We start from the raw sequence: 55,695 nt of genomic DNA, 5'->3' as shown, positions 1-55,695 counted from the left end.
GTCGATTGGGCCCGACGCCGTCGCACCCGGCGCGCCGCCGCTGGTCTGCGCGTCGGCTGCGTCGCTGCTCGAGGGCTCCGGCTGCGGCGGGGCGTTGAGCGTGCCGACCCCAGGGATCTTCTTGGCTGCCACGTCAAAGCCCCACGTCAGCAGCTTCGCCGCCTGATCGGTGATCCGCACCGGCTGCTGCTCGCCGCGCAGCAGCACGGCCACGAGCTTGCGGCCTTTCTGCTCGGCGCCGCCGATGTACGTGTGCCTGGCGTCGTCGGTGAAACCCGTTTTGCCGCCGATGAATCCCGCGTACCTGCCGAGCAGGCGGTTGTCGTTGTTGACTTTGAAGCCCGGTTTGGTGCCGTAGCCCGGCCAGTCGATCTGCTTGGTGGTGACCGCCTTGGTGAACTCCGGCTTCTTCATGGCTTCGCGGTAGAACAACGCCATGTCGTAGGCCGACGTCATCATCCCCGGCCCGTCCAGCCCGGACGGAGTCGCGACCTGTGTGTCCGACGCGCCGAGCTTCTTGGCCAGGGCGTTCATCTTCGCCACTGTCTGCTCGACGCCACCCAACTGCATCGCCAACGCGTGCGCCGAGTCGTTGGCCGAATGCATCAGCAGAGCGAGGAACAACTGGTTGACGGTGTACTGGCCGCCAGGGCCCATACCGACCTTGGTGCCCGGTTGGTTGGCGTCTTCCTGCGTGCCCTCGACAACCTTCGTCATGTCCAGCTCGTCCATCACCACGATGGCGAGCAGGACCTTGATCACCGACGCTGGGCGCTGCCGGGCATGCGGGTCCTTCGCGGCGATCACGTCACCGCTGTCCAAATCCGCCAGCAGCCACGACGCGGTGGTCACGTCCGCAGGCAGCGCGGGCGCTCCGGGCGGCGCCACCACACCGCATTCGCCCATCCGCTCGCCGCCCGCGGGCTTGGCGGGCACGGGTGGCGGCGCGGGCGCCTTCTGGCCAGGCTTCGGGTTCTCCGAAGTGTCCACCGGCGGTGGCGGGGCCGTCTTGTGCGGGCACGAGCCGTCGGGCTGCGCGCTCGCCGTGAGGCTCGCGCAGGCGAACAGGCACAGCGAGGCGAGCAGGACAGCGAACAGTCGCCGTGACGTCAGGACCACGAACCCAGGTTAGGGCGTAATACCGAAGTCAAGTCACCGGGCCTGTTGTGCCCGCAACCTCTTTGCCCTGGCCATCTTGCGGCGAGCCGTCATCACGAGGCCGGCGAGCACGACCAGGCCCGCCAGGATGGTGATCGGCAGGCCTGCGGTGCCGAACGCGGACCGTGCCACCGTGTTGGAACTGGCCAGCGTGGTCGTCTCGTTCTCGGCGCTGCTCGGGGTGTCCTGCGGGGCTGGCGACGGCTGGTCGATCGCGCCTGCCAGCTTGCCGATCGGCTGGACCCGCGCCGCGGCGAGCGTGAAACCGTAGTCCAGCAAGGAAGCCGCCTGCGGGAACGGTTCGCTCTGCGACCGCATCACCGACACGATCAGGTGCCTGCCGTCCCGCTCGGCGCTGCCGACGAAGACGTTCTGCGCGGCGTTGGTGGTGCCCGCCTTGCCGCCGGTCGCGCCCTTGAAGGTGTTCAGCAGCTTGTTGTCGTTGTTGCGGGTGATCGTGGTGTTCCGGTTGCCCTGCGGCTTGATCTGCACCCGCTTGGACCCGGTCGCGTCGGCGAACTCGGGGATCCGCATCGCTTCGCGGTAGATCAGCGCGGTGTCGAACGCCGAGGTGCTCTGGCCAGGCACGTCGTTGCCGTTCGGGTTGACCACCCGGGTGTCGAGCGCCTTGAGCTCACGGGCCAGGTTGTTCATCTTCTGTGCCGCTTCGTCGGCGCCACCGAGTTCACGCGCCAGCGCGTTGGCCGCGTCGGCCGCGGGCATGACGATCAGCGCACGGATCAGGTCGCCCGCGGCGTATTTGCCGTCCGCGATGATGCCGACCTTGGTACCCGGCTGGCGGGTGTCCTCCCGGGTGCCGACGATGACCTTGTCGGCCGGGATCTCCTTGAGGGCGACCATCGCGAGCAGAACTTTGATGGTTCCGGCTGGCCGCTGCCGGGCATGCGGTGCATAACTGGCGAGCACGTCGCCGGTCGCCTGGTCGGCGATCAGCCACGAATCGGCGGTCAGGCCGTCCGGCGGCAGGGTGGCGTTCGGCGGCAGGACGACACCGCAGTCGCCCATGCGGGCGCCGCCGATCGGGTCCTTGGGCAGGTCAAGCGGCGGCAGCTGGTCGCCGTTGCCCTCGTTGGCGGGCGGCGGCACGGCTTTGGCCGTGCAGCTGGACGCCGTCGGGCCGTCGGACGGTTGCCTCGAGGGCGTGGTGGACCCCGATGACTTGGGCGTCGAGTTCTTGGGTGATGTCGCCGTCGACCCTCGCGTCGAGGTGCTGGGAGAGGTCGGTTGTGCGTTCGCCGTGGCAGGTACCGCGGCGAACGTGACGGCGGCGGCGATGCTGAGAGACAGATTCAGTACGCGGGCCAGTTGCCGAGCTCGTTCAGGCACACCTGCAGGCTAGTCACTCGATCGTGATGTCGGGCGGCGGGGCAGGACTAGGGTCGTGGGATGTCGCGTTCGGTAATGGGCGAATAATGCCGTTCAGGCTGTTTGCACCGCTGCCCACCACACAGGGAGAAACCCGTGGAGTTCGTCCGGCATCTGCTCGTGTTCCTGCACCTGCTCGGTATGGCGATGCTGATCGGCACGCTGATGCTGCAGCTCAAAGCCGGTAAGGACGCGCCGGTGAACAAGGGCTGGCTGCACGGTGCCGGGGTGCAGCTGGTGACTGGGCTCGCGCTGATGCTGCTCGCGCCGCTGACCAACCAGGACTACAACCACATGAAGCTGGGCATCAAGCTGCTCGTGCTCGTGGTGATCGGCGTGCTGGCGGTGCTCTACGTCACCAAGGACAAGGCGCCGAAGTGGTTCAGCCCGACCCTCGGCGGCCTGGTCGTGCTCAACGTCGGACTCGCCGTGTTCTGGGCTTGATCAGCTGATCAAGCGACTTATGAACTCATAGCGTTAACCCTACGTATGGCGTATTTCAGTCCATAGAGTTAATACGTACTGTCGGCCCGTTCATCTGCGGCTGGAGAGCGATCACTCTCCGGCGTTCAGTGCACGGGAGGGCAAGTGCATCGAAGAAGTTCCGCTGGCTTGGCGCTGTTAGCGCTGGTCGGCCTGGGCGTCAGCGCGTTATCCGCTCCCGCGGTGGCCGCACCCAGCGTGACGAACCCGGGGATCGAGTACGGCGCGCCCGACGACCACGACCTGCCGAACAAATACGAGGAGAAGCGCCGCGCCCTTCGCCAGGAAGCGCTCGCCGAGGTTCTCTCCGGCGAGACCAAGGTGGAGAAGCGCGGCGCCAGCACGGTCGCCAAGGTCGGTGACAAGCCCGCCGACGCGGCGCGGGGCGGTCAGCCGCAGCAGCGCGTCGACCAGTACGTGGAACTGGGCAGGGAGAAGACCGACAAGATCTTCGTGGTCCTCGCCGAGTTCGGCAACCAACGCGATCCGCGGTACCCGGACGTGGACATCGCACCGGCGATCCCCGGCCCGACCAAGTTCGACGGCCCACTCCACAACGAGATCCCGGCGCCCAACCGTGCGGTGGACAACAGCACGATCTGGCAGCCGGACTACTCCCGTGAGCACTTCGAGCAGATGTACTTCGGCGAGGGCGCCGGAGTCGAATCGCTGAAGACCTTCTACGAGAAGCAGTCCTCGGGCCGGTACTCGGTCGAGGGCATGGTCACCGACTGGGTCAAGGTCGACTACAACGAGGCTCGCTACGGCCGGTCCAACGGCTTCCCGTGCGCGGGCAACGTCTGCAACAACACCTGGGACCTGATCCGTGACTCGGTGAACCGCTGGGTCGAGAACCGCGTCGCGGCCGGCGCCACGCCTGAGCAGATCCGCGAGGAGCTCAAGGCGTTCGACACGTGGGACCGTTACGACCACGACAGCGACGGCGACTTCAACGAGGCCGACGGCTACCTGGACCACTTCCAGATCGTGCACTCGGGTGGTGACCAGGCCGACGGCGACCCGATCCAGGGTGAGGACGCGATCTGGAGCCACCGCTGGTACACCTACCCCAGCTCACCGGACGGCCCTGCGGGCAACAAGCGCGGCGGCACCCAGATCGGCAACACCGGTCTGTGGGTCGGTGACTACACCATCCAGCCGGAGAACGGCGGCCTCGGCGTCTTCGCGCACGAGTACGGCCACGACCTCGGTCTGCCGGACCACTACGACACCGCTGGACCCGGTGGCGCGCAAGAGAACGGCGTCAACTGGTGGTCGCTGATGGGCCAGAGCCGCGTTTCGGCGGCGAGTGACCAGGGGATCGGTACGCGCGCCAACGACCTGTCCGCGTGGGACAAACTGCAGCTGGGCTGGCTGGACTACGAAGTCGTTGTGGCAGGCCAGGATCGGACGCTGGATCTCGGTCCGCACGAGTACAACACGGACAAGGCGCAAGGCGTTGTCGTTGTGCTGCCTGACAAGCAGAAGACCAACGAGTACGGAAAACCCTTCGCCGGGACGAAGATGTACTGGAGCGGCAAGGGCGACGACGTCGACAACAACATGGTCAGGGATCTTGACCTGACTGGGAAGACGTCGGCATCGCTCGCGTTGAAGGCGCGTTACGACATCGAAGCGGACTTCGACTACCTGTACGTGCAGGCGTCGACCGACGGCGGCGCGACGTGGACTTCGTTGGACGGCACCGTCAACGGTGCGCCGTTCCCGAAGGACGGCGCGAACGCCCCGGCGCTGACCGGCACGCAGGCTAACTGGGTCGACGTGAACGTGCCGCTGAACTCGTTGGCAGGCAAGCAAGCCAAGCTGCGGTTCCGATACGTGACTGACGGCGGTGTGGCCCCGGACGGCTTCTTCGCCGATGACATCAAGATCACTGTGGACGGCGCGGTCGTGCTCGACGACGGTGCGGAAGGCGCACCGGCAGGCTGGACCCTCAACGGGTTCAAGCAGACCACCGGTACCGAGACCGCGACGTTCGACCACTTCTACATCGCCACCAACCGCACGTACGCGTCGTTCGACCAGTACATGCGGACCGGCCCGTACAACTTCGGGTTCCCGGACAAGCCGGACTACGTCGAGCACTTCCCGTACCAGGACGGCCTTCTGGTGTCCTATTGGGACACTTCGCAGGCGGACAACAACACCAGCGCCCACCCGGGCGAGGGTCTGATCCTGCCGATCGACGCCAACCCGGAGCCGATCTACAACCTGCAGGGCCAGCCGTGGCGGCCGCGGATCGCCGGCTACGACGCGCCGTTCTCGCTGCAGAAGTCGGACTCGATCACGCTGCACGCGGCCGGCCGGGCCAGCTACATCCGTGGCCGCTCCGCGCAGCCGCTCTTCGACGACGCCAAGTCGTACTGGTCGCCTGACCAGCCGACGGCGGGCGTGAAGGTGGCCGGGGCCGGGGTGAAGATCAGGGTGCAGTCCCAGCAGGGCACTTCGATGACGGTCCGCGTCTTCAAGTAAGCCTTCGCAGTACAGCGACGGGGTGGCCAGGTTTGCCTGGTCACCCCGTTGTTTTTTGGTAAATCCGGTACGCCTTACCCGTGGGCCGGTTGGCCTAAACATACGATCGAAGGGTTTACCGGTGATCGCCGCCGCACATAGCGTGAAAGAGCGTTCGGGGACGCAATAGAGGTACCCGAGCCATTCCTTTTCGACCCCTGCTGAAAGGAATGCGCTTTCATGCGTAAATTCATTCCGGCTGCCGCGCTCGCGGTCGCCTTTTCCGCGATCGGAGCACCTGTCGCCGCGGCGGCCGGTGACCCGGTCCAGCCCATGATCATCGGTGGTGACACGGTCAGTTCCGCGCCGTGGGGCGCGCAGATCTACGTCGGTGGTCAGTTCAACTGCTCGGGCACGATCATCGCGCCGGAGTGGGTGCTCACCGCCAAGCACTGCGACGGATCCAGCGTGTCGGTGAAGGTCGGCAACGTGAACCTCGGTCAGGGCGAGGAGCGCACGGTCGACCGCAAGCAGGCCGCGCCGACCGGTGACATCCTGCTGCTGCACCTGAGCTCAGCTGTGCAAACCGAGTACATGAAGCTCGGTGACGCCAACCCGGAGGCCGGCGCGACCAACCAGATCTTCGGGTGGGGCCGGACCGAGGGCAGCTCGCCGCCCTCCCCGGTGCTGAAGACCGCAAACGTTCGCGTCAGCGGCACGAGCACCGATGCTTACGGTGGCCCGGCGATCCGCAGCGAGGGCGTGGACGGCGCGGCGTGGAAGGGCGACTCCGGCGGTCCGCAGCTGTCGAACGGCGTGCAGGTCGGCGTTTGCTCGACCGGTGAGAACAGTGGAAGCGACCCGAATGGGACGCAGAACTATTCGAGCATCGCCAGCAGTCGTTCCTTCATACGCAACACCGCTGGTGTCTAAGCCCAAATCTCGGGGTAATACTTCGGGCACACGCAATGTTCGTCATCGAGTGGCGGATCAATGACGATCCCGCCGGGTAGTCTTCGCTCAATTTCCTTGGCGGCGTCGACAACTGACTCGGTGACGTAATAGGTGTCCGAAAGCCACAATTCCAGCCGGCCGTTCCTGATAGTGGGAGCGGCCGGCTGGAACATGTCGGGGTCCAAGTCCGGATCACTCAGCGCTACCAGCAGCCGGTCGCCGTCGTTCTGATGGCCGCCGTACGCCCGGCAGAACCTGAAGTAACGCAGTTCCCGCGCCCAGCGCGCGATGGTCTCCCGGCTGTGCTCGCGGTACAGGTACTCCTCCCAGGTCATGACGTGATTATAGAGTTGCGTAGATTCTACGTAATTACGTAGTATGGTCGCATGGAGCTCGACGAGCGGCTGGCAGCACTGGAGGAGCGGGTCGCCGCACTCGAAGGACGGCGTTCGGGGTCGATCCCCGAGGGCACGTTCTGGGCCTTGGAAGGGCTCAAGGACCGGGCGCCTGAGGGTGCCGTGCTGTTCACCGGAGCGGTCCCGTTGCCGACTGGGCACTTCTACGAGTGGCAGCAGGGCGAGACCGTGGAGAACCTGCTGGGGCAGGACTGGTCGGAGCTGAGCGGGGCGTTCGCCGCGCTGGGGCACCCGGTCAGGTTGTTGTTGCTGCGGCTCATCCTCACCGGTGTCCAGTCGACCGCCGAACTCCAAGAGCACGAAGCACTGGGGACAACTGGGCAGCTGTACCACCACCTGCGGCAACTGGTGGCCGCGGGCTGGCTGCACGTGACCGGGCGCGGCCATTACGCCGTGCCGGGAGCGCGCGTGGTCCCTCTGCTGACTGTGCTCACAGCGGTCCAGAATCCAGCATGAAGGGGGAAGCATCATGCCTAGGCGAAGAACCGTTCTCGCCGCCGCCACCGGGCTCGGCCTGATCGGCACGCCTGCCTACGCCGCAGGCGGCCTGAAGTCCCTTGTGGACGCTCAGCTGGCGAAGATCACCGGCTACGACACCGTTGCCATCGGAGCGTTCCGCGGCCAGGAAAGCTATGCGGTGCGAGGTGGCGCGATCTTCCAGATCGGGTCGATCACGAAGACCTTCACCGCGTTGGCATTGGCTCTGCACGGCCACATCGACGATCCGCTCGCCAAGCACCTGCCGCGGCGATTCCCCGCACCCGAAGGCGTGACGCTCGCACAGCTGGCGTCGCACACCTCCGGGCTGCCTCGGCTGCCACCAGGGATGTTCGAGCCTCCGCATGTCGTCGATCCTCGGGACCCATGGGCGCACCTCACCGAGGAAATCCTGATCGACGCCCTGAAGAAGACGACGCTGCAAACCCCGCCCGGTACGAAATACCTGTACTCCAACTTCGGTGCGGGACTGCTGGGACTGGCGTTGTCCCGCAACTACGAGGCCATGGTCCGGCACCGGATCACGCTTCCGTTGCGGCTCAAGGACACCGTGATGACGTTGAATGCGGAGCAGCGCCGCCGCAAGATCCAGGGCTATGACCCGGAAGGCGTGGCCACACCGGACTGGCGACTACCGGTGATCCCCGGCGCGGGAGCGCTCTACGGCACAGTCGACGACCTGCTGCGGTATATGCGTGCCCACCTTGGCGACGCGCCACGTTTCCTGAAGCCCGCGCTGGATCTGGTGCAGCGCCCCAGGTTTGAGGAGAGCCCGGAGATGAGCCTCGGCCTCGGCTGGCACATCGTCACGCTGGCCAGCGGCCGCAAGGTGGTCTTCCACGACGGCGGCACCGGCGGATTCACCAGCCTCGCCGGATTCTCACCGAAGGACGGAACCGGCGTCGCGATCATCGTGAACAAGTTCAACGCGGACCTGTTCGGCCACGCCACCGAACTCATCGAGGCCTTGTGATCACAAAAGGGTGGTCAGGAGAACCTGACCACCCTTTGCGTCAGATGTGACTGACAGTGCGCCTATCTCCTGTTGATGCGACGTGACCGTCCATCCTCACGTCGGCGCTGCCACACCAGTGATTGCGTTGTGGTGGCCATAGTGAGCAAAAGATTGAGGCACGTGAGCACGTGTGCCACGGTGTCCAGGATCTGCATGTCTTCCTCCGTCCGGTCAGTGGGGCCTGCGACCGGTTTTACGGAAGGAATGCCCTGTTCAGGGGTATTCGAGAACGTTCGCCGAACAGCGTCCGCATCGACCTGTAACAGCTTTCGCGTTCGACGGATGTACGAAGGACAGCGGTGTCAAAGGGACAGGATGGCGATGACGCGGGATCTTGATCCAGTGAACAAGTCGGCTCCTGAGCCGATGCAAGCGTTGGCTGAGAAGCTCAGGGACTGTATGCGTAAAGCCGAGTACCCGTCGCTCAGGGAACTGGCGAAGGGCGCCAACCTCTCCGCGTCGACGGTCTCCGAGGCGCTGGCCGGAAGTCGAGTACCGAGTTGGCTGACAGTGTCATCGATTCTCAAGGCTTGCGACGTTCAGCTCAGCCAGTATTGGGCGAAGCTGCATAAGGATGCCAAGGCAGCCGAGACACAGTGGCGAAAGGCGTCTGGAACGGGTCTCCCGGCGGACTTGCGCCCTCAGCCGGGCACGATGTCCATTCGGCCACCCATCGGTGACCTGCCCAGTCGCGTCAGGGGCCGTGACGAACTGCTTGACCAGCTGTTCGCCGAGGTGGCGAACACTCGCTCCGCGATTCAAGTGCTGCACGGTCTCGGCGGATGTGGCAAGACCACCGTGGCGTTGGAACTTGCTCGTCGGGGAGCGGAGAGCGGGTGCTCGGTGTTTTGGATCAACGGTGACCAACGAGACCAGTTGGTCACCGGGATGCGCGAGGTGGCACGGGAGATCGGCGTACCGGACGAGGACGTCGACGAGAGCTGGTCAGGCCGTGCCAGCGCACCCGACTTGCTCTGGCGATACCTCGACGCCGCCGAGCGGCAATGGATCCTCATCGTCGACAACGCCGACAAACCAGACGTCCTCGCGTCCGGCAGCAGCAGGCCCGGTGACGGCACCGGCTGGGTACGCCCCAGCAGTGGTGGAGTCACTGTCGTCACCACGCGTGTGGGCAGCCCAGATGTGTGGGGACATCGGGCGGATCTGCACCATGTCGAAGTGCTCGAGGCGGACGATGCGGCGGACATGTTGATCGACTTGGCCGGGCACGCGGGCGATCGCGCCGACGCACGTGAGCTGGCCGACCGGCTTGGTGGGCTGCCGCTCGCGTTGATGTACGCAGGCACATATCTGAGACGCGCCGCTCGCGGTGCGGGCTTATTGCGGCGCACCGGATTGCGCTCGGACCGGATCAACACTTTCGTGGCATACCAACGTGCGCTCGGTGATGCGGGTCTAGCGCTCCTGGACCACGGTTTGAACAACATGGGTAGCACTGAGGACTTGGAACGTCTGCACCGCAAGCTGATCAGCCGGACTTGGGAGATGAGTCTGGATCTGCTGGAGACACAGGGGATTCGGCCTGCTCGAGTGCTGATGCGGCTGATCTCCTGCTTCGCGCCTGCGCCGCTGCCGGTCGACCTGATCGACATGGACGTAATGACCAGAAACGGTCTGCTGCCAGAGACCACCATCCCGGAGGAGGTCGACACGGCGATCGAGGCTCTTGTCGACTTCAACATCCTCGATGTCGCAGAAAGCCGCGAGCTGACTGCGGTGCCTGAGGGAGTGGGGGATCCGCCACTGCCTTGTCTCGTTGGTCACCGGTTGGTACTTGAAGCGACGGCCGCGAGAGTAAGGGCGCTCCCTGAAGCCGAGCAGACTGCGGTGTGGCGGACGGTGGCCACCTGGCTGGAGGCGGCCACGAGCATCGAGCCAGAGGAGGCGTGGAACTGGGACTGGTGGCAGCTGATTGATCCGCACATCCGAGCTGTGGTTGCCGCAGTGCCTGATCACGACGAGGACCTCCTGGTCAGCGTGTTGACCTCTGGTCTGAGATGCTTCGCCTTCTTGGTGTTCGCAGAACGACCCGCGGACATCAAAAACTTTGTTGATGCCATGGTCAACAAGGCGAACGCGCTCGGTAAAGACCACCCGACCCGACTCGCATTGTCCCATCGCGAAGTATTTCTCAAGCCCTCTCACGACCAACGTGAAATGAACGACTACCGCAGCATTCTCCAGGTACAGACACGTGTATTGGGTGCCGATGATCCTGAAACCCTGATCACGCACCACAATTGGGCTCACGTTTTGTGGCACGTCGAAGGCGCCGAGACAGCTGAACAGCATATGCGTCACGTTGTCCAAGCACGAACCAAAGTGCTCGGACCTGTCAACCCGTACACGCTGTTGTCCCGCAACGACTGGGCGAAGATGTTGGCGGATGTCGGCCGTCAGGAGGAAGCCGAGGCTGAACTGCGCGCCTCTGTCAACGACTGCCGCCGCGATCGAGGCGGGCATGACGCGGTCACATTGGCCCAGGTGGTGCAGCTGGTCAAAATGATGAACAAGCGTGGGCACTATGACGCTGCGAAGGCCGAGTACAGGCATTTTATCGACAAGTACCCGCCTGCCTCTGATCTGTCGGCGTCTACTCGGAGCGAGATCGCGGACATACTGGGTGATCAGAAGCGATATGCGGAAGCCGAGGCTGAATATCGGGCAGCGTTGAAGCAACTGTTAGAGGTGAGAGACATTCGCGAGCATAGGAATGTGTCTATGAAGCTGACGAGGAACTTGCGTGCGCAAAAGAAGTTTGATGAGGCGATAGAGTATGTGAGCGAACTTATTGAATCGTGCGAAGATCTGCCCGCTGACGACTCATTCTTGCTAGCGGCCCGACATCAATACGGCGATCTACTGCATTCCGTCGAACGGTATGCCGAGGCGGAAGCTGAGCTAACTGCGGTGCTAGAAATCCGCGCGCGTACCTTCACGTCGGAAGACTCGGTGGTGTTGGCTGAGCGGCACTGTCGTGCCCACACTTTGCAGAGATTGGGACGGAGAGGCGAAGCTACATCGGAGCTTGGTGAAGTCGCCGGGAGTCTTCGAAAACTGGTCGGCGCTGAGCATACGCGGGCGCGTGATGCCACTTGGTGCCACGCCATGGCGTTGCTCGGCATGGACCGGCTTGCTGAGGCGCTAAGTGAGTTGGAGACGTGTCTTGGCGCTGAGTTAATGGTTTTCGGTCCAGAGCATCGCAGTGTTCTAATAACGCGTCGGATGATCGCCGAAACCTGTCACAAATTAGGTTTGTGGTCGTCTGTGCAGCTCCGCAATGAGTTCGATGAATTGCTCGGAAGGTTCATCGAGTGCGACGGCGAGGACGGGTCTGCCGTCACTGGGATGAAGGCCTACCTCGCCCGCCTCGGCGACGAATGAGAAGGCACTCCGCCCGAGTGTGGACGATGTGTCTTCGGCAGGGTTAACTCTCAGCGGCGGAAGAGTAGGGCTCGTTTGACTTCTTGGATTGCTTCGGTGACTTGGATGCCGCGGGACAGGCGTCGGTGTAGTTGAAGGTGGTTCGGCAGCGCCAGACGCCCTCGGTGTCGTTGAGAATGTCCAAACGGTCGCCGGCACCGTTGTCAGGCGCACAGGATGCACTTGGTCGTATCGTCGAAGCGCTCGTGGTCGGCCCCGTGGCTGGATTCGTTCCCGTGTCGGCTCGTTGCCGTATGTGATCACGTACGGGGAAGGCCTCGAAAAACGGCTCCATGTCGACGAGGGGGTCCTTGCGGACCTCAAGGCCCTTGATCGGCGCGATCGAGATCGTGGTCGGCTTTCTCTTGCGTACCAGCAGGCCTTTGACCAGGACTTTCACGCCAGCGGTTCATGCCGTTGATCTGCATCGCATCCGAGCCGCAGATGCCGGGCGCAGGACCAGCGGAACGTCAGCGCGCCGTCGATGACCGTGAAGTCATTCCGGGCAGATGAGTTCGACAGTCGGGTAGTACGTGCGATAGCGGGCACTGTCCCGGGTAAGCAGGCGGAACTTCGCAACCGCGGCATGTGCGCCGATGTAGAAGTCAGGCAATGGCGATGTCTTGGTGCTGCCCCGGCTTCGGTAGTCGGCGAAGCACTTGCCCGCGAGAAACGCCGCCGACCACGGCAAAGGTGTGCGGATGAAGTCGTCCGGCGACAGCGCGTCGTCGAGGTCCTCGATGCTGGTGAAGCGAAGGGAGACCTCGGCGTAGACAAGCGGATTGATGAGCAGCAGACCGTCGTCGGCCGCCAGTGTGAGGGCGGCCGACGACCAGTCGAACCAATTCGGGTCCTCGGTCAGCAGATCGATCAGCACATTCGAGTCGACCAGAGTTCGCTCAGTCGGCACGCGTCAGAGCCATGATCTCGTCGGTCGTCATCGGCACGTCGCCTCGGCCACGCAACCGGGCCACGATCCGTTGTCCACGCTGTCCGTGGGAAGCCGCGCGCACGATCTTGGCCGCGCCGTCCTCGACGATGAAGTCCACTTCATCGCCAGGTTGCAGGCCGAGTTCCTCCCGGACTGCGATCGGAATCGTCACCTGCCCTTTGGACGTCAGCTTCCCGCTCATGAGGGTAAGAGTATTACTTTCTTACCTCTTACTCAACTCAGCGGCGGAAGAGCAGCGCGCGCTTGACCTCCTGGATCGCCTTCGTCACCTGGATGCCGCGGGGGCATGCGTCGGTGCAGTTGAAGGTGGTCCGGCAACGCCAAACGCCCTCGGTGTCGTTGAGGATGTCGAGGCGGTCGCCTGCGCCGTCGTCCCGGCTGTCGAAGATGAACCGGTGCGCGTTGACGATCGCGGCGGGTCCGAAGTACGAACCATCCGTCCAGTACACCGGGCACGAGGTCGTGCAGCAGGCGCACAGGATGCACTTGGTCGTGTCGTCGAAGCGCTCGCGGTCGGCCTGCGACTGGATCCGCTCCCGGGTCGGCTCGTTGCCGTACGTGATCAGATACGGCTTGACCGCGCGGAAAGCCTCGAAGAACGGCTCCATGTCGACGAGGAGGTCCTTGCGGGCCTCGAGACCCTTGATCGGGGCGACCGAGATCGTGGTCGGCTTTCCCTTGCGCGCCAGCAGGTCCTTCACCAGGACCTTGCAGGCCAGCCGGTTCATGCCGTTGATCTGCATCGCGTCCGAGCCGCAGATGCCGTGCGCGCAGGACCGGCGGAACGTCAAGGTCCCGTCGATGTACCACTTCACGTAGTGCAGCAGGTTCAGCACACGATCCGTTGGCAGCGCTGGGATGTCGTAGGTCTCCCAGTGCGGCTCGTCATCGATTTCCGGGTTGTAGCGCATGATCTTCAGCGCGACCATCACCGCGCCCTCCGGCACCGGAGGAGCCTCGCCGCGGATACCCGACTCAACTGTCGCAGTCATCAGTACTTGCGCTCCATCGGCTTGTACCGGGTAAAGGTCACGGGCTTGTAGTCCAGCCGGATGTCCGACGTCAGCGACTCGCCCTGCTTGTACGCCATGGTGTGGCGCATGTAGTTCGTGTCGTCCCGGTTCGGGTAGTCCTCACGGGCGTGCCCGCCGCGCGATTCCTTGCGGTTCAACGCACCCACGACCAGGACTTCGGCCAGCTCGAGCAGGAAGCCGAGCTCGATCGCCTCAAGCAGGTCCGTGTTGTAGCGCTTCCCCTTGTCCTGCACGGTGATGTGCGCGTACCGGGACTTCAGCGCCTGCACGTCGTGCAACGCCTGCTTCAACGTGTCCTCGGTGCGGTACACCGAGGCGTTCGCGTCCATTGTGGCCTGGAGCTCGGTACGGATGTCCGCGACGCGCTCGCGGCCGTGCTCGGACAGGATCAGCGCGAGCTGGTCCTCGACGAACTTCGCCGGTTCCGTGGGCAGGTCGACGTGTTCCGGGCGGGACAAGGCGTACTCGGCGGCGGCGATCCCGGCGCGACGGCCGAAGACGTTGATGTCCAGCAACGAGTTCGTGCCCAGCCGGTTGGCGCCGTGCACCGACACGCACGCGCACTCACCCGCCGCGTACAGGCCGGGGATCACGTGGTCGTTGTCCCGCAACACTTCCGCGTGGATGTTGGTCGGGATGCCGCCCATCGCGTAGTGCGCGGTCGGGTACACCGGCACCGGCTCCTTCACCGGGTCGACCGCCAGGTAGGTCCGGGCGAACTCGGTGATGTCCGGCAGCTTGGTCTCCAGGACCTCGGCACCCAGGTGCGTGCAGTCCAGCAGCACGTAGTCCTTGTTCGGCCCCGCGCCACGGCCTTCCAGCACCTCAAGGGCCATTGAGCGGGCCACGATGTCACGCGGCGCCAGGTCCTTGATGGTCGGGGCGTAGCGCTCCATGAACCGCTCACCCGAGGCGTTGCGCAGGATCGCGCCCTCACCACGGGCGCCCTCGGTGAGCAGGATGCCCAGTCCCGCCAGACCTGTCGGGTGGAACTGGTAGAACTCCATGTCCTCAAGGGGAAGGCCCTTGCGGAAGATGATGCCCATCCCGTCGCCGGTCAGGGTGTGCGCGTTCGACGTGGTCTTGAAGACCTTGCCGAAGCCACCCGTCGCGAACACCACGGACTTCGCCTGGAAGACGTGGATCTCGCCGGTCGCCAGCTCGTACGCGACAGCGCCGGTGCACACCGGGTCGCCGTTGGCGTCCGGCGTCAGGCAGATGTCCAGGACGTAGAACTCGTTGAAGAACTCGATGCCGTGCTTGACGCAGTTCTGGTACAGCGTCTGCAGGATCATGTGGCCGGTGCGGTCCGCGGCGTAGCAGGCGCGGCGCACGGCGGCTTCACCGTGGTTACGCGTGTGCCCGCCGAACCGCCGCTGGTCGATCTTGCCTTCCGGCGTGCGGTTGAAGGGCAGGCCCATCTTCTCGAGGTCGAGCACCGCGTCGATGGCCTCCTTGGCCATGATCTCCGCGGCGTCCTGGTCGACCAGGTAGTCGCCACCCTTGATGGTGTCGAAGGTGTGCCACTCCCAGTTGTCCTCTTCGACGTTGGCCAGCGCGGCACACATGCCGCCCTGCGCCGCGCCGGTGTGCGAACGCGTGGGGTAGAGCTTGGTCAGTACGGCAGTCCGGGCCCGCTGGCCCGACTCGATCGCGGCGCGCATGCCGGCGCCGCCCGCGCCGACGATCACCACGTCGTACTTGTGGAACTGCATGGGTTATCAGCCTTCGTGGTGGAGTTGATCAGGCGTCCATGTTCGGGTCGAACGTGAAGATCACGAACGTGCCGAGCGCGAGGATCAGCACCATCGAGACGTACAGCAGAACCTTCAGCCAGAACCGGGTGGCGTCCTTGCGGGCGTAGTCGTTGATGATCGTGCGCAGCCCGTTGCCGCCGTGGATCTCCGCCAGCCACAGCATGGCCAGGTCCCAGAACTGCCAGAACGGTGACGACCAGCGGCCTGCGACGAAGCCCCAGTTGATCCGGTGCACGCCGCCGTCGAGGATGTTCATGATCAGCAGGTGGCCGAGGACCAGCACGACCAGCGCCACGCCGGACACGCGCATGAAGACCCAGCTGGCCAGTTCCCAGTTGCTGCGCCGGACGGACGGGCGGAGCGGCGCGCGGGGGCTGTCGAGTCCGAGCGTCATGACGCGCCTCCGAACATGTCGCTGACCGTACGGACCAGCATGAAGTAGGCGCCGGGGATCATCACCAGCAGCCAGACCACGAGGATGCCCCAGAGCATCTGCCGCTGGTAGCGCGGGCCCTTGGCCCAGAAGTCCACCAGCATCACCCGGATGCCGTTGAGCGCGTGGTAGAGCACCGCGCCGACCAGCCCGACCTCGAGCAGGTTGACCAGCGGTGTCTTGTAGGTCTCGATGATCTCGTTGTACGCCTGCGGCGACACGCGGACCAAGGCGGTGTCCAGCACGTGCGCGAAAAGGAAGAAGAACGTGAGCACACCTGTGATGCGGTGTGCCACCCACGACCACATACCCGGGTCGCCGCGGTACAACGTCCCGCGTCGGCTGGGCCGCGACACCTCAGCGGCTTCGGCGGACATCGGTTTTCTCAGCCTCCAACATCGCTGGACTCTCGGCTGGATGGGCTGGAGTCCAACCGGGACGAATACCCACCGGGCCTTGACCTGACGGATGCTAGTCCCGTCGCCCGCACCTGGCCCAACCAGCGGTTGGCCTCTGTGACACACCGAACACAGCCGCTGCGCCAAATGCCTGCCCGATCGGGCCCGCGGTGCAAGGCTGACCGCTGTGCTCCCCCTGATCGGTTTGCTGCTCGGCGTCGCCGTTGTGCAGCCCCCTGACGTGCACAAGCTCGACGTTCCGGCGGCGATCAGAGCCTTGGAGACCCAGCAGGTCTACCAGGCTCCCGGCGTGGTGACGCACATCGATCTGGGTGTGGTCACCCGTGAGATGGCGCCGGACACCAAGCTGCTGATCGGCCCGTTCAGTGCGTACAAGGACAACGATCACTACGAGCGGGTGTCCGAGCCGCTGCGGAAATGGGCGGACAGCAAGAAAGTGCGACTGATCACAGTGGAGGGCCTGTACACCCGGTGGGGTCCGTCGAACGTTGCCGAACTGCGCCAGCAGACGGCCTACATGGACATCACCGGCCCGGCTTTGGCTTCAGTGCGCGAGGTCAACAAGGTGCCGGTCGGCGAGGTCTATCCGGCGTACGAGGTGCGCACGCCGACTCCGGCGCAAGTCGCTGACCTGGCGGGAAAGCTGCGGGAGAGCCGGATTTACAACGCACCGGGCCGTGCGGACAAGTTCACCCTGTCCACCAAATCGATCCAGCAGCAGACCGGGCTCACCGTCCGGGTCGCGGCATTGCCCGCGCTGAAGCCGGGGGAACCGTTCGTGGACTACGCCCCCGCACTGGCCAGAGAATTCCCTGACGACATCGTGTTGGTAGCCCAAGGCTATTGGACCGACGCGGCGGGCAAGGATCAGGAACGCGTTGACACCGCGCGGAACTACGCGTCCGGCCGGTACGAGATCGGGACCTTCCTGAAAGGCGGTTCGGTCGACGGGCGGGTGTCGACCATCCTGACCCGCCTCGACGAACTGAGCCGCCGCAAGCCTTTCGGCCGTCCGCAGCCGGAAACCTACGACCCGGCTCAGACAATCACGCGCTACACACCACTGGCGTGGGGCGGATCTGCCGTAGTCCTTGGCGGCGGCGCGCTCGCGGGCTTCGCGGTGTGCCGCCGCAAGCGCCAACGTCTCGAAGAAGCCGAGTTGCAGAAGGCGAAAGCCAAGGCGTACGCCAAAATCAGCGAACTGGGAACGGCCCTATTGGACAGCCACCCGCCGGAAGCGGCTGAACGGTATACAACCGCGCGGGACTTGTTCGAGCAGGCGCGCACCGCCGAGGCGATGGCCGAGGTGGAGCGAATCGCAGAGGAAGGGCTAGCCCTGCTGTGAAGAAGCTGCCGCCCGTCGAGCGCTTCCTGTGGCGGGAGAAGTACTTCGGTGTGCCGCGTTGGATCGTCGGCGGTCTGCTCGTCGGCGTGATCGCGTGCGTTGCCTTGCTGCGCACCCAGTTCGCGACCTCCGAACAGGCTCGCACGATCGTGGAAGGGTTCCGGCACGGTTCGGTGTATGTGGAACCGGGCGAACCCGGGATCGTGAACGCGGACCGTGTCCGGCAGGTGCTCGGGGATCGCCCGATCGTGGTGGCCATCTTGGCCGACAGGCAACTGCCACCGTCCGGCGAGGAACTGTCCAGCTCATTGCAGAAGCTGTGCGATGACGTCGCGGACTTGGTGCCGACCAACCTGGTGGTCCTCTACGGCAACGAACCGCGGGACGGCTACAACCCCGCGTTCTGCGTCGGACCGGAGTTCAGCAACGACGAGCACCCGGTGTCCGACGCCGACTTCGACTTCGTGCTGATCGCCAAGGCCGAGTCGGCGTGGAAGTACCGCGTCTCGCCCACCGACCTCACGCCGCAGATCGAGGAGTACGTCCTGGCGTTCGACGCACAGGCGGCGAAGGCCTATCCGGACACTGTTCCGCGTCGTGGCGCTGTGCCCGACGGGCTGGCGACCGGGGAGATCGTGTTGTCCCTAGGCGGCATCGTCGCGGCTTGTGTCGCTTTGTTCTTCCTGCTGCACCTGCTTGCCCTGGCGCTTGGTCGGCGCAGGCCACGGGTGCGCAGGCAGCTGGAGATGGGTGCCCGGCTGAGCAAGATCGGCGAGTACGTGCTGTCGGCCGATCCGAAAGGATCGAACCAGGCCGAAGTGGCCAGGAAGTACGTACTGGCGTTGCAGGGCCACGAGTCCGGCGCGAACGTGGCCAACCAGGTCGAGGAGCTGGAGAGGCTGGTCCGATGACGTGGGTTTGGATCGCCGGCGCCGTGCTGCTGCTCGGCGCGGGCGCGCTCGTGCCCGCGTTGCTGAGCAGGCAGAAGCACAGCAACAACGACGAAGCCATCGCGGCACGGGCCAAGCACAACCAACTGGGCCTACACGTCGAGGTCCTGCCATCGACTGACGACGACCGGGTGGCCGCGTTGTTCCAGCAAGCCCGTGAACGATGGATAACCGCTGGTGGCGTACTCGCCAAGGCCCGTACCGAGGAGGAATACCGGCTGGCAGAGCGGATCTGCACCGAAGGTCTCGCTCTGATAAAGGAAGCCGAAAGGTGATCACCCTGCGTGTCCGGGTGCGACCGCGAGCGGCATCACCGGCAAACGATTAGGTTACGCCCTGCCGGTGGTGTGCTGACCTGGTCAGCGGGGCAGGTACGGTCCACCAATTCGCAAGTTCCCGGCGAGTAGGGCCGGGGTTCGTCGCCGCTCACCGAGCGGGGAGGGAGACACGTCGTGCGTCGATCGCGCGTTACCACGTTGGCGGCCGTCGCCCTGACCGGTGCTCTCGCACTGGCCGGCTGCGCCAAGGACTCCGGGGGCGGGTCGGCCCCTCCCGCCGGCGGCGGCAACCAGGCGGAGAGCTGCAAGAAGAACCCGGTTCCCGCGGGCGGTGGCGGTGGTTCCACCGGGACCACGTCGACTGGCCCGAAGGTGGACGCCAGCGCGTTGAAGGTCGGCCTGGCCTACGACATCGGCGGCCGTGGCGACGCGTCGTTCAACGACTCCGCCGCTGCCGGTCTGGACAAGGCCAAGGCGGACATGGGTCTCAAGGAGACCAAGGAGCTGACCGCCGCGCCGAACGAGCCGGAGGACGCCAAGCAGAGCCGGCTGCGCCAGCTCGCCCAGGAGGGCTTCAACCCGATCATCGCGGTCGGTTTCGCGTACGCCAAGTCCGTTCAGGCCGTGGCCGCGCAGTTCCCGAACACCAAGTTCGCCGTCGTCGACGACGACACCGTGCAGCTGCCGAACGTCACCGGCCTGGTCTTCGCCGAGGAGCAGGGTTCGTTCCTGGTCGGCGTCGCCGCGGTCTACAAGAGCAAGAACTGCCACGTCGGCTTCGTCGGCGGCGTGAACGTGCCGCTGATCCAGAAGTTCGAGGCGGGCTTCAAGCAGGGTGTGAAGGCCGCGTCGAACGACGCCAAGGTCGAGGCCGAGTACATCACCCCGGCCGGTGACTTCACCGGGTTCCAGGACCCGGCCAAGGGCAACGTGGTCGCCAACGGCGAGATCAGCCGTGGCGCCGACGTGATCTACCAGGCCGCGGGTGCGTCCGGTAAGGGCGTCTTCGAGGCAGCGAAGTCCAAGAACGTGCTGGCCATCGGCGTGGACTCGGACCAGTACAACCAGAAGACGGTCGAGAACTCCCGTGACGTGATCATCACCTCGATGCTCAAGCGCGTCGACGTCGCGGTGTACGACTACGTCCGCGCGGTCGCCGGCAACACGCTGAACACGCTGCCCAAGCGGTTCGACCTGAAGGCGGACGGCGTCGGCTACGCGACCTCCGGCGGCAAGATCGACGACATCAAGGCCACGCTGGACGCGTACAAGCAGCAGATCATCGACGGCAAGATCACGGTTTCGGACAAGCCAAGCAGCTGATGATGGCGAAACCCACTGGGGCCCGGGAGACTCTTCCGGGCCCCACGCCTGTGTTTCCGGGAGGCGAAGATGGCTGACGATCTGGCCGTTGAGCTGGAGGGGATCACCAAACGATTCCCCGGGGTGGTCGCCAACAGCGATATCCACCTCAAAGTACGCACCGGTGAGGTGCACGCGGTCTGCGGCGAGAACGGCGCGGGCAAGTCCACGCTGATGAAGATCCTGTACGGGATGCTGCAGCCGGACGAGGGCACCATCAAGGTGAACGGCGAGCCGGTGCGGTTGCGCAACCCGTCGGACGCCATCAAGGTCGGCGTCGGCATGGTGCACCAGCACTTCATGCTCGCCGACAACCTGAGCGTGCTCGAGAACATCGTGCTCGGCGCGGAAGGCCTGCACGGCATCGGCCCGAAGGCCCGCAAGAAGGTCGCCGAGCTGGCCAGGAGAACCGGCCTGAACGCCGACTTGGACATCGCGCTCGAGTATCTCGGTGTCGCGGACCGCCAGCGGGTGGAGATCGTCAAGGTCCTCTACCGCGGCGCCAAGATCGTGATCCTGGACGAGCCGACCGCCGTGCTCGTGCCGCAGGAGGTCGACGACCTGTTCGAGACCGTGCGGCAGATGCGTGACGACGGGTTCACGTTCATCTTCATCTCGCACAAGCTCGACGAGGTGCGGGCGATCGCCGACTCGATCACGGTGATCCGCCGCGGCACCACGGTCGGCACCGCGGACCCGAAGACGACCAGCTCACGGCAGCTGGCCGAGATGATGGTCGGCAGCGAGCTGCCCAGCCCGGAGACCCGCGAATCGACCGTCACGGACAAGGCTGTGCTGGAGGTTGCCGGACTGCGGCTCTCCGAGCCCGGGTCGGCGCGTGCCGTCCTCGACAACATTGACCTGGTCGTGCACTCCGGTGAGGTGCTCGGCATCGCCGGTGTCGAGGGCAACGGCCAGACCGAACTGGTCGAGACGATCATGGGGATGCGCAAGGGCACCGCCGGCACGATCAGCCTGAGCGGCAAGGATCTGACCAAACTGGGCACGCTGGCCCGCCGCGAAGCCGGAATCGGCTACATCGCGGAGGACCGCACCCGGCACGGCCTGCTGCTGACACAACCGTTGTGGGCCAACCGGATGCTCGGCTACCAGACCCGTGAACCGGTCTCCAAAGGACAGTGGCTGGACATCGCGGGCGCCAAGAAGGACACCCAGCGCATCGTCGAGCAGTACGACGTGCGCACGCCGGGCATCGATGTCGCCGCGGCCGCGCTTTCGGGTGGTAATCAACAGAAACTGGTCGTCGGCCGGGAGCTGTCGGGCGATCCGAAGCTGCTCATCGCCTCACACCCGACGCGTGGTGTGGACGTCGGTGCGCAGGCGCTGATCTGGGAGCACATCCGCCAGGCCCGTGCCGCGGGCCTCGCGGTGCTGCTGATCTCGGCGGACCTCGACGAGCTGATCGGACTGTCCGACCGGATCGTGGTGATGCTGCGCGGCCGTCTGGTGTCCGAAGAGGACCCGGCGACGGTCACAGCGGAGGATCTGGGCTGTGCGATGACTGGCTCCGCGCCAAAGGAGGCCACCAAGTGAGGACAACGCTCCGCGGCAAGCTTTTGCCGCCTGTGTTGGCCATCGTGTTCTCGGTGCTGTTGTGCACGGTCGCGCTGCTGATCTCCGGGGACAACCCGCTCGACGCGTTCGGCGCGATGATCGGCCAGCTGTTCCGTGGCACGACCGCGGTCGACACGCTCAACAGCGGCGCGGTCTACTACCTCGCCGGGCTGGCGGTCGCGATCGGCTTCCAGATGAACCTGTTCAACATCGGTGTCGAGGGCCAGTACCGGTTCGCCGCGGTGGTCGCGGCGATCGTCGGTGGCGCGATCGCATTGCCGCCGGGCATCCACACCCTTGTGATCATCATCGTCGCGATCGTGGCCGGTGCGCTCTACGCGCTGATCCCGGCGCTGCTGAAGGTGTACCGGGGCGTGTCCGAGGTCATCTCGACGATCATGCTGAACGCCATCGCGATCGGCCTGATCGCCTACCTGGTCAGCACGGACGCGTTCGGTGTGCAGGTGGGCAACAACATCGCCACCGAGCCGATCCCGGAGTCCGGCTGGATGCCGGGAATTCCGTTCGGCGACAACGGAACCCTGTTCGGGTTCGTGTTCGTCGCCGCGTTGGTCGGCTACGGCTACTGGGTTCTGCTCAACCGGACCCGGTTCGGCTTCGAGCTCAAGGCGAGCGGTGAGTCGCCGACCGCCGCGACCGCCGGTGGTGTCGACGCCCGCAAGATGATCCTGACGGCCATGCTGTTGTCCGGCGGTGTCGCTGGTCTGACGGCCCTGCCGGAACTGCTCGGACGTGACCACGAGTACTTGCAGACTTCGCCTGCGGGCTACGGGTTCGCGGGTATCGCGGTCGCGCTGCTCGGCCGTAACCACCCGGGCGGTATCGCCTTGGGTGCCGTGTTGTGGGCGTTCCTCGACAAGTCCGCGGTGTCGCTGGACAACGTCGGTGTGCCGCAGGAGATCACGACGATCATGCAGGGAGCGATCGTGCTGTCCGTGGTCATCGCGTACGAGATCGTGCGCCGGGTCGAGCTTGCGGCTGAGCAACGCCGTGTCGGCCGTCAACTTGGTCGGGATACGAGCGACGTCGCAGCCGGAGGGAGTGTCTGATGGCCACCGGTATCGCGGACAGCCCGGTCGCCGGGCCCGTACACGTCGCGGAGCCGCCCAAGCGCCGCAAGCTACCTGGCTGGTTGATGGGTGTGCTGTGGGCGGTTGGTGCGATCGCCGTGCTGTCAACGGCTTCGTTCCTGACCGGAAACGTGGACCTGACGTCGTCGACCACGACCCAGACCGCGTTGCGGCTGGCGTTGCCGATCCTGCTGGCCGCACTGGGTGGCCTGTGGGCGGAGCGCGCGGGTGTCGTGAACATCGGTCTCGAGGGCATGATGATCCTCGGAACCTGGGGCGCGGCTTGGGGTTCGTACTACGGCGGTGTGTGGGTCGGCCTGTTGGTGGCGATCCTGTTCGGCGCGGTCGGTGGGTTGCTGCACGCGATCGCGACCGTGACGTTCGGCGTGAACCACATCGTGTCCGGTGTGGCGATCAACCTGCTGGGTCTCGGTGTCACGAAGTACTTGGCGCACCTGGTCTTCCAGCCGTTGTCGGGCAACCCACGGCAGTCGCCGGTGGTGCCGAAGTTCGACACGTACTCGGCGACCGGGATCACCAACTGGCTGGCGGGGCTGGAAGCCGAGCAGCGCGTCGGGATCTCGGACGTCGCGGGGATCCTGCGTGGTCTGATGACCCAGGTGGCGCCGCTGACGATGATCGCGATCCTGCTGGTGCCGATCAGCTACATCCTGTTGTGGCGCACCAGGTTCGGCCTGCGGCTGCGGTCCTGCGGGGAGAACCCGGTGGCCGCGGAGTCGTTGGGTGTGAACGTGTACGCCTTCAAGTACACCGCGGTGCTGATCTCCGGTGGCCTCGCCGGAATGGGCGGTGCGTCGCTGGTGCTGCTGAAGGACGGCGCGGACTACCTGGAGAACCAGACCAACGGCCGCGGTTACATCGGCCTGGCCGCGATGATCTTCGGCAACTGGCGGCCCGGCGGGTTGCTGGGCGGCTCGGCATTGTTCGGCTACACCGACGGTCTGCAGCTGTCTGGACGTGGACCCGCTGTGCTGGCACTGCTTTACGCGGCGGTGTTGTTGCTCGTGGTCGTGGTGGTCGTACAACTGTTCCGCCGCAAGTGGTTCGCGGCGGGCGCGGCTGTGCTGGCCGCAGGCCTGTTGTACGCAATCTATTACTCGGTCGACGAATTGCCACGTGACCTGACGCCGTACGCACCGCACTTCGTGACGCTGATCGTGCTGGCGGTCGCGTCGCAACGACTGCGTATGCCGCAGGCCGACGGCTTCATCTATCGACGAGGGCAGGGTTCGTGACCCCAGATTGGGAGATGCTCAGGGCGGCGGCTGTGTCCGCCGCCGCCCAGGCATATTGCCCGTACTCCGGTCTGCAGGTCGGCGCCGCGGCGCTGGTGTCCGACGGCCGCGTGGTGACCGGCTGCAATGTCGAAAACGCCTCGTACGGCCTGGGTTTGTGCGCCGAGTGCACGATGGCCGGACAGTTGCGGATGACCGGCGGCGGCCGATTCGTGGCGGTCGCATGCCGCAGCGGCACAGGAGATCTGCTGATGCCGTGCGGCCGATGCCGCCAGATCATCTACGAATTCGGCGGCCCGGACTGCCTTGTGGACACTCCGCGCGGGATTCTCCCGATGAGCGAAGTCCTCCCGGACGCGTTCGGCCCGGAACACCTGCCTGCCTAACCAGTAGGCGGCGGCACCGGTATCGGCGGACACGGTTGCTCGGTGCACGCCTCCGGTGCGCCGATGTAGTCCACGCCCGACCAGTAGACGGGGTATGAGCTGACAACCCGTCCGTCGTAGGTCTTGCGCACGCCGAAACTGGCGGTGTAGGTGGTGCCGTCGTCGCGTTCGCCGACGAGATTCAACATGACGGGCGGGAACCCCTGCCCGCCATGTTTCACCCCGACAACGCGCGGCGGCTTCGGCCCCGGCCGCCACCCGATGCTCGCATTCCAGTCCACATCACGTTCACAGGACTGCGGCCAATCGGCGATCTCCCGGCAGAAGTCGTCGAACCGCTTGTTCTCGACCAAATGGACCGCCCGGTTGAACAGGGCCTCCGCCTCAGCGAGTTCGACCGTGGGCTCAGGTTTTGGCCGTTGCGCGTCGATCTCGATCACGGTCATCGTCACCGCGAACACGGCGATGCCGCTCAGTCCCACCCACAAAACGCGGTTAGCCATCAGACCACCCCGCGTCCAGCGTAACCCGTTAGAGCGATGTGCACCTATGTTCGAACGCGGCAAGTGATCGGGCATGCGCCCGAAAACCGGAATCCTGATTGACGAATCTCAGCGGCCGCCGCGCCGAATCGTTTCACCAGGAATCGAGAACCTTCCGGATTGGCTTCCCGCAGAAGAGATCCGGGGCGCGGATGGTGCGCCCGAGTTGCTCGTCTCCGTGTCGACGTATGAGGAGAAGGGGTCAGATGTCAATGTGGCCAGCCATCTCCTGATCGACGTGTTGACCGGCAGTGTCGACGCCGCCATGGTCTTTTCGAATGACAGTGACCTTCAGTTCCCACTCCGGACTGCCCGGCAGTCTGTACCGGTGGCGACAATCAACCCCACCACCGCACCTACGGCGCAGGATCTTAGGGATGACAATGACGTCGGTGCGGGACGACACTGGTGGCGCCGGCTCAGGCCATCGGACTTCCGGCGGCACCAACTGCCTGATCCAGTGGGTCCCTTTGTGAAGCCACCCGGCTGGTGAAGCAGGCATGAGTTGCGCGCACGCGGCGCTTGGCCGTAACATGGACCCATACCACCCGGTTCTCGCCTTGTGCGGGGCCGGGTCTTTTTGTGGTGGCTTAGGCTGAAGCCATGAGCCGAGAACGACTGTCCGCTGTGGACGTGATCCGAACCAAGCGGGATGGTCACCGCCTGACCGACGACCAGATCGACTGGGTGGTTGACGCCTACACGCGGGGTGTGGTCGCCGACGAGCAGATGTCCGCGCTCGCCATGGCGATCTTCCTCAACGGGATGGACACCGCCGAGGCCGCACGGCTGACCCAGGCGATGATCGACTCGGGTGAGCGGCTCGACCTCAAGGTCGACCGGCCGACTGTGGACAAGCATTCCACCGGCGGGGTCGGTGACAAGATCACGCTTCCGTTGGCGCCCTTGGTCGCCGCGTGCGGCGCCGCTGTTCCGCAGCTTTCTGGGCGTGGGCTCGGCCACACCGGTGGCACGCTGGACAAGCTGGAGTCGATCCCGGGGTGGCGGGCACAGCTGTCCACCGACGAGATCGCCAGGCAGCTGGCCGATGTCGGCGCTGTGGTCTGCGCGGCGACCGAGGGGCTGGCGCCCGCGGACAAGAAACTCTACGCCCTCAGGGACGTCACGTCGACCGTCGAGTCGATCCCGTTGATCGCTAGTTCGATCATGAGCAAGAAGATCGCCGAGGGCGCCGAGGCGCTCGTGCTCGATGTCAAGGTCGGGTCCGGCGCGTTCATGAAGAACCTCGACCAAGCGCGCGCGTTGGCTGAAGCCCTTGTGGGGATTGGCAAGCAGCACGGCCGCAAGGTCACGGCCCTGCTCACCGACATGTCGATTCCGCTCGGCCGTACGGTCGGTAACTCCGTTGAAGTTGAGGAGTCCGTTGAAGTTCTCAAGGGCGGTGGGCCGAGGGACATCATCGACCTGACTGTTGCTCTTGCCCGGGAAATGCTTGCCCTGGCGGGGATCGACACAGATCCGGCCGAGGTTCTGGCCAGCGGCGGCGCGTACGAGACCTGGTGTCGCATGATCAGCGCTCAGGGCGGCGATCCGGAGGCCGCGCTACCCAAGGCGAAACACGTTCACGTTGTTACGGCTGAGGAATCGGGCGTCCTGGAGACGCTCGACGCGTACGCGGTGGGTGTCGCGGCTTGGCGGTTGGGCGCGGGGCGGGCGCGTAAGGAGGATGCCGTGCAGCACGCTGCTGGCGTCATATGCCACGCGAAGCCCGGCGATCGGGTGTCGCAGGGCGATCCGCTTCTCGAGTTGCGTACGGACACGCCAGACGCCGTTGCGGCCGCACTGGAGGCATTGCAGGGCGGGTACGCCATCGGCGACGCGCCCAGCGAGCAGGAACTGCTCATCGACACGGTCAGGTAAAGCACGGTCAGGTAATACAAGAAGGGCCCCGGCGAACCGGGGCCCTTCTGGCAATCAGCTGTCGTCGCCGGTGTCGGCTTCTTCCAGTTCTTCGATGCGCGGCTTCTCGCCGTTGACCTTCTTGCTGCCACGCGCCCGGCGCTGCTGGCGGGGCAGGGTTGACGGTGGTGCCGCCGGCATCGCCGGGCCGCCGCCCATCATCAGCTCGGCGAACGTGGCCATGGCCTCGTCGAGGTGACCACCGATACGGCGCTCGGTCTCCTCGTTGCTCTTCTTCACCAGCGAGGTCACCACGGTGGTGTCCGGCTGGTTGGCCAGAGTGCCCTGGACCTTCGTCAGGCTCTGCTCGATCGTGCCGCCGAGTTCGCCGAGGCGGGCCGCGAAGCCGTCCTCGACGGTGTCCAGCCTGGTGGCCATGTCGTCGAGACGGCCGAGCGCCTGCTCGAGACGCTGCGCGAGGGCTTCCAGCCGGTCGCTGGCGTCCATCGTCTCCTTGGTCTCGTCCAGCGCGGCGTTGAGCGCGTTGCGGGCCTCGTCCAGGGAGTGGGTGATGCCGTCGCGGGTGTCGCCGAGCGAGCTGACCAGCGATTCACGCGAGTCGGACACAGCGGATGTGACCGCGTCGCGGGAGTCGGACACCGCGGAGGTGATGACCTCACGCGAGTCGGCGACCGCGGAGCTGATCGAGTCGCGCGTCGTGTTGAGGTTGTCGCGGGTCTCGTCGAGCTTGTGCGTGATGCCGTCGTTGACCTCGGTGACGTGCCGGTGCAGCGAGTCCTTGGTGCCGTCGAGGTGCTCGTGCACGCCCTCGTCGACCTCGTCGAGACGGCCGCGCAGCGCGGTTTCGAGGGTGTCGATGCGCTCCTTGACCGGCACGTGGACCTGGCCGGGCAGGGTGTCGATCCGGGCGTCCTGCTTGTCCAGGTGCCCGTCGAGGGAGTCGATCCGCCGGTGGATGTTCGCCAGCTTGTCCTCGAGACCGTCCATCCGGCCGACAACGCCCTCCATCTTGCCGACGACGCCGTCAAGGCGGCCGTCGAGCTGAGCGAAGGGGGTAGCCAGCTTGTCGACGATCGACTCGACCGCACGCGCGAGGCTGGCGATGGCCGTGTCCTGGGCCTCGAGTTTCGCCATCGCCTCGTCCAGGCGCTCGGCGATCACGCCGACCTCGGTGCGGTCCGGGAGCTCGGACAGTCGCTTGCGCACCGAACCGAGCGAGTCCAGCGGGCTCAGCCGCGCGTGGATCTCGTCCAGTGCGTCGAACACCTGCTGCTGTTCGCTCTCACGGATCTCGGCCGCGCGCGTCAGCATATTGCGCATCCGGTCGAACGACACCGTGGCGTTGTTGTTCTCGTTCACGGAGGTGACCTTCGTCCTGGGGAGGGGAGACGCAGGGGAGCCTAGCCAGTCCCAAAACGCGTCCATACACCACCCGTTAGTTTCGTGTTAGTTGATCTCGGCGGATTAGGCCGTTCAGCGGTAATGCGCCGTTGCGGGCGATGACCGAGTGGACACAGTACGTGGGCACGGTTGGACACGATCGGGTGACGGGAGGGGCGGGTAACGTACATGCATGTCGAACCCGAACCCGGTTACCCACGAGGCGATCCGGCGTGCCCCCAAAGTGTTGCTGCACGATCATCTCGACGGCGGCCTCCGACCTCGCACGGTGATCGAACTCGCCGACGCCTCAGGCTATGTCGATCTTCCCACAACCGACGAGGCCGAGCTCGGCCAGTGGTTCACCGAAGCGGCGAACGCGGGAACGCTCGAGCGCTACCTGGAGACCTTCGCGCACACGTGCGGGGTGATGCAGAGTGAGGATGCACTCGTTCGGGTGGCATCCGAATGTGCACAAGACCTGGCGGACGACGGCGTGGTCTACGCGGAAGTCCGCTACGCGCCCGAGCTGTTCACAGAGAAGGGCCTGAGCCTCGACCAGATCGTGCAGGCGGTCGAAGCAGGCTTCCGCGAGGGCGAGCGGCTGACCGGCGGCAAGATCAGGATCGGCACGTTGCTGTGCGCGATGCGGCAGAACGCCCGGTCCGCGGAGATCGCCGAGCTGGCGGTGCGTTACCGCGACCACGGCGTGGTCGGCTTCGACATCGCCGGGCCGGAAGCCGGGTTCCCGCCGACCCGCAACCTGGACGCCTTCGAGTATTTGCGCCAGCAGAACGCACATTTCACGATCCACGCGGGCGAGTCCTTCGGCCTGCCGTCGATCTGGGAGGCGATCCAGCACTGCGGCGCCGAGCGGCTCGGCCACGGCGTGCGGATCATGGACGACATCAAGATCGACCCGGACGGCACGGCACACCTGGGCAGGCTGGCCAGCTACGTGCGCGACCGCCGGATCCCGCTGGAGATGTGCCCGTCGTCCAACCTCCAGACGGGCGCGGCGAACTCGATCGCCGAGCACCCCATCGGCCTGCTCACCAAGCTGCGCTTCCGCGTGACAGTGAACACAGACAACCGGTTGATGAGCGGATGCACGGTGTCGAGCGAGATGGCCGCGCTGGTCGACGCCTTCGGCTACGGCTGGGCGGACTTGCGGTGGTTCACGGTGAACGCCATGAAGTCCGCGTTCATCAGCTTCGACGACCGCCTCGACCTGATCAACAAGGTGATCAAGCCGGGCTACGCGGGGTTGCTGGCCGAAGGTGAGCAACACCCTTCGGAGCGGGACGCCCAGGCTTGAGTGCGGCGCCGCGGCACCACTTTGGGGCTCGCCCCAGGCCGTCCGCCGCCGCTGGGCATGGGTCATCGCGGCAGCAAGTCCTGCTGGGCGCGGGTTATCGCGGTAGCAAGTCCTGCTGGGCGCGGGTTATCGCGGTAGCAAGTCCTGCTGGGCGCGGGTCGTCGCGGCAGCAAGTGCCGCAGGGCACGGGTCATCGCGGCAGCAAGTCCCGCTGGGCATGCGCCATCGCGACAACAACTCCCCAGGGGGAACCCCTGATTTCAACGCTACCGGGAGGGACTGACAGTTCCGGCGCGTCGAGCTGGAGTTGTCCACAGGTCGCGCTGGAGTTGTCCACAGATGGCCGTGGATGTGCTCGTCAGACATGGCGAAGGGGCGCCCGGAAACCCCAGGCGCCCCTTCGAGCAGGCACTCAGTGCGTCTCGAGGCGGTCCTCGAAAGCGTTGACCAGCTTCTGCCAGGCCTCGACCTCGTCGGTGAACGGCGCGCTCGGCACCAGCCGGGTCGGGTCGGGCCGCAGCACGAACGACACCAGCCAGCCGAGGGACTCGGACTCCGACAGCGCGTCGCCGACCGAGTCGTCGCCTGCCCACTCGGCGGTGTCGGTGAGCAGCTCCACCGCCAGGTCGAGCTGGGTCGGGTCGATGGCGTTCGGGCCTTCCGCGAGGTCGTCGCTCAGGCCTTGCAGCACGTAGGTGTTGTCCTCTTCGACCTCGATCTCGAGTGAGCCGTCGGTGGCCTTGGTCACCACGTCTTCCCACGTGGACACCTCGGCGAGGTCGTTGTCGCCGAGCTCGCCGGACGCGATGTACCGGCTCAGTGCCCTGGCCGACGGGAAGACGTCGATCTTGCCTTCGCGGCCGAGGAACACCGGTGCGTCGTCGAGGTAGCAGCGCAGCGTGTAGTACTCGGCCCCGTCGGTGACGATCTTGATCGGGTCGATGCCCACCTCGCCCCAGAAGCCGACCGGTGCGGGCTCCGCCAAGGCCTCCTCCGAGGACTCCTCGTCGGTGTCCTCGTCCTCGTCGTCGGTTTCGTCTTCCGCGGCCTCGGCCTCGGCCTGGAACTTCTCCAGCTCCTCGGTGGCGACGGCCAGCGCGGCGTCGTCAACGTCGGGGACCGCGACGACCTCGTCGATCGCGTCGAGGACCTCGTCCCACCGCTCGACGATGGTCTCGGCCAGCTCGGTCCACCGGCGCTCGCCGTCGCGCCCGGTGAAGGCGAGGGTGCCCTGGTCGAGCATGTCGAAGCCTTCGGCTGCGGACAGCACGTCGTTCACCGCGTCCAGTTCGCACACGTCCGCGAGCGATCGAACGATCGCGACGATCCCGGCCAGCTCGTCGAGCGTCCAGGTGTCCGGGTCCTGCGCGGCCAGTTCGGGCACGCCGACCAGGTCGTACTGGTGCTCGTCGTCGGGCAGCAATTCCTCGACGGTCAGTTTCGGCACGACCGGCCACGCGGGGTGGTCCGCCAGGTCGTGTTCGTCGACCGTTCGCACGAACGCCGCGAGGTGTGCTGCGTCTGGGAACCCGTACAGGTCTTCCTCGTCACCGAGGAACGCCTCCCAGTCCTCGCCTTCCTCCCGCCAGCGCGGCGCCCAGAGAGTGACCACGTCGCCCTGTGGCAGCCCGAGCTCGATCGGGACGATGTCCTGAGCCATTGGCCCTCCGCCTTCTCCTGCACGATCCCAGACGATCCCGCCGGTGCGATTCTCGGCACACCGGACGCGGGCAGCCTACGGGTTTTGCCAACTCCGTCGATCACCGGTCGCTACGCAGCGACGACGGATCGAACGAGAAAATGTCATCGTCGTCTTCTTCGGGCACTGACCCGAGCGCCGACGCGGCCGCGGCAGCCGTGGGAGCTGCGGGCACGCGGTCACCGATCACGTCCCAGCCAGCGGCACGCGCGGGTGCGACGCCCATGGCGCCTTCCAGCTGCCTGGCCGCGTCATCGCCGAGCACCAAAGCCAGTTGGTTCAGGCTGCGCTGCCGGGCGAACTCGGCCGCCTGGTGGGCCGTCGCCGTGATCGTCTCGGACAGCCACCGCACGCCGCGGTGCAACGCTTCGGGTTGCAGGCGCAGTGACTTCAACTCGCCACTCGCGGTCGTGGTGGCTTCGACGAGACCGTCGCGATCGCGTGCCACGGCGTAGATCGACGCGATCCGGCGCCGCAGGTCCTCGCTGGCTCTGCGGCGCAGTTCGGCTTCTTGGACGAGTTCGTCGACTGGTGGTTCGGTCACGACAGCACCCCGCCGAATTCCTCGTCTTCGCGGTCATGGGGAACCGGTTCGTCGGGCATGCCGAGCTCGGTCAGGCTCTTGGCCGCGTTCGCACTCATCACTTGCCGCAGCGACGAGTGCATCCGGCTGTTGGCGATCTTGGTCGCCTGTGCGGCGAGCCGGACCACCTCACGCGCGACCTCGTCGGGGTGCCGGCCGAGCACGGCGGGCTTGATGTCAACGGCACGCAGCATGCCGCCAGGGCTCACCGACACGCTGATCGCGTTGTCGCCGGACGCCGCCTGGCCGATGATCGGGCCGGTCCGGCCGATCACCGCGGCGACCTGTTCCCCCGTCTCGGCGACATTGCGGCCGAGCCGGTCCAGCTCGTCCTGAACGTGATCCTCATTCCCCACGCGTCGAGTCTATGGCCCGACGGGTTCGCTGCGCAGGCAAAGCCTGGTTCTGCGCCCCACAACGGTGATGGTGCGCCAGCCACGCGGCGGCCTGGTCAGGTCCAGGTGCCGTGCACGGCTGACGTGCCGTGCGAACGAGTTCTTCCGCAGTACTCGGCCGCGTGCGCGTTGTCCGGCCAACGCTTCCTCCGGCGTGGTGTCCACCCAGATGTAGTGCAGCACCCGCAACGTCAGCACGCCGATGATCACGAGCGTGAGCCGTGTGCCCACACCCGTCGCCGGATCGTGCACCGCGACCGGTCCTGGCGCGAAGATCGCGGCCAGCGCGATCCGGATGCGGTGCACGATGTGCACGAGCGGGCGATACCGCGAATACGGTGTGCCGCTGGGCAGCATGGCGGCCAACCAGTTCCTGATCTGGTCGGAGTCCACCACGGTGACACCTGGGCCGACGTCCTTGAGCAGTGTGCTCTTCCCGGCGCCGGGCAGGCCAGCGACGACCACGAGCGACCTGCGCTGCACTGGCATCATGACCTGTTGCATACCCGGTGAACGCGGGCGGACAACATGGTCGTTCCGTCAAAACCCGCATGCACAGCGGATCGACAGGGTTAACGGTCCATAAGGGACGATCATCGTTGCGGCAGCGGGGATGTCCCCGCTATCGTGGAAGAGCGCTACGACCGCCGCGCGGGGGAGCCAACCGAGGCACCACAAGGCGGTCAACGGAGGCCGAAGTGGCCACTCTGTTCACCTTCCTCGCAGGTTTCCTTATCGTGGAACGAATCCTGGCCGTGCCGGGACGGGAGTTCCGGTTCGCCATCAGGCTGCTGCCAGTGCCGTCGATCGAGATCGGTGGCAGTTCACGCTGTCACGATTGCCTCCAGCTGGCCGGGACGGGTGTTCCCGCCGGTCAGCACGACGGCGATCCGCTCACCAGGCAGATCGTGCGCGGGTATGGCGGCGAGACCGGCGGCGCCGGAAGGCTCGAGGAGGACGCCGAAGCCGCGTAGTGCTTGCCCCATCGCGGTGAACAACGCCGAATCGTCCACAAGCACGATGTCGTCGACGAGCTTTCGCATCCACCGCACGGATTCCGGCAGCGGACTGCCGATCGCGATGCCCTCGGCGATCGTGGTGACCGCGTGCTCGACGGGTTCGCCTGTGCGCCAGCTGTGCAGCATCGCGGGCGCGCCGGTCGAGCACACGCCGACAACCCGTGTCGACGGTGAGTTGGCCTTGATCCACCGGGCGATCCCGTTGATCAGGGCGCCATCGCCGATCTGAACCACCACTGTGTCCAGTGGTCCGTGGCGAAGCAGTTCGACGGCAATGGTTCCCGCGCCCTCCGCGATGAGCGGCTCGGCGCCGTCACGGACCAGCAACCGGTCCGGCCGCTCCGCGGCGTACTCCCGAGCGTGTTTCTTGGTCGCATCAGTATCCACTCCGGACAGATGGACCTTCGCGCCGAACGAGCGGATCGCGGCCAGCTTCGTCGGGTTGACGTCCTCCGGGAGGAACACCTCGATGGCGATTCCCCTTTTGCCGCAGGCGTAGGCCATCGCCTGACCGAAGTTCCCGCTTGAGGCGACGACAACCGTCATCCCGGGATCAGCGGACGCGGCGAAGGCTGAAGCGCCCCGGCCCTTGAAGCAGCGCAAGGGGTTCATCGTCTCGATCTTGACGAGCACCGGCCGGCCGTCAAGGTCCACTGTGAACTGCGGGCTGTCGCGGAACTCCGGGTCGATGGTGCGGGAGAGTTCGTCGATGCGGTCGAGTCTTAGATCCATGCCCACGACGTTAACCAGGCAAGACGTAATCGCGATTGAAAGTTTTCGCGCCGTGACGCAAAATTTTTGCGTGGCTGTGGACGAGATCGATCGGCGCCTGCTGACGCTGCTCCAGCGGGACTCCACCCGGACCTTGCACGACCTCGGCGAGGAAGTAGGCCTGTCGCCGAGTGCGGTGCAACGCCGGATCACCCGCTACCGCAAGGAAGGGCTCATCGCCCGGCAGGTGGAGGTCCTGGATCCGGAACGGGTTGGCGGCATGCTCGCGGCCGTCCTGGTCACGATCGACCGCGAGTCCGTGCAGCACCACGCCGAGATCCGGGAACGCATGCTGCGCAGCCCGAACGTGCAGCAGTGCTACGCGATCGCGGGCGAGTGGGACTACCTGGTGGTACTGGCGTGCGACTCGATCGCGCACTGCCGTGACCTGGTGCGCGGGATGTTCCTGGAAGACCCGAATGTGAAGCGGTTCGACACGATGCCGGTGTTCGACCCGGTCAAGATCGGTCTTGAGCTGCCGTTGTGAGCAGCTCGCTGCCGACCTCGTACAGCGTGATCAGCAAGGGGCGCAAGGCAAGCCCGCGCTCGGTCAGCTGGTACGCCGTCCGCGCGGGGAACGCCGCTGTGCGGGCGCAGGAAGCCAGGCCACGGGAGGTCAAGCCGTGCAACCGCTCGGTGAGGACCTTGGCGGACACCGAAGGCAGCCGTGACCGCAGTTCACTGAACGACAGCGGCCCGTGCATGAGTTCACGCAGCACCAACGTGGTCCATCGGCCGGAGATCGCGTCGAGTGCGACCTCGACCGGGCAGTCCGGAGACGGCCGGTCAGTCTTGCCGCGTGCGTCCGGCACCAGCGAGGCGTCCCAGGTTTCCGTTTGGTGACCCACGCGAGCTTCGGCTTGGCTCTGCATATGACCAGTGTGCAGCACGCCGCCGACCTGCCTCACGCCTTCGCGAAGGCCTTCAACACCTTCGACCCCGAGGAAGTCGAGCGCGTCTACGAGCCGGAAAGCCTGCTCGTGCTGGACGCGGGCAATCCGCTGACTGGCACGGAGCGTGCGGGAGCCAACGCCGGCCTGCAGAAGCTGGGTCAGCCGATCACAGTCAACCCGCGGCATGTCTACGTCTGCGGCGACATCGCGCTGTTGCTTGTGGACTGGGAGATCCCGGCCGCCGGGATCTCCGGCACCGCGACGGACGTGGCCCGCCGCGGCCCGGACGGAAGCTGGCGTTACGTGATCGACAACCCCTTCGGTACGTCGCCTCAGCCGGTCGGCCGGTAGAAACCCATGAACGGCATGCCGATGTTGGACGTCCGGATCGGGTTGATCTGCACCGGGTCACCGGCCTCGATCATCTGCCCGTTGCCGATCACCATGGCAACGTGGCCCTTCCAGACCACGAGGTCGCCGGGCAGCAACTGGCTCTGATCCGGCACCGACGCACCGACAGCCTGTGCCGATGAGTGGCGTGGGAGCTCATGGCCTGCGGCCGCGTACGCCCACGAGGTCAGTCCACTGCAGTCCGTTCCGGACGGCGGGTTCGACGCACCCCACACGTACGGCGTGCCCAACGCGGACAACGCCTGACGGACTGCGGCCGCCGCAACCTCGTTCGGGGCCTCGACCGTGGCACCGCCGGGCAGGTTGATGCCGACACCGCTGCCTGGCTGCGGTGGAATCGCGACGGGCAACTGCGGGCCGACAGGCGTGCCGCCGCCCCCACCGCCACCGCCTCCTCCTCCGCCCCCACCACCGCCGCCTCCGCCACCGGAGCCGCCGTGGCTTCCGCTCTGTGCGGACTCGATGCCACTACGGCCGTCGACGGTGGCGCTCGCGGTGGAGGTGCCGGTGCTGGGCGGGCCCATCGGGCCGCCAAGGCCGCCGATCGTGCCGGCGTCCACCTTGGCCAGTCCGGTCAGCTTGCCCACCAACGGGGTCAGCTCGTCTTTGACGTTCTGCAGCGCCTGCGCGGTCTTGGTGGCGTAGTCGTCGGCCTTCGCCTTGGCGTCGGCGGCCGCCTGGCCCCACGCGGCTTCGTTGCCGCTCTGCTTGGCCGCCTCGGCAGCCTGCATGATCGGCGTGGCCCAGCCGACGAACTCGTCGATCAAGCCCTGGATCTTGGTGCGGCCACCGGTGACCGCGGTCGCCGCCGTGCTCGCGACTTGCTGCGCGGCGGTGCAGTTGGTGGCCAACGTGGTCATCGCGGTGGTGAACGACGCCGACTTGCCCTGGAACGCGTTGGCCTGCTCGCCGTACCAGCCCTGCAGGGTCGACTTGGCCTGCGACTCCTGACGGCCCTTCATCTCGTTCAGCGCGGTCGCGCCACGCCCGAACGTCTCGCCCGCCCGGCTGCCCGCACCCGTGTCGCCGTCCAACTTGGCCAGGTGCTGCTTCATCGGTTCGACCAGACTGCCGATGAACCCCGCCGCGCTCATCAGATCCGCTCCGCGCGCTTGATCGACGAGGCCGTCTCGGCCTGCTGGTTCTGGTAGCCCACCAGCGCGTCACCCACCGCCTTGGCCAGGTCGGCGAGGCCGGTCGACGCGGCCTTGACCCCGTCCAGCTGGGCCTGCGCGGCCTGCTGGAAGGCGGCGTTCAGCCCGACCTCGGCGCCGATCTTGCCGAAGCAGTCACCCGGCAACGAGGTCACGCCGCTGAGCGTGCCCGTGCCGACAGTGCCGATCTCACCGGCGAGTGCGGTCATCGTGCTCTTGTAGGCCTCGAGCGCTTCCGGCTCTACCTTGAAGCCGTCCGGCATGGTCCCCCCGTGAAGTCTCCTTTGCTGGCCCTACTCTGCACTACGACGCAGACGGGCGTTGCCAAGTTCCACCTAATTGAGGTAGTCGGGCTTGCTGTGCAGCAACGCCCACGACTTGACCGTACCGTTGCCCTCGCCCCAGTCCAGCTCGTCGGCGAACCCCGGGAAGTGCTCAGTGACCTCGGAGTTGTTGATGACGACCTCCTCGGCCTCGATCCCGGCGACCCGGCTGCAGGTGGTGTACAGCCACGTCGGCCGCTCCGGCAGCTGACCGCCGGTGGCCAGCCACTCGGCGACGACGACGGTCGGCGGGTTCGCGGCGACCTTGTCCTCGAAATCCGCGGGCAGGCCGGAGAAGTTCCGCGTGACCACCGGGCCTGCCAGGATTTCACCGCCGGGAACGGCCTCCCGGTACACCACACCCGTCAGCGGGTGGTCGGGCTTGCGCAAGGCGATGAACAACGGCAGCACGTAATGCGTCCACGCGAGCACGGCCTCGCCGATCGGGTGGCTGCCGTTCCGGCTCACCCCGACCGACCGGTCCCAGGCGTACCCGCCCCACTCCGGGTCGCCGACGCCGATCAGCACCTCGACGAACGTGTTGTCGTGCTCCAGCACGCCACCGACTTCGATCCGGTAGCCGAGTTCAGGCAGGGTGAGCACGTTGCCGTCCCGCACGTGCTCGGTGCTGACGACGCTCGCGATGAACTGGGCGATCTGCTCGGGCTCGAACTCAGGCATCGCGGCGCAACACCACCCACGACTTCACGGTGCCGTTGGCGTCGCCCCAGTCGAGGACGGCGTCGAAACCGGGGAAGTCGTCCGTTGCCACCGCGTTGTTCACCGTCACCTCTCTGATCGCCTCGTCGCCTGCCTTGCCGGACATGGTGTACAGCCACAGCGGCTGCTCGGTCAGCCGGACCTCGCCGAGCAGCCGTTCGGCGACCAGCAGGCTGGGCGGGTCGTCGGAGAGAACCTGCTGGAACGACTCGGGTGGCTCGCCGAACATCCGCATCATCACCGGCGCCGCCAGCAACTGGGCCGGATGGCCGCCCGCGTCCGTGGCGCCGAGCCGGAAGACCGAGCCGGCCAGCGGGTTGTCCGGCGCACGCAGCGCGATGAACAGCGGCAGCACGTGATGCACCCACGCCATCAGCGCCTGCGCGAGCGGATGCATGTCCTCGCCCGCGACACCGACAGCCTGGTCCCACGCGAGCGCTGACCACGAGGGGTCGCCGATCGCGATCGGCAACTGCACGAGCTTGCCGTCCTGGTGCCAGATCGGTTGCTCGACTTTGACCACCAGGGACAAGTCGGGCAGCTCAACCACATCACCACGCTGAAACGCCGCGATGCCATGGGTTTCACTCAGCATCGCGGCGATCAGTTGGGTGATCTTGTCGACCTCGGTCGTCATACTCCCATAGGGTGCCAGACTGTCTTGGCTTCCAGATATGCGCGCATGCGGGAAATATCGGGCTGCTTGGTCCAGTCCGGTTCAGCGGACGGTGCGCGCAGCACGCGCTTCACCGTGCCCGCGGCGGCCTTCTCCAGCTCCGCCCGGAGGATCGTGGGCGCGCCGGTCAGGTCCAGGGCGTTCACGTCCGCGTGCGAAGCCAGCCACGGGGCCAGCTCGACGGCGCTGCCGGTCAGAATGTTGACAACCCCGCCCGGCACGTCCGAGGTCGCCAGCACCTCGGACAGGGTGATCGACGGCAGTGGACGGTCCTTGCTGGTCACGACCACCGCCGTGTTGCCGGAGGCGATCACCGGCGCCACCACGCTGACCAGCCCGAGCAGGGACGACTCCTGCGGCGCGAAGACCGCGACCACGCCGGTCGGCTCGGGGACGGTGAAGGAGAAGTACGGTCCGGCAACGGGGTTCGCCGCGCCGAGCACGGTCGCGATCTTGTCCGTCCAGCCCGCGTACCAGACCCACCGGTCGATCGCCACGTCCACAAGGGACTGGGCGCGCTTGGTCTGGATGCCTTCGCTGGCAGCGACATCGTTGATGAACTGGTCGCGGCGACCTTCCATCAGCTCGGCGACCCGGTAGAGCACTTGGCCACGGTTGTACGCCGTCGCCCCGGACCATTTCGGAAAAGCCTTGCGGGCGGCGACAACCGCTTCACGGGCGTCCTTTCGGGACGCCTGAGCCGCGTTGGCGAGGAACTTGCCCTTGGTGTCGTTCACCGGGTACGAGCGCCCGGACTCCGAGCGGGGGAACGCCCCTCCGATGAAGAGTTTGAACGTCTTCGCCACTGTGACCCGATTGTCGGCTCCGCCGCGGGCAAAACGGTTCTCAGACATCGAGGTAAGCCTCCAGCCCGGTCCGTCCGCCCTCGCGGCCGAAGCCCGACTCCTGGTAGCCACCGAACGGCGCGGTGGGATCGAAGCGGTTGAACGTGTTGGCCCAGACCACACCGGCCCGCATCTTGTTGGCCATGTACAGGATCCGGGACCCCTTCTCGGTCCAGATCCCGGCCGACAGGCCGTACGGCGTGTTGTTCGCCTTGGCCACGGCCTCGTCCGGGGTACGGAACGTCAGCACCGACAGCACCGGCCCGAAGATCTCCTCACGGGCGATCCGCATCGCCTGGCTGACGTTCGAGAACACCGTCGGCGCGAAGAAGAAACCCTTGTCCGGCAACGAGCACGGGCTTGTCCACTGCTCGGCGCCCTCGTCGACGCCTGCCTGGGTCAGCTCGCGGATCTTGGCCAGCTGCTCGCTGGAGTTGATCGCGCCGACGTCGGTGTTCTTGTCCAACGGGTCGCCGACGCGCAAGGTGGACACCCGGGTGCGCAGCTTCGCCAGCAGTTCGTCCGCGATGGACTCCTGGACCAGCAGCCGGGATCCGGCGCAGCAGACGTGCCCCTGGTTGAAGAAGATGCCGTTGACGATGCCCTCGACCGCCTGGTCGAGAGGCGCGTCGTCGAAGACGATGTTCGCGGCCTTGCCACCCAGTTCCAGCGTGAGCTTCTTGCCGGTCCCGGCCAGCGAGCCCTGGATCAGTTTGCCGACCTCGGTCGATCCGGTGAACGCGACCTTGTTGACCTGCGGGTGGTTCACCAGTTCGGCGCCGATGTTGCCCGCACCGGGGATGATGTTCACGACGCCGGGCGGCAGGTCGGCCTGCTGGATGATCTCCGCCAGCACCAACGCGGTCAGCGGTGTCGTCTCGGCGGGTTTGAGCACAACCGTGTTGCCGCAAGCCAATGCGGGCGCGATCTTCCACGCGGCCATCAGCAGCGGGAAGTTCCACGGGATCACCTGTCCCGCGACCCCCAGCGGCTGCGGTGACGGCCCGAAGCCCGCGTAGTCCAGCTTGTCGGCCCAGCCCGCGTGGTAGAAGAAGTGCGCGGACGCGGTCGGGATGTCGGTGTCGCGTGACTCCTTGATCGGCTTGCCGTTGTCCAGGCTCTCCAGCACCGCGAGTTCCCGGCCGCGCTCGGCGATCATCCGGGCGATCCGGAAGATGTACTTGGCCCGCTCGGCGCCGGGCATCTTGCCCCACACCTTGTCGTACGCCCGGCGGGCCGCCTTGACCGCGGTGTCCACATCGGACGGCGACGCGGTGGAGACCTCGGCGAGGACCTCCTCGGTGGCCGGGTTGATCGACTTCAGCGGCTCACCGGTGCCCTCGACGAACTTGCCGTCCACGAACATCCGGTAGCTCGGCTTGAGGTTGGCGATGTCCCGTGACTCCGGTGCGGGTGCGTAGTCCCAAGTCGTCATGTTGTCAGTCCACCGTCACATAGTCCGGGCCGCTGTAGTGGCCCTCGAGTTGGGTCCTTCGCTGCATCAGCAGGTCGTTGAGCAGGCTGGACGCGCCGAACCGGAACAGCTTGGGGTCGAGCCACTGCGGCCCGGCGACTTCGTGCACCGCGACGAGGTAGCGGACCGCGGTCTTGGTGTCCCGGATGCCGCCCGCGGGCTTCACCCCACGCAGCTCACCGGTCGCCTTGTGCCAGTCGTGCACGGCCTGCAGCATCACGTGCGTGACCGGGAGTGTGGCCGCTGGGGACACCTTGCCGGTCGAGGTCTTGATGAAATCGCCACCAGCGAGCAGCGCCAGCCAGGACGCGCGGCGCACGTTGTCGTACGTGACCAGCTCGCCGGTCTCCAGGATGACCTTCAGGTGCGCGTCGCCGCAGGCCGCCTTGACGGCCTGGATCTCCTCGAACACCTGGCCGTAACGGCCGGAAAGGAAAGCACCGCGGTCGATCACCATGTCCACTTCGGACGCACCCGCGTCAACGGCGTCCTTGACGTCCGCCAGCTTGATCTCCCGCGCGGCCCGGCCGGACGGGAAGGCAGTCGCGACACTCGCGACTTCGATCGGCGCGCCCCCGAGGGCCTCGACCGCGGTCGCGACCAGGTCGGGGTAGACGCAGACGGCGGCGACCTGCGGCACGTCCGGCCGTTCGGGGTCGGGACGGCGGGCCTTCGCGCACAGCGAGCGCACCTTGCCGGGCGTGTCCGCGCCTTCCAGCGTGGTCAGGTCGACCATCGAGATGGCCATGTCGATGGCCTGGAGTTTGGCGGCCTTCTTGATGCTCCGCGTGGCCAGGCCAGCGGCTCGTTGTTCGACACCGACCTGGTCGACGCCAGGCAGCCCGAGCAGGAATCTGCGCAGGGTCGTCTCGTCGCGGGTCGCGTCGGCGAGTTCGGGCGGTAGCCCCTCGCTCGACCGCGCTGTCGTGGGTGTGGCCATGAGTCAGAGTCTATGCGCGCGCTCGGGCAACGCCCGGGTAACAGCGAGAACCCCGCGAGCGAAGCGAGCGAGGGGCCTCGGTGACGGGCGTCCGCGCGTGTCTGCCGCTCCGGCATGGTGAGTTGAACGCGAGCGGCGCAAAGCGAAAGCCAACCGAGCTGGAAGCGAGTCGAGCAGTTTGACTCACCGTGCCGGTGGGGCGGACACGCGGAAATTCATTCGAGCAACCACCTGAAAGCCAGCGGTGCCCTGACTGTGCCGCAAAGGCAGGCACGCTGTGTCGCAACGGTGGACACGCCGTGTCGCAACGTGCATCTCACTGTGCCGGAATGGTGGACACGCGGCCTTGACCCTCTTGTTACATTGAGAAGCGTGAGAGCGCTCTCATAACCTCAACGAGGAGGGCCCATGCCTGCGCAAACCCTGCAAATGTCAGGTTGGAAACGTTTCCGCCGACGTCTCATGGCGGCGGTCGCGGTGACCCCGCTGGTGCTGGTGGTCACCCTGCTCACGACTCAATCACCGACTGGACACTCTGCCCACGCGCTGACCCTCGACGCGGGCCCGGTCATGCCGTTCGCGGCGTCGGAGTTTCGCGCGAACTGCCTCTCAAGCCATCGGGCAGGCAACGACCCGATCGTGTTCCCGAACCAGCCGAACGTCTCCCACATCCACGAGTTCTTCGGAAACCGCACGACCAACGCCCACTCAACCCTGCAGTCCCTGCGTTCGGGCACGACCAACTGCCAGCCAACGGCGGACCTCTCCGCGTACTGGGTACCGACGCTGTACAAGAACGGTGTGCCAGTAGCGCCGGAAAGCGTGATCATCTACTACCAAGGCATCCACAACGCGCCGCAAGCCGTCGCCCCACCACAAGGCCTGCGGATCGTCGTCGGCAACGCGACCGCGGCCACCGCGGACCAGAACCCAGCGGCCCGATGGTCATGTGTGGGACACGGAGCGTCCAGCCGAGACTTCATGAACTGCCCGCCCGGCAGCAAATTGGAGACCTACCTGGACTTCCCCACATGCTGGAACGGCAGGGACCTCGACTCGCCGAACCACAAGGACCACATGGCCTTCGCACCCGGCCTCGTCTGCCCACCCACACACCCGGTCGTCCTGCCCCGCACGGAATTCCTGATCACATACCCGGTCAACGGAACCGGCCTGACCCTCGCAGGCACGCGAAACGGCACGAACGTCACCACAGCGCCCGGATTCACGTTCCACGGCGATTTCATGAACGCATGGGATCCGGCTGAGCTCGAACGCAGAATGCGCGACTGCATCCGTGCTCAGCGCATCTGCGGCACCAACGGCAACCCGATCTGATCGTTTATCAGCCACTCGGATGAGTCCGTATGAGCGTCTTCGTATGGACTCATCCCACTCCGTCGGCTAGCTTCGGCTCACTCTTCGATCTCGTGGCGGTCGGCGTCCCTGAGGTGCTTACGCTTGGGCGGCTTGACTTCCACCCCGCCCATCATGGCGAAACCGTTGATCCGCACGACCGGACGGCCTGGTGCGGGCTGGCCCATCGACTTGTCCTCGAACGCGCCCATGAAGCCGAAACCGTCGACGATGACGTATATGTCGTCCGGTACGTAGATTTCGATGCCGCCCATGAACGCGAAGCAGGAAATCACCGTTTCCGGGGCCTCGAACCGGGCGTACGTCAGGTTGAGTTCCACGCCGCCCATCACCGCGATGGCGTTGTGCTGCTGTGGGACGACCCATTCGCCTTTGCGCTCGACGCCGGACATCACCGCGACGGAGTTACGGGGCCCTACCGTCGCGCCGGGCACGATTCGGCCGCTGGGTAGTGGGCTCGGCACCTTGTGTGGCTGCGGGACCGGGCTGTTCGACTGCACGGGCAGGTCGCGCGTGATCGGTTCGAGGTCGCCGAAGGTCTTGGCGGCGTACACCTGGTCCAGCCGTTCCTCCAGCTCGGACATCTCGAGGCGGCCCTCGGCCATCGCGTTGTGCAGGATCTGCGCCACACGCTCGCGATCCTCGTTCGAGATCCGGATGCTCAGGTGGTCCCCAGGCTGGTCTTGGCTCACCTGCCAGAGGGTAGTACCGCGCGTGCGTGCTGGGGAGCACCAGCCATACACCCGATGAATCGCGCCTGTTGGCGGCCAAACGGGGGTGATTCGCCGACAGACATCCGACTATCCTGGGGTGGATCCGCCGCGTTCCTCCAATGAAGGAGAAAGATGAACGGACGCGTGCGGGTGATGCTGGGTGTCACGCTGCTCGTGATTGCGTTGGCAGTACCGGCGACCAGCCAGGCGAGCCCGGGGCTGCGCTGGACTTTGACGGCACCGGCTCGTTCCGAGGGTCCTACGGCCATCGTGCGGATGGCCGGTGGCCGGCTGACCTTGGAGATCAAGCACAACGGCAACACCGTGCTCGAACCGTCGGCGCTCGGAGTCGAGACGGCGCACCGGGACTTCACCCAAGGACTGCGCTACACCGGGATGTCGCAGCGGTTCGTCCGCGAGACGTACCGGACCTCAGTCGGCCGCAGGCTCCAGCATGTGAGCGAGGCGGCGGAGACCACCCTGCGGTTCGCCGGGATCAATGTGGTGGTGCGGGTTTCGGCCGACGGCGTGGCTTACCGGTACGTCTTCGACACACCGAACTGGGTGACCGTGGTCCGGGAAGCGAGCGAGTTCGCCGTCCCGCGTACCGCCGATTCTTTCCTACTGCCGTACGACAATGGGCGCGGCGACTACGAAAGCATCCACGTGCACCGAGCAGTCGCCGACCAGGACCCGGTCGAGTACGGCTATCCCGCCTTGTTCAAAGTGGACGACACATGGCTGGCGCTGATGGAGTCCGATCTGGACGGTAACTATGGCGGATCCCGCGTGCGACTCGCGAACGGCCGGTTCCAGCTGGTACTGCCCGACCCGACGGAGACCGCGAAGGCGCCGCTGGCCACACCGTGGCGCACGATGGTCGTCGGTGATCTCGCCACGGTGGTCGAGAGTGACCTGGTGACCGACTTGGCCCGGCCGTCGGAGATCACCGACACCTCGTGGATCAAGCCGGGCCGGGCGGCCTGGTCGTGGTGGGGACCGGGAACCGGCAATCTGGCACTGCAGAAGCGGTACGTGGACTACGCGGCCAGCCAGGGCTGGGAGTACAACTTGGTCGACGCCGGTTGGTCCGCCGACTGGATCCCCGAACTTGTCAGTTACGCACGTGAGCGCGGTGTGGGCATCTGGCTGTGGGTGCGATGGCAGACGATCGACACCGACAGCGAACGTGAACGGCTGTTGCGGCAGTACTCCGACTGGGGCGCGGCCGGCCTGAAGATCGATTTCGTCGAGTCCGACGGCCAGGACCGGATGCGTTGGTACGACGCGGTTTACGCCGCCGCGGCGAAGTACCGGCTGATGCTCAACTTCCACGGTGCGCCGATACCGCGGGGCGTCGAACGCACCTGGCCGCACGTGATGACCGTGGAGGCTGTGCGCGGAGGCGAGGGAACCAGGCCGCGGCCCGGTCGCGAACCGTTCCCGATCGAGCACTACCTCACGCTGCCTTTCACCCGGAACCTCACCGGCTCGATGGACTTCACCCCGGTGACCTTCAGTGGCGTACGGCCGAACAGCGATGCTGCCGAACTGGCCTTGTCGGTGGTCTACGAGTCCGGCGTGCAGCATCTCGCCGACCGCGTCGAGGTCTACGCCACGCAGCCGCTCGCCGAGCAACTGCTGCGCACTGTGCCTGCCGCGTGGGACGAGACCAGGCTCGTGGCCGGCGAGCCCGGCAGACTCGCGGTGCTGGCGAGGAAATCCGGATCTGACTGGTACGTCGGTGCGATCACCGCGGGCGACCAAGGCCGGATCGCGGTGCCGCTCGACTTCCTGCCGGACGGCACCTGGAAAGCCGAGCTGTACGCGGATGGCGCCGACGGCAAGATCACTTTCAGCACGCACGCCGTGGCCAAAGGGGAGACATTGACTGTCCCAACCGCACGCAACGGTGGCTTCGCCATCCGTCTGACCCGCTAGGTACGGTGTCCGCCATGGACGTCGTCGAGGTGGACCACCCGCTGGCGAAAGCACGCCTCACCACAATGCGGGACGCGCGCACCGACAGTGCTGCCTTCCGGGCCGCGCTGCAGGAGCTGACCGTGATCCTGATCTACGAGGCGTTGCGGGACGCGCCCGTACGCGTCGATCGCATCCACACGCCGGTGGCCCGGACCGACGGGTACTGGCTGGCCAACCCGCCGCTTCTGGTCCCGGTGCTGCGGGCCGGTCTCGGCATGGCCGACCAGGCGCAGAAGCTGATCCCGGACGCCCAGATGGGCTTCGTCGGGATGAGCCGGGACGAGGAGACGCTGCTGCCGACGCCGTACATGGAGTCGTTGCCCGACAGCCTGTCCGGTCGCCCGGTGTTCGTCCTCGATCCGATGCTGGCCACCGGCGGCTCGATGAAGCACACCATCGAACTGCTGACCACCCGTGGCGCGACGGACGTGACGGCGGTGTGTGTCCTCGCCGCGCCGGAGGGCATCCAGGCGCTCGCCGACTCCGGCCTGCCGGTCCGGTTGGTCACCGCGAGCATCGACGAACGGCTCAACGACTCCGGGTTCATCGTGCCCGGCCTCGGCGACGCGGGCGACCGGCAGTACGGCGCTGTCTGAAGCTGTCCGACGCTGGCCAGTGCTGTCTACAGAGGACCAAGGTGACTCGTCATGTCCCCAGCCGACAATCGCCCGAAGGCGTCGAGTCACATCGGTGAAAGCAGTCAGGGCACCCCGCCGCCCTGGCTCGCCTACGCGTACGGGCTGGTTGTCGCCCGAGGTACCGCCACCGAGACGCTGAAGCCGGCGAGACCGGCGCGCAGAACGCGCTCGACCTGGCCGGCATCTGACAGGTTCCCGTTCAGTTCAAGCGAGACCAACCCGTGTACGAGCCCCCAGACCGTCATCGCGGCGGTCTCGGGGTCGGGTAAGCCTGCCAGGCGGCCCACCTCGACCATCGGTCCCAGCACGTGGGCCGCGGTCTCGTGGTCCGGCTCGAAGCCGGCCACCGCCTTGGTGAACATGATCAGGTACAGGTGTGGCTCGGCCAGCGCCGCACGGCGGTAGGCCAGGCCGAGTTGAACGAGGTCCTCGGCGGGATCGCCGGACCGGCTCACCTCAGTGAGCCTGTTGCCGAACCTGTGGAAGGCATCGACGTACAGCTCTCGCACGAGCGCGGGCTTCCCCCCGAACAACGAGTAGACAGCTGTGGTCGACGTTCCTACGTCGGCTGCGAGTCTGCGCAGGCTCAGCGCGTCTGGTCCTTCACCGGACAGCAGTTCCCCGGCACGGGCCAATAAGCGGACGCGTAAAGCCTCGTCATGTGTCTTAGGGCGCGGCACTTGTCGAGATTAGCCCGGTTTTTCGTAGTCGGAACCGACTGTGCACCAATGGGCAAACGGGAGGGCAGCCACAGCCGGCCCTCTGCTTTTCGAGACACAACCGTTAAGATGCCGCAATGGCCATGACCTTGCGCCTGAGTGACGAGGAAAGCGAGCAGCTCGCGGCCCTCGCGGCGGCCGAGGGACGCTCCTCAGAGGAGATCCTCCGGCTGGCTCTCGCCGAACGCTGGTCCAAGCTGCACAAGCAGCAGCAGATCGGTGACGTACTAGAACGTATTCTGCCCCGTTACCAGGGGCTGCTGGAGCGACTCGGGACCGGCTGACGATATAAGTCTCGGGTGATCACCTACCTGGACGCCAGCGACCTGCTGGTGCTCGCGGCGGCGGTGACCGGGGGAGATCTGGTGGTTCGGGACCTCGGCCTGCTGGACTCCGCGGCGCACCGGCCGCAGGCGACTGTGCTCGGCGTCGAGGCGTACGGCACGCTCTGGTTGAAGTCGGCCGCGCTGATGGAGTCCATCATCCGCAACCGGCCGCTGGCCGAGGGCAACTGGCGGCTCGGCTGGGTCGCCGCCGTGACGTTGTGCGACATCAACGGTTACTGGATCGACGCCGACGAAGACGACGCCCTTGACCTGGTCCGCGAGGTGGACCGGGGTGCGATCGACATCGCGAGCATGGCCGCGAGGTTTGAATCGTGGGGCGTGCCGCATAAATAACCTTGACCTGGAGTGCACTCCAGGTTCTAGCGTCAAGGGCGTGAGTTACGCGATCGCCCAAGCTGCCGAACGCAGTGGGTTGTCCATCGACACCCTGCGTTACTACGAACGGATCGGCCTGGTCGAGCCGCCTGCCAGAGACTCCGGCGGCAGGCGCAGCTACAGCGACGAGGACCTGGCCTGGCTGGAGTTCCTGACCAAGCTGCGCACGACCGGGATGCCGATCAGGATGATGCGCGAGTACGCGCAGCTGCGGATGCGCGGGGTGGGGACCGAGGCCCGCCGTCAGCAGATCCTCATCGACCACCGCAAAGACGTGCTCGAGCGGATAGCCGAGCTGCAGGGCTGCCTCGCGGTCCTGAACTACAAGATCGATCTCTACGGCGACAGGCTGGAGGCCTCCGCATGACCCTGCCCACGCGCAAGCTGGGAGACCTGGAGGTCAGCGCCCAGGGCCTCGGCTGCATGGGGATGAGCCAGAGCTACGGGCCCGCTGACCGGGACGAGTCCATCGCGACCATCAACGCGGCGCTGGACGCGGGCGTGACGTTGCTGGACACGGCGGACGTCTACGGTCTCGGCCACAACGAAGAACTGGTCGGTTCGGCGATCAAGAGCCGCCGGTCCGAGGTCGTGCTGGCCACCAAGTTCGGGTTCAAGCGCATCCTCGATCCGTCCGACGCCGGGGTCCGAGGCGACGCGGAGTACGTCAAGCAGGCCTGTGACGCCTCGCTGAAGCGTCTCGGCGTCGATCACATCGACCTGTACTACGCGCACCGCGTCGACCCGGCTGTGCCGGTCGAGGAGACCGTCGGTGCGATGGCCGAGCTCGTCCAGGCGGGCAAGGTCCGGTACATCGGCCTGTCCGAGGCAGGGGCGGAGTCGCTGCGGCGCGCTGCCGCCGTGCACCCGATTTCCGCGCTGCAGAGCGAATGGTCGCTGTGGACGCGGGACATCGAGGGCGAGATCCTCGACACCTGTCGCCAGTTGGGCATCGGGATCGTGCCGTTCTCGCCGCTTGGACGGGGCTTCCTGACCGGACGGCTCACCCAGGACCTGCCCGAAGACGACTTCCGGCGGACCATGCCGCGGTTCAGCGGTGAGAACTACGACCGGAACTACGCCATCGTCGAAGCGCTGAAGGCCTTGGCCGAGAAGCTCGGTGTCACGCCCGGCCAGTTGGCGCTGGCGTGGGTGCAGAGCCAGGGCACCGACGTCGTGCCGATTCCCGGCACCAAACGCCGGACCTACCTTGCCGAGAACATCGCCGCCGCCACGATCGAGCTGTCCGCCGAGGATCTCGCGCAGATCTCCTCGGTCGCAGGCGATGTCGCGGGCGAGCGGTATTCCGCCGAGGCGTTGAAGCTGGTCAACGGCTGACTGATCATCCGGCGGCGTTGCTCTGCTGCGGCGGGCAATCGCCGCCGGGTTCGGTGGCCAGTTCGTAGTGCCACAGCTCGTTCGCGTAGGTCTGGCACAGGCCGTATTTCGAGCCTTTCCGGCTGAACCAGTCCGCGGCGTCGGTGAAGCCGATATCGACGGCGTGCCCGGTGACGTGCGTGGATTTGTCCGGCGTGTTCACGTGTTTGCGGGCCTCTTCGAGGCTGCCGTATTTGCTGGTCGCGTCGTCCAGCAGTCGTTGCTGGTAGGACTTGCTGCGCCAGCCGGACGTCACCACCACCTTGATGCCTTTGGCTTCGGCGTCGCGGGCCGCGCGCTGCATGGCGTCCCGCAATTTCGGGTCCAGCCTGCTGATCGCGGGATGGTCATTGTCGTACGGCGAGACGCTGCTGTCCTCCAGTGCGCCGTCATCAGGCGACGAGACGAGTTTCGGCTGGATCAGCGTGGTGCACGCGGAAAGGACGAGGGCCAGCGCGACGATTGCCAACTTCACGGCAATGACTTTCGCGCGCTGGTGTCCTCGTCCTATCCGTGGAATGTCCTGATTGTGTAACTACTTGATGGCGTAGGCCCGGATCACCGTCTCGGTCACCGAATTGCCGTCGATGTCCCGGGCTGTTGCCCTGAGCGACGCGTATCCGGTTTGGCCTGCCGGGATTTCCACCCGATCACCCCTGACCTTGGCGCGCTGCCAGGTCTTGCCTTCGTCGAACGAGACCTCGACGGCGACATCGGTGATCCACGACTGCCGTGCACCCGGCTGGTGTGCGGCCGTGACCTTGCCGGACAACGGTTTTCTTGCCGCTGCCGTGTTGTGGTCGTCCAGGGGAAGGTCGAACCGGACGTCCAGCAAAGGCAATGCTGCCCGCTGGTCCGTGCCCGCACCCGCGCGGAATGTCCATTCGGCACGGGTTTTCGGCGACAACTTCGGCGACAGGAGTTCCGACTGCGGCCGGTTGGCGTCCGCGATCAGCTGGAACCGTCCGGGCCCAGCGGGAACCGTGAACTCGCCGAGCGCGGGCCGGTCGTCGCGGCGCCCGATTTCCTTGCCGTCCTTCAGCAACACCGTGCTGCCCAGGTTGGTCTCGTCGAACTGGGCGGCGTTGCCGGGGTCGCTGTCGGCGAACATCGGGATCGCCAGGTTGATCTTGTCTTTCAGCCGGTACGCCGCCGGCACCGGCTTGCCGTCCTGGCGGCTGACCGGAGCCTGCGTCAGCTCTGGGCCCAGTGGCGCGGCGAACATCTTGGTTGTGTGCCGCTGGCCGGGCTTGAGCTGTACAGGAAGCGCGACCTCTCCGCCGAAGTCGCCCTTGTCCCAGAAACCCGTGGCCGAGTACAGCAGCAGCTCAGCGCCGGGGGAGACGAAGTCGGTCCGGCGCTGCGGCCACTTGACCTCGATTTCGGCGTTGGCGATCAGGTCGCCTGCGGTGAGCACGCCGATCTGGTAGCGGTACGTGTCCTTCGGCAACGTGTCGTTGAACTGGCGGTCGATCCGGCCGAGCGACTCCTTGCGGAACCGGAAATCGTGACCGGTCGGCACGCCTTGGACCGAGTCGGCGAGGAAGTACGCGACCGGGCTGTTCGGCCGGGCGGTGATCGTGAGCTCGACCGGGCCCTGTTTCAGCAGGTTCTGCACGCCCTTGAGGTCTGCCTCGTCGAACGCGAGAACCGTGCTCAACGCCGGAGGCGTTTGGTCTTCGACGGCCGGGTTGAAGTACGAGACGACGGCCCGTGCCCCCTTGGTCTTCAGCAGTTCGATCCCGCTGCGCAGCTGCGACTCCGGCGGGTAGACCGGGGCGTCCCAGTCCTTCGGGGTGATCATGGCGATCGCGCCGGTCACATCGCCCGCTTTGTTGATCGACTCGGTGTCGGCCTCGCCCACGTCGACGACGCGCGCGGTGAGGTCTCCTTCGAAGTCCAGATTGTCCGGCGGGAAGGCGTAACTGAACTCGTAACCCTGCGGCCCGTTGACTCTGATCGTGGCCCACGGGTACGTCCAGTAGCTGGACGAGTTCAGGCTGAGGCCACGCATCCGGTGCCCGCCAAGGGTGTAGAGGTTCTGCGCCGAGCCTCCGGCGAGCACCGCGGCACCCTGTCGCGGACCGGTCTCGTCCACATCGGACAGGATGCCGATGCCGCCGCCGGACTGGACTCGTGCCTCGGGGTCGTCGATGCCGACGGAGACCTTCTTGCCCTGCTTGGTGTCGACGGTCAGCTCGGTGTTTCCGGAGACGTCAACCGGCAAAGCGAACATGGTGGTCGCGAACGACGGGTCCAGAATCTGGCCAAGCGCACGGTACTTCCCTGCGGGAACCTCGAACGTGGCCATGCCAGAGTCGGTCACGTACCCGTCCGCGACGCCGGTCTCCTCGTTCTGCACGATCACGAGCGCGCGGTATGGGTCGCCCTCCCGTGACGGCACCTTGACGGTCAAGGTGCTCTTGGCGCCCTTGAGGTTCGCGGTCAACGGCGTCGTGAGCACGACGTCACCGGACTGTGCCCGCAGCACGCCTTCGAACTCGCCATTTGGCTTGTCGTCCGCGGTTGCTTTGACTGTGACTTGCGCGGTTCCCTTCGCGGGAACAGTGACGGTCTTGTCGGCGGTGAACAGGTTCGTCGGCCCACCGTGCTTCTGCTTCACGTCCAAGGTGAGTGTGAGCTGAACCGGATTCGGGCCGTCGTTGACGTAGGAGATCTTGCGGCTGGCCTCCTGCTTGCCCCACAGGTTGCCGAACGCGAGCACGCCATCGGCCCGCACCTGCTGGTTGACGGCGCGTGCGATGTCCAGCCTGCCGCTGCCTTGCGCGAAGGTGTCAATGCCAGGCAAGCGCTTGGCCGAGCTGACCAGCGCGTTCTTCAGCTGCTCACCAGTCCACTGTGGATGCTGTCCGGCCAGGATCGCGGCGGCACCGGCGACATGCGGAGTGGCCATCGAAGTGCCGGAGATCTTGGCGTAGTGCTCGTTGACGGAGAACGGAGTCATGGTGCCTTCGGCGCGCGCGGCGACGATGTCCGTGCCAGGCGCGGCGATCTCCGGCTTCAGCCCGTAGTCGTTGATTCTCGGACCCTGGCTGGAAGTGACGCTCAGCTGGTCGGACTTCGTGACGTTCGCGACGGTGAGCGCACGATCCGCGGAACCCGGCGAGCCGACGGTCTCCGGCGCGCCCGAGTTGCCTGCCGCGATGACGAACAGGGCCTTGTCGGAAAGCTCGTTCACCACCTGCGACATCAGGTCGGTGCCGTCAGTGACAGAGCCGCCAAGGCTCATGTTGACGACCTTGGCGCCGTTGTCGACGGCCCACCGCATGCCGTTGATGATCCAGTCCTCACGGCCGCCGTACTCGCCGAGGACCTTGCCGATCAGCAACTTGGCACCCGGCGCGACCCCGGTGTACTTCCCGTTGGAAGCCGCACCCGTACCCGCGATCGTGCTGGCCACATGGGTCCCATGGCCAACGCTGTCGCGGTCGTCCTCATCGGTGAAGTTCTTCGCGGCATCCACTTTGGACTTGAGATCCGGGTGGTTCGCGTCGTACCCGGTGTCCAGGACGGCGACCTTCACCCCGTCCGCGCGTAACCCCTGCTGCCAAGCCTGCGGGGCACCAACCTGCTTGACACTCTGGTCAAGGGTCGCGTTCACCTTGCCGTTGAGCCAGACCTTCTGGTCAGACCGGCGTTGTTGCTTCCAGGCGTCAGCCGCCTCAGCCTTGGGAATGTCGACAGCCTGAATGCCACTAGCCAACCGGCCCGCCGTAGCGCCAGTCACGATCGTCGGCACGTTGGGTTCATGTGCGTCGTCGTACCCCTGCTGAACAAGCCCGGTGACGTCGAACAAGCGCTTGTCCAGCCTACTCGCGGCCACCTGCCCCACCGCATCATCAGGGACAACGAAGTCATGCCCGTTCAACGCGTACCGCCAGACACGGATGTGCTCACGCCCCTTGGCCATCCGCACCCCGGCCACCCGCTCACCACGAACCGTCACCCGGTCACCGGTGATCAAGGTGACTGTCCCAGGTCCGTCGGCGGTGCTCTCCGGCTTGAGCTCAGCCGCCGAGGCTGGCGTGGATACCAGCCCGACGGTGAGCAACGCGGCTGTCAGGACCGCGCACTGCTTTCTGCCCACTTGGATCCCTCAGGTAGATGAGGCCGACGCCTACCGCCAGCCCACATCCCCTCACGCCGAGTAGCCCCCTTTGGTTGCATGGCTGACGGCGACACGCGCCCATGAAACCCGGGACGACCCGAACTCACTCCATCAAGCTGGCGGCGACGGTGGCGCCGAGTTCCCAGCAGGCTTCGAGATCTGCCTTGGAAGGTGTGCCCAGGACGTTCACAGGCTCCGCGGCCTTCGCCCAGCTGAGGCCGGTGGTGATGGATTCGACGGCACGGATCGCACCCTCGGTGCCCTCATTGCCGTGGACGTAGAGGCCATACGGGCGGGCGCGGGTTGAGTCGAGGCACGGGTAGTAGATGAGGTCGAAGAACACCTTCAACGCGCCACTCATGTAGCCGATGTTGGCTGGGGTGCCGAGGATGTAGCCGTCTGCTTCGAGGGCGTCGGGGACTGTGGCCGCCAGCGCTGGCCGGCGCACCACATCCACGCCCTCGATTTCGGAGTTGGTGGCACCGGCCACTATCGCCTCAAACATTGCCTGACAGGCAGGGGAGGGAGTGTGGTGGACGATCAGCAGCGTGGACACTCAGCGAGCCTGCCGGGAGTCCGCCGAAGCGTCAACTTGGGCCTAGGACGGGTTTGCAACGCGCTTCGGTGATGGATGGACTACGGTTCCGGGACACGCCGGTCGGGCTTCCCGACGCGGCACGTACGCCGGTAGGGTTGACGGTAAGTAGGTGCCCGCCAAGGCGGGGCCTGTCGCATCGTTGTCTGTTTGAGGCGCAGGTGTGAGCCCAACGGTGTGGCAGAACCGGGAGCGCTTGCTGTGGTGTCACAACTGAACATGGCTGTACAACGATGGTCCTCCGCGCTCACAGGAGGGCTTGATTGTTGTGGAGTGCCATGTCGGTTTGGTGGGTTGCTCTGATCGTGGGGGCGACGACGTTCTCGGGGCTCATCGCCAAGTGGATGGTGCTGCGGTTCTTGCACCGCGTCTATGAGCGCGGAGGCGCGCAGGACCTGAAGATCGCCGCTGAAGCGTTGCGCCGAACCCGCTCCTGGACTGTGGCTGAGAAGCTCACGCGGGGCAGAAACGCGATCCCACGCAGTCGTGACCAAGGTGAAGAATGATCCCTTGGTCTCCGGCGCCTGCAAAGCCGGAGACCAAGGACGTCTCAGGCTCCCAACAGTTCCGACACTGCCGTGCGCACCTCGGCCAAGCGGGTCTGGGCGGCAGAGCGTGCGGCGGGCAGATCACCAGAGACGGGTTCGACGACTTCCAGGTACGCCTTGAGCTTCGGCTCCGTACCGGACGGTCGGACCACGACACGCAGGCCTGGCCCGGTGAACCGGAGCACGTCAGCCTCGGGAAGCAGGTCTTCCGACGTGACCGAAACTCCGGCGATCTCGCCGGGCGGAGCGGACCGCAACTGCGCCATCAGGCGGCCGATCAGCGGCAACTCGGTGACACGCAAAGAAACCTGGTCAGTCAGGTGCACGCCATGCGCCACCGCCAACTCGTCGAGCACGTCGAGCAAGTTGCGGCCGGAAGCCTTCAAGGAAGCGGCGAGGTCGCAGGCCACCACGGCGGCCGAGATGCCGTCCTTGTCCCGGACATACGATGGGTCGACGCTGTTGCCGAGCGCTTCTTCGTATGCGAACACCAAGCCGTCGCCCGCGCGCACGAGCCATTTGAAGCCGGTCAGGGTCTCGGCATACCGGGCGCCGTAAGCGGAAGCGATCGAGCCGAGCAACGACGAAGAGACGATCGTCGTGGCCACCAGGGCATCCGGAGTGCCCAAAGTGGACAGGATGTAATTGCCTAGGAGCGCACCGGTTTCGTCGCCGCGAAGCATTCGCCATGTGCCGTTGTCACGCACACCCAGCGCACATCGGTCGGCATCCGGATCCAGAGCAATCGCTAGGTCGGCGCCAAGGGAATCAGCGGCCGCCAACAGCAGGTCCGAAGCGCCGGGCTCCTCCGGGTTCGGGAACGTCACGGTCGGGAATGCCGGATCCGGGTCGGCCTGGGCCGAAACCAGCGAGACATCCGTGAACCCGGCCAACCGCAAGGCTTCCAGGGCAGGCTGTCCGCCAACGCCGTGCATCGGCGTCAACACGACCTTCAGATCGCGGGAAACACCACGCGGCAAGGTGGCGGCACGAGCGAAGTACGCGTCGACGACATCCTGCCGAGTCTCCAAAGGAATCTCGGTCCGCGGAATGGACACGGCCGCGGGTGCGTCCCGGATCGCGGCTTCGATGAGCCGGTCGTCCGGTGGCACGATCTGCGTTCCGTCCGCGTCGTACAGCTTGTAACCGTTGTCCGCGGGCGGGTTGTGTGAAGCGGTGATCTGGATTCCGGCGACAGCACCAAGA

56 protein-coding genes and 2 pseudogenes (1 of these 58 only partly in view) are annotated in these 55,695 nt (G+C 66.1%); 27 read left to right on the top strand and 31 right to left on the bottom strand.

What is annotated here, in order from left to right; translation table 11 throughout:
* Window positions 1-207: 207 nt before the first annotated feature.
* Window positions 208-906, bottom strand: a pseudogene (locus B9C43_RS11845) (D-alanyl-D-alanine carboxypeptidase family protein); the annotation flags it as partial.
* Between the two features lie 246 nt (window positions 907-1,152).
* Window positions 1,153-2,505: a D-alanyl-D-alanine carboxypeptidase family protein gene (locus B9C43_RS11840; protein ID WP_143446291.1), complete on the bottom strand. Its 1,353-nt coding sequence runs from the start codon at window positions 2,503-2,505 to the stop codon at window positions 1,153-1,155.
* Window positions 2,506-2,640: 135 nt separating this feature from the next.
* Here B9C43_RS11840 and B9C43_RS11830 point away from each other — a divergent pair, with 135 nt between their 5' ends.
* The 3 genes from B9C43_RS11830 to B9C43_RS11820 all read left to right on the top strand — a co-directional run bounded on the left by B9C43_RS11830 (window position 2,641) and on the right by B9C43_RS11820 (window position 6,432).
* Window positions 2,641-2,988: a hypothetical protein gene (locus tag B9C43_RS11830; protein WP_033384655.1), complete on the top strand. Its 348-nt coding sequence runs from the start codon at window positions 2,641-2,643 to the stop codon at window positions 2,986-2,988.
* Window positions 2,989-3,156: 168 nt separating this feature from the next.
* Window positions 3,157-5,520 (top strand): immune inhibitor A domain-containing protein, encoded by a 2,364-nt coding sequence (locus B9C43_RS11825; protein ID WP_235038566.1) that lies wholly within the window; start codon window positions 3,157-3,159, stop codon window positions 5,518-5,520.
* A gap of 219 nt (window positions 5,521-5,739) precedes the next feature.
* Window positions 5,740-6,432, top strand: coding sequence for a S1 family peptidase (locus B9C43_RS11820; RefSeq protein ID WP_033384649.1), 693 nt, complete (start codon window positions 5,740-5,742; stop codon window positions 6,430-6,432).
* On the opposite strand, the gene B9C43_RS11815 is transcribed toward B9C43_RS11820, so the two are convergent.
* Window positions 6,429-6,788, bottom strand: coding sequence for a hypothetical protein (locus B9C43_RS11815; RefSeq protein ID WP_084426128.1), 360 nt, complete (start codon window positions 6,786-6,788; stop codon window positions 6,429-6,431). The genes B9C43_RS11820 and B9C43_RS11815 overlap by 4 nt on opposite strands.
* 51 nt (window positions 6,789-6,839) lie before the next feature.
* Between B9C43_RS11815 and B9C43_RS11810 the strand changes: the two genes are divergently transcribed.
* The 3 genes from B9C43_RS11810 to B9C43_RS11800 all read left to right on the top strand — a co-directional run bounded on the left by B9C43_RS11810 (window position 6,840) and on the right by B9C43_RS11800 (window position 11,787).
* Entirely contained in the window at window positions 6,840-7,325 is a 486-nt protein-coding gene (locus tag B9C43_RS11810; protein ID WP_033384646.1) for a helix-turn-helix domain-containing protein, read from the top strand.
* A gap of 13 nt (window positions 7,326-7,338) precedes the next feature.
* Window positions 7,339-8,340: a serine hydrolase domain-containing protein gene (locus B9C43_RS11805; RefSeq protein ID WP_084426126.1), complete on the top strand. Its 1,002-nt coding sequence runs from the start codon at window positions 7,339-7,341 to the stop codon at window positions 8,338-8,340.
* A gap of 324 nt (window positions 8,341-8,664) precedes the next feature.
* Window positions 8,665-11,787: a helix-turn-helix domain-containing protein gene (locus tag B9C43_RS11800; RefSeq protein ID WP_160096485.1), complete on the top strand. Its 3,123-nt coding sequence runs from the start codon at window positions 8,665-8,667 to the stop codon at window positions 11,785-11,787.
* A 50-nt stretch (window positions 11,788-11,837) separates the two neighbouring features.
* Here B9C43_RS11800 and B9C43_RS11795 read toward each other — a convergent pair.
* The 7 genes and pseudogenes from B9C43_RS11795 to sdhC form a co-directional block, all read right to left on the bottom strand.
* Window positions 11,838-12,312: pseudogene (locus B9C43_RS11795) on the bottom strand (2Fe-2S iron-sulfur cluster-binding protein); the annotation flags it as partial.
* A 10-nt stretch (window positions 12,313-12,322) separates the two neighbouring features.
* A complete protein-coding gene (locus tag B9C43_RS11790) occupies window positions 12,323-12,736 on the bottom strand; it encodes a type II toxin-antitoxin system VapC family toxin (protein ID WP_084426122.1) in 414 nt (137 codons plus the stop codon).
* The gene (locus B9C43_RS11785; RefSeq protein WP_084426121.1) at window positions 12,726-12,959 is read right to left on the bottom strand and encodes an AbrB/MazE/SpoVT family DNA-binding domain-containing protein; all 234 of its coding nucleotides are present in this window, start codon (window positions 12,957-12,959) and stop codon (window positions 12,726-12,728) included. The genes B9C43_RS11790 and B9C43_RS11785 overlap by 11 nt, the downstream gene beginning before the upstream one ends.
* A gap of 37 nt (window positions 12,960-12,996) precedes the next feature.
* Window positions 12,997-13,770 carry a succinate dehydrogenase iron-sulfur subunit gene (locus tag B9C43_RS11780; protein WP_084426119.1) on the bottom strand — a complete coding sequence of 258 codons (774 nt, stop codon included), beginning with the start codon at window positions 13,768-13,770 and terminating at the stop codon, window positions 12,997-12,999.
* On the bottom strand, window positions 13,770-15,527 hold the full coding sequence (gene sdhA / locus B9C43_RS11775; protein WP_033384641.1) for a succinate dehydrogenase flavoprotein subunit: 1,758 nt from the start codon (window positions 15,525-15,527) through the stop codon (window positions 13,770-13,772). The genes B9C43_RS11780 and sdhA overlap by 1 nt, the downstream gene beginning before the upstream one ends.
* 28 nt (window positions 15,528-15,555) lie before the next feature.
* Entirely contained in the window at window positions 15,556-15,963 is a 408-nt protein-coding gene (locus B9C43_RS11770; RefSeq protein WP_033384640.1) for a succinate dehydrogenase hydrophobic membrane anchor subunit, read from the bottom strand.
* Window positions 15,960-16,379 (bottom strand): succinate dehydrogenase, cytochrome b556 subunit, encoded by a 420-nt coding sequence (gene sdhC / locus B9C43_RS11765; RefSeq protein WP_084426117.1) that lies wholly within the window; start codon window positions 16,377-16,379, stop codon window positions 15,960-15,962. Before sdhC ends, B9C43_RS11770 begins: the two co-directional genes overlap by 4 nt.
* A 208-nt stretch (window positions 16,380-16,587) precedes the next feature.
* On the opposite strand from sdhC, the gene B9C43_RS11760 reads away from it, so the two are divergent.
* The 8 genes from B9C43_RS11760 to B9C43_RS11725 all read left to right on the top strand — a co-directional run bounded on the left by B9C43_RS11760 (window position 16,588) and on the right by B9C43_RS11725 (window position 24,664).
* On the top strand, window positions 16,588-17,766 hold the full coding sequence (locus B9C43_RS11760; protein ID WP_084426115.1) for a hypothetical protein: 1,179 nt from the start codon (window positions 16,588-16,590) through the stop codon (window positions 17,764-17,766).
* On the top strand, window positions 17,763-18,677 hold the full coding sequence (locus B9C43_RS11755; protein WP_051895921.1) for a hypothetical protein: 915 nt from the start codon (window positions 17,763-17,765) through the stop codon (window positions 18,675-18,677). The genes B9C43_RS11760 and B9C43_RS11755 overlap by 4 nt, the downstream gene beginning before the upstream one ends.
* A complete protein-coding gene (locus B9C43_RS11750; protein ID WP_033384637.1) occupies window positions 18,674-18,991 on the top strand; it encodes a hypothetical protein in 318 nt (105 codons plus the stop codon). The genes B9C43_RS11755 and B9C43_RS11750 overlap by 4 nt, the downstream gene beginning before the upstream one ends.
* Before the next feature lie 177 nt (window positions 18,992-19,168).
* Entirely contained in the window at window positions 19,169-20,317 is a 1,149-nt protein-coding gene (locus B9C43_RS11745; RefSeq protein ID WP_084426113.1) for a BMP family lipoprotein, read from the top strand.
* A gap of 69 nt (window positions 20,318-20,386) precedes the next feature.
* Entirely contained in the window at window positions 20,387-21,910 is a 1,524-nt protein-coding gene (locus B9C43_RS11740; RefSeq protein WP_084426111.1) for an ABC transporter ATP-binding protein, read from the top strand.
* On the top strand, window positions 21,907-23,001 hold the full coding sequence (locus tag B9C43_RS11735; RefSeq protein WP_033384626.1) for an ABC transporter permease: 1,095 nt from the start codon (window positions 21,907-21,909) through the stop codon (window positions 22,999-23,001). Before B9C43_RS11740 ends, B9C43_RS11735 begins: the two co-directional genes overlap by 4 nt.
* Window positions 23,001-24,278 carry an ABC transporter permease gene (locus tag B9C43_RS11730; protein ID WP_033384625.1) on the top strand — a complete coding sequence of 426 codons (1,278 nt, stop codon included), beginning with the start codon at window positions 23,001-23,003 and terminating at the stop codon, window positions 24,276-24,278. The genes B9C43_RS11735 and B9C43_RS11730 overlap by 1 nt, the downstream gene beginning before the upstream one ends.
* Before the next feature lie 14 nt (window positions 24,279-24,292).
* Window positions 24,293-24,664 carry a cytidine deaminase gene (locus B9C43_RS11725; protein ID WP_084426109.1) on the top strand — a complete coding sequence of 124 codons (372 nt, stop codon included), beginning with the start codon at window positions 24,293-24,295 and terminating at the stop codon, window positions 24,662-24,664.
* Here the strand turns inward: B9C43_RS11725 and B9C43_RS11720 are convergent.
* Window positions 24,661-25,167 (bottom strand): hypothetical protein, encoded by a 507-nt coding sequence (locus tag B9C43_RS11720; RefSeq protein WP_143446289.1) that lies wholly within the window; start codon window positions 25,165-25,167, stop codon window positions 24,661-24,663. The genes B9C43_RS11725 and B9C43_RS11720 overlap by 4 nt on opposite strands.
* 73 nt (window positions 25,168-25,240) lie before the next feature.
* Between B9C43_RS11720 and B9C43_RS11715 the strand changes: the two genes are divergently transcribed.
* Together B9C43_RS11715 and B9C43_RS11710 are read left to right on the top strand one after the other, a co-directional pair.
* Window positions 25,241-25,699 carry a PIN domain-containing protein gene (locus B9C43_RS11715; protein WP_084426105.1) on the top strand — a complete coding sequence of 153 codons (459 nt, stop codon included), beginning with the start codon at window positions 25,241-25,243 and terminating at the stop codon, window positions 25,697-25,699.
* Window positions 25,700-25,809: 110 nt separating this feature from the next.
* Complete coding sequence (locus tag B9C43_RS11710; RefSeq protein ID WP_084426103.1) at window positions 25,810-27,087, top strand: thymidine phosphorylase; 1,278 nt, start codon at window positions 25,810-25,812, stop codon at window positions 27,085-27,087.
* Between the two features lie 54 nt (window positions 27,088-27,141).
* Here B9C43_RS11710 and B9C43_RS11705 read toward each other — a convergent pair whose 3' ends face one another.
* Complete coding sequence (locus B9C43_RS11705; protein WP_051895919.1) at window positions 27,142-28,407, bottom strand: hypothetical protein; 1,266 nt, start codon at window positions 28,405-28,407, stop codon at window positions 27,142-27,144.
* A gap of 253 nt (window positions 28,408-28,660) precedes the next feature.
* Here B9C43_RS11705 and B9C43_RS11700 point away from each other — a divergent pair, with 253 nt between their 5' ends.
* The gene (locus tag B9C43_RS11700) at window positions 28,661-29,785 is read left to right on the top strand and encodes an adenosine deaminase (protein ID WP_051895915.1); all 1,125 of its coding nucleotides are present in this window, start codon (window positions 28,661-28,663) and stop codon (window positions 29,783-29,785) included.
* Window positions 29,786-30,197: 412 nt separating this feature from the next.
* Here B9C43_RS11700 and B9C43_RS11695 read toward each other — a convergent pair whose 3' ends face one another.
* The 5 genes from B9C43_RS11695 to B9C43_RS11675 form a co-directional block, all read right to left on the bottom strand.
* Window positions 30,198-31,445 carry a primosomal protein gene (locus tag B9C43_RS11695; RefSeq protein ID WP_084426101.1) on the bottom strand — a complete coding sequence of 416 codons (1,248 nt, stop codon included), beginning with the start codon at window positions 31,443-31,445 and terminating at the stop codon, window positions 30,198-30,200.
* Between the two features lie 100 nt (window positions 31,446-31,545).
* A complete protein-coding gene (locus tag B9C43_RS11690) occupies window positions 31,546-32,028 on the bottom strand; it encodes a YbaB/EbfC family nucleoid-associated protein (protein WP_160096481.1) in 483 nt (160 codons plus the stop codon).
* A complete protein-coding gene (locus B9C43_RS11685; RefSeq protein ID WP_084426098.1) occupies window positions 32,025-32,423 on the bottom strand; it encodes a hypothetical protein in 399 nt (132 codons plus the stop codon). Before B9C43_RS11685 ends, B9C43_RS11690 begins: the two co-directional genes overlap by 4 nt.
* A gap of 9 nt (window positions 32,424-32,432) precedes the next feature.
* Complete coding sequence (locus B9C43_RS11680; protein WP_235038565.1) at window positions 32,433-32,954, bottom strand: ATP-binding protein; 522 nt, start codon at window positions 32,952-32,954, stop codon at window positions 32,433-32,435.
* Between the two features lie 332 nt (window positions 32,955-33,286).
* Complete coding sequence (locus B9C43_RS11675) at window positions 33,287-34,213, bottom strand: threonine ammonia-lyase (protein ID WP_084426096.1); 927 nt, start codon at window positions 34,211-34,213, stop codon at window positions 33,287-33,289.
* A gap of 70 nt (window positions 34,214-34,283) precedes the next feature.
* Here B9C43_RS11675 and B9C43_RS11670 point away from each other — a divergent pair, with 70 nt between their 5' ends.
* Window positions 34,284-34,739 carry an Lrp/AsnC family transcriptional regulator gene (locus tag B9C43_RS11670; RefSeq protein ID WP_084426094.1) on the top strand — a complete coding sequence of 152 codons (456 nt, stop codon included), beginning with the start codon at window positions 34,284-34,286 and terminating at the stop codon, window positions 34,737-34,739.
* Here B9C43_RS11670 and B9C43_RS11665 read toward each other — a convergent pair.
* Window positions 34,711-35,124 (bottom strand): winged helix-turn-helix transcriptional regulator, encoded by a 414-nt coding sequence (locus B9C43_RS11665; protein ID WP_051895909.1) that lies wholly within the window; start codon window positions 35,122-35,124, stop codon window positions 34,711-34,713. The two genes, B9C43_RS11670 and B9C43_RS11665, sit on opposite strands and share 29 nt — an antisense overlap.
* Here B9C43_RS11665 and B9C43_RS11660 point away from each other — a divergent pair, their 5' ends adjacent.
* Window positions 35,125-35,496, top strand: coding sequence for a YybH family protein (locus B9C43_RS11660; RefSeq protein WP_084426092.1), 372 nt, complete (start codon window positions 35,125-35,127; stop codon window positions 35,494-35,496). It begins immediately after the preceding gene.
* On the opposite strand, the gene B9C43_RS11655 is transcribed toward B9C43_RS11660, so the two are convergent.
* The 7 genes from B9C43_RS11655 to deoC form a co-directional block, all read right to left on the bottom strand.
* Window positions 35,478-36,650, bottom strand: coding sequence for a bifunctional WXG100 family type VII secretion target/C40 family peptidase (locus B9C43_RS11655; protein ID WP_084426090.1), 1,173 nt, complete (start codon window positions 36,648-36,650; stop codon window positions 35,478-35,480). The two genes, B9C43_RS11660 and B9C43_RS11655, sit on opposite strands and share 19 nt — an antisense overlap.
* Window positions 36,650-36,973, bottom strand: coding sequence for a type VII secretion target (locus tag B9C43_RS11650; protein ID WP_084426088.1), 324 nt, complete (start codon window positions 36,971-36,973; stop codon window positions 36,650-36,652). Before B9C43_RS11650 ends, B9C43_RS11655 begins: the two co-directional genes overlap by 1 nt.
* A 72-nt stretch (window positions 36,974-37,045) precedes the next feature.
* Window positions 37,046-37,714 (bottom strand): hypothetical protein, encoded by a 669-nt coding sequence (locus B9C43_RS11645; RefSeq protein WP_033394196.1) that lies wholly within the window; start codon window positions 37,712-37,714, stop codon window positions 37,046-37,048.
* Window positions 37,707-38,390, bottom strand: coding sequence for a hypothetical protein (locus B9C43_RS11640; protein WP_084426086.1), 684 nt, complete (start codon window positions 38,388-38,390; stop codon window positions 37,707-37,709). The genes B9C43_RS11645 and B9C43_RS11640 overlap by 8 nt, the downstream gene beginning before the upstream one ends.
* Window positions 38,387-39,283 (bottom strand): aldehyde dehydrogenase family protein, encoded by an 897-nt coding sequence (locus tag B9C43_RS11635; RefSeq protein WP_051898411.1) that lies wholly within the window; start codon window positions 39,281-39,283, stop codon window positions 38,387-38,389. The genes B9C43_RS11640 and B9C43_RS11635 overlap by 4 nt, the downstream gene beginning before the upstream one ends.
* Window positions 39,276-40,709: an aldehyde dehydrogenase family protein gene (locus B9C43_RS11630; RefSeq protein ID WP_084426084.1), complete on the bottom strand. Its 1,434-nt coding sequence runs from the start codon at window positions 40,707-40,709 to the stop codon at window positions 39,276-39,278. Before B9C43_RS11630 ends, B9C43_RS11635 begins: the two co-directional genes overlap by 8 nt.
* A 4-nt stretch (window positions 40,710-40,713) precedes the next feature.
* On the bottom strand, window positions 40,714-41,688 hold the full coding sequence (gene deoC, locus B9C43_RS11625) for a deoxyribose-phosphate aldolase (RefSeq protein WP_033394200.1): 975 nt from the start codon (window positions 41,686-41,688) through the stop codon (window positions 40,714-40,716).
* 408 nt (window positions 41,689-42,096) lie between these two features.
* On the opposite strand from deoC, the gene B9C43_RS11620 reads away from it, so the two are divergent.
* Complete coding sequence (locus B9C43_RS11620) at window positions 42,097-43,026, top strand: DUF1996 domain-containing protein (RefSeq protein WP_084426082.1); 930 nt, start codon at window positions 42,097-42,099, stop codon at window positions 43,024-43,026.
* Window positions 43,027-43,103: 77 nt separating this feature from the next.
* Here the strand turns inward: B9C43_RS11620 and B9C43_RS11615 are convergent, their stop codons facing one another.
* Window positions 43,104-43,757: a DUF1707 SHOCT-like domain-containing protein gene (locus B9C43_RS11615; RefSeq protein WP_033388274.1), complete on the bottom strand. Its 654-nt coding sequence runs from the start codon at window positions 43,755-43,757 to the stop codon at window positions 43,104-43,106.
* Between the two features lie 153 nt (window positions 43,758-43,910).
* On the opposite strand from B9C43_RS11615, the gene B9C43_RS11610 reads away from it, so the two are divergent.
* Both B9C43_RS11610 and upp read left to right on the top strand, forming a co-directional pair.
* Window positions 43,911-45,719 carry a glycoside hydrolase family 97 protein gene (locus tag B9C43_RS11610; protein ID WP_084426080.1) on the top strand — a complete coding sequence of 603 codons (1,809 nt, stop codon included), beginning with the start codon at window positions 43,911-43,913 and terminating at the stop codon, window positions 45,717-45,719.
* A gap of 14 nt (window positions 45,720-45,733) precedes the next feature.
* Complete coding sequence (gene upp / locus B9C43_RS11605) at window positions 45,734-46,357, top strand: uracil phosphoribosyltransferase (protein ID WP_084426078.1); 624 nt, start codon at window positions 45,734-45,736, stop codon at window positions 46,355-46,357.
* A 131-nt stretch (window positions 46,358-46,488) separates the two neighbouring features.
* On the opposite strand, the gene B9C43_RS11600 is transcribed toward upp, so the two are convergent.
* Window positions 46,489-47,079, bottom strand: a complete 591-nt coding sequence (locus B9C43_RS11600) for a TetR/AcrR family transcriptional regulator (protein ID WP_084426076.1) — start codon at window positions 47,077-47,079, stop codon at window positions 46,489-46,491.
* Window positions 47,080-47,201: 122 nt separating this feature from the next.
* On the opposite strand from B9C43_RS11600, the gene B9C43_RS11595 reads away from it, so the two are divergent.
* From B9C43_RS11595 to B9C43_RS11580, 4 genes are read left to right on the top strand one after another with little or no spacing between them, the layout of a single operon-like run.
* On the top strand, window positions 47,202-47,402 hold the full coding sequence (locus B9C43_RS11595) for a ribbon-helix-helix protein, CopG family (RefSeq protein ID WP_235038564.1): 201 nt from the start codon (window positions 47,202-47,204) through the stop codon (window positions 47,400-47,402).
* 15 nt (window positions 47,403-47,417) lie between these two features.
* Window positions 47,418-47,798, top strand: a complete 381-nt coding sequence (locus B9C43_RS11590; protein ID WP_037251640.1) for a type II toxin-antitoxin system death-on-curing family toxin — start codon at window positions 47,418-47,420, stop codon at window positions 47,796-47,798.
* A 40-nt stretch (window positions 47,799-47,838) separates the two neighbouring features.
* Window positions 47,839-48,207: a MerR family transcriptional regulator gene (locus B9C43_RS11585; protein WP_084426074.1), complete on the top strand. Its 369-nt coding sequence runs from the start codon at window positions 47,839-47,841 to the stop codon at window positions 48,205-48,207.
* Complete coding sequence (locus B9C43_RS11580) at window positions 48,204-49,178, top strand: aldo/keto reductase (RefSeq protein WP_033388282.1); 975 nt, start codon at window positions 48,204-48,206, stop codon at window positions 49,176-49,178. Before B9C43_RS11585 ends, B9C43_RS11580 begins: the two co-directional genes overlap by 4 nt.
* Before the next feature lie 4 nt (window positions 49,179-49,182).
* On the opposite strand, the gene B9C43_RS11575 is transcribed toward B9C43_RS11580, so the two are convergent.
* From B9C43_RS11575 to B9C43_RS11565, 3 genes are all read right to left on the bottom strand, one after another.
* Window positions 49,183-49,692, bottom strand: a complete 510-nt coding sequence (locus tag B9C43_RS11575; protein WP_235038563.1) for a M15 family metallopeptidase — start codon at window positions 49,690-49,692, stop codon at window positions 49,183-49,185.
* A gap of 60 nt (window positions 49,693-49,752) precedes the next feature.
* Complete coding sequence (locus tag B9C43_RS11570) at window positions 49,753-53,325, bottom strand: S8 family peptidase (RefSeq protein ID WP_084426070.1); 3,573 nt, start codon at window positions 53,323-53,325, stop codon at window positions 49,753-49,755.
* Between the two features lie 124 nt (window positions 53,326-53,449).
* Entirely contained in the window at window positions 53,450-53,902 is a 453-nt protein-coding gene (locus tag B9C43_RS11565; RefSeq protein ID WP_084426068.1) for a flavodoxin family protein, read from the bottom strand.
* Between the two features lie 317 nt (window positions 53,903-54,219).
* Here B9C43_RS11565 and B9C43_RS11560 point away from each other — a divergent pair, with 317 nt between their 5' ends.
* Window positions 54,220-54,447, top strand: coding sequence for a hypothetical protein (locus B9C43_RS11560; protein WP_033388286.1), 228 nt, complete (start codon window positions 54,220-54,222; stop codon window positions 54,445-54,447).
* Between the two features lie 44 nt (window positions 54,448-54,491).
* Here B9C43_RS11560 and B9C43_RS11555 read toward each other — a convergent pair whose 3' ends face one another.
* Window positions 54,492-55,695, bottom strand: the 3' portion of a protein-coding gene (locus B9C43_RS11555; protein ID WP_084426066.1) for a phospho-sugar mutase. 428 nt of this gene lie beyond the right edge of the window; the window shows 1,204 of its 1,632 coding nt (coding positions 429-1,632); its start codon lies off the right edge, out of view; the stop codon is at window positions 54,492-54,494.

Source organism: Kibdelosporangium aridum, assembly GCF_900176515.1.
In the GTDB taxonomy this organism is placed as follows: Bacteria; Actinomycetota; Actinomycetes; order Mycobacteriales; family Pseudonocardiaceae; genus Kibdelosporangium; species Kibdelosporangium aridum.
This window is presented reverse-complemented; position numbering and strand designations above follow the sequence as displayed.

Bases quoted from the DNA above. Each gene is read 5' to 3' on its own strand.
- B9C43_RS11820 (WP_033384649.1), top strand. From the start codon at position 5,740: ATGCGTAAATTCATTCCGGCTGCCGCGCTCGCGGTCGCCTTTTCCGCG.
- B9C43_RS11815 (WP_084426128.1), bottom strand. From the start codon at position 6,788: ATGACCTGGGAGGAGTACCTGTACCGCGAGCACAGCCGGGAGACCATC.
- B9C43_RS11810 (WP_033384646.1), top strand. From the start codon at position 6,840: ATGGAGCTCGACGAGCGGCTGGCAGCACTGGAGGAGCGGGTCGCCGCA.
- B9C43_RS11805 (WP_084426126.1), top strand. From the start codon at position 7,339: ATGCCTAGGCGAAGAACCGTTCTCGCCGCCGCCACCGGGCTCGGCCTG.
- B9C43_RS11800 (WP_160096485.1), top strand. From the start codon at position 8,665: ATGTACGAAGGACAGCGGTGTCAAAGGGACAGGATGGCGATGACGCGG.
- B9C43_RS11785 (WP_084426121.1), bottom strand. From the start codon at position 12,959: ATGAGCGGGAAGCTGACGTCCAAAGGGCAGGTGACGATTCCGATCGCA.
- B9C43_RS11780 (WP_084426119.1), bottom strand. From the start codon at position 13,770: ATGACTGCGACAGTTGAGTCGGGTATCCGCGGCGAGGCTCCTCCGGTG.
- sdhA (WP_033384641.1), bottom strand. From the start codon at position 15,527: ATGCAGTTCCACAAGTACGACGTGGTGATCGTCGGCGCGGGCGGCGCC.
- B9C43_RS11770 (WP_033384640.1), bottom strand. From the start codon at position 15,963: ATGACGCTCGGACTCGACAGCCCCCGCGCGCCGCTCCGCCCGTCCGTC.
- sdhC (WP_084426117.1), bottom strand. From the start codon at position 16,379: ATGTCCGCCGAAGCCGCTGAGGTGTCGCGGCCCAGCCGACGCGGGACG.
- B9C43_RS11750 (WP_033384637.1), top strand. From the start codon at position 18,674: ATGACGTGGGTTTGGATCGCCGGCGCCGTGCTGCTGCTCGGCGCGGGC.
- B9C43_RS11740 (WP_084426111.1), top strand. From the start codon at position 20,387: ATGGCTGACGATCTGGCCGTTGAGCTGGAGGGGATCACCAAACGATTC.
- B9C43_RS11730 (WP_033384625.1), top strand. From the start codon at position 23,001: ATGGCCACCGGTATCGCGGACAGCCCGGTCGCCGGGCCCGTACACGTC.
- B9C43_RS11725 (WP_084426109.1), top strand. From the start codon at position 24,293: ATGCTCAGGGCGGCGGCTGTGTCCGCCGCCGCCCAGGCATATTGCCCG.
- B9C43_RS11720 (WP_143446289.1), bottom strand. From the start codon at position 25,167: ATGGCTAACCGCGTTTTGTGGGTGGGACTGAGCGGCATCGCCGTGTTC.
- B9C43_RS11715 (WP_084426105.1), top strand. From the start codon at position 25,241: ATGCGCCCGAAAACCGGAATCCTGATTGACGAATCTCAGCGGCCGCCG.
- B9C43_RS11710 (WP_084426103.1), top strand. From the start codon at position 25,810: ATGAGCCGAGAACGACTGTCCGCTGTGGACGTGATCCGAACCAAGCGG.
- B9C43_RS11705 (WP_051895919.1), bottom strand. From the start codon at position 28,407: ATGCGCAATATGCTGACGCGCGCGGCCGAGATCCGTGAGAGCGAACAG.
- B9C43_RS11700 (WP_051895915.1), top strand. From the start codon at position 28,661: ATGTCGAACCCGAACCCGGTTACCCACGAGGCGATCCGGCGTGCCCCC.
- B9C43_RS11695 (WP_084426101.1), bottom strand. From the start codon at position 31,445: ATGGCTCAGGACATCGTCCCGATCGAGCTCGGGCTGCCACAGGGCGAC.
- B9C43_RS11680 (WP_235038565.1), bottom strand. From the start codon at position 32,954: ATGATGCCAGTGCAGCGCAGGTCGCTCGTGGTCGTCGCTGGCCTGCCC.
- B9C43_RS11675 (WP_084426096.1), bottom strand. From the start codon at position 34,213: ATGGATCTAAGACTCGACCGCATCGACGAACTCTCCCGCACCATCGAC.
- B9C43_RS11665 (WP_051895909.1), bottom strand. From the start codon at position 35,124: ATGCAGAGCCAAGCCGAAGCTCGCGTGGGTCACCAAACGGAAACCTGG.
- B9C43_RS11660 (WP_084426092.1), top strand. From the start codon at position 35,125: ATGACCAGTGTGCAGCACGCCGCCGACCTGCCTCACGCCTTCGCGAAG.
- B9C43_RS11655 (WP_084426090.1), bottom strand. From the start codon at position 36,650: ATGAGCGCGGCGGGGTTCATCGGCAGTCTGGTCGAACCGATGAAGCAG.
- B9C43_RS11650 (WP_084426088.1), bottom strand. From the start codon at position 36,973: ATGCCGGACGGCTTCAAGGTAGAGCCGGAAGCGCTCGAGGCCTACAAG.
- B9C43_RS11645 (WP_033394196.1), bottom strand. From the start codon at position 37,714: ATGCCTGAGTTCGAGCCCGAGCAGATCGCCCAGTTCATCGCGAGCGTC.
- B9C43_RS11640 (WP_084426086.1), bottom strand. From the start codon at position 38,390: ATGACGACCGAGGTCGACAAGATCACCCAACTGATCGCCGCGATGCTG.
- B9C43_RS11635 (WP_051898411.1), bottom strand. From the start codon at position 39,283: ATGTCTGAGAACCGTTTTGCCCGCGGCGGAGCCGACAATCGGGTCACA.
- B9C43_RS11630 (WP_084426084.1), bottom strand. From the start codon at position 40,709: ATGACGACTTGGGACTACGCACCCGCACCGGAGTCACGGGACATCGCC.
- deoC (WP_033394200.1), bottom strand. From the start codon at position 41,688: ATGGCCACACCCACGACAGCGCGGTCGAGCGAGGGGCTACCGCCCGAA.
- B9C43_RS11620 (WP_084426082.1), top strand. From the start codon at position 42,097: ATGCCTGCGCAAACCCTGCAAATGTCAGGTTGGAAACGTTTCCGCCGA.
- B9C43_RS11610 (WP_084426080.1), top strand. From the start codon at position 43,911: ATGAACGGACGCGTGCGGGTGATGCTGGGTGTCACGCTGCTCGTGATT.
- upp (WP_084426078.1), top strand. From the start codon at position 45,734: ATGGACGTCGTCGAGGTGGACCACCCGCTGGCGAAAGCACGCCTCACC.
- B9C43_RS11595 (WP_235038564.1), top strand. From the start codon at position 47,202: ATGACCTTGCGCCTGAGTGACGAGGAAAGCGAGCAGCTCGCGGCCCTC.
- B9C43_RS11580 (WP_033388282.1), top strand. From the start codon at position 48,204: ATGACCCTGCCCACGCGCAAGCTGGGAGACCTGGAGGTCAGCGCCCAG.
- B9C43_RS11560 (WP_033388286.1), top strand. From the start codon at position 54,220: ATGTCGGTTTGGTGGGTTGCTCTGATCGTGGGGGCGACGACGTTCTCG.